This window comes from Hungatella hathewayi WAL-18680 (genome assembly GCF_000235505.1).
Taxonomy (GTDB): Bacteria; Bacillota; Clostridia; order Lachnospirales; family Lachnospiraceae; genus Hungatella_A; species Hungatella_A hathewayi_A.
Window position 1 is genome coordinate 57,672 of the sequence record NZ_JH379027.1, and the last position, 57,215, is coordinate 114,886.

The following is a 57,215-nucleotide window of genomic DNA, read 5'->3' on the forward strand; positions in this document are numbered from 1 at the left end:
TTGCATTGTGCCGTATTCCGGGCTTTGGCTTCCGGAGGGTGGACAGTATCAGGCAGAAAAGCGGAGGCGATCTGCATGACCCTATGCGTATCAAAGGCGCACTTCTGTGCGTGCTGGACGAGGCCAGGGGAAAGAGCGGACATTTATATCTGGAAAAGAAGGAGCATATAAAAGCGGCTTTATACCTTCTGAATGAAAAAGTTCTGCTTTCCAACAATCGCATTCGGGAACAGCAGGTGACGGACACGCTGCAGGAGCTTATTCTTAACGGGGCGGTCGTGTCGATGAAGGAAAATATTTATAAACCTAATATCTTTGAGATGGAGGACGAGACGGCACGCCAGATTGCTCTGCGTTTACTGGATAGAACGCCATGTCCCAACATGGATTCTCTTTTGGAGCAGGTAAAGAACCGTTTTGGTCTTTCTCTGTCCAACATGCAGGCAAAAGGCGTACAACAGGCATGTATGTATAATTTGTCTATAATAACAGGACCTCCGGGATCGGGTAAGACTTCTGCTATTAAAGCGATTATCGAAATGTTCCGCATTCTGCATCCGAAAGGGATCATCAAGCTCATGGCTCCCACTGGCCGGGCAAGCCGGCGAATGGTGGAGAGTACAGGGTTTGAGGAGGCCAGCACGCTCCACAGTGGTATGTGTATCGTCAGTGAGGAGGACGAAAACTACCGGAAAAAAGAACCGGATCTTTTAGAGGCTGATTTAGTTATTGTGGACGAGGTTTCCCTCGTAGACATGTGGCTGATGAGCCAATTTTTTAAGCGGCTGAAGCGGAACACAAAAATCGTGCTTGTGGGTGATGTGGACCAGCTTCCAAGCGTAGGCGCCGGCAATGTACTGTATGAAATGATACACTGTGGGCTGATTCCGGTCACGGTGTTGGACGAAATCTTCCGACAGGAAAAGGGCAGCACGATTCCCCATAATGCCAAACTGATCAACCAGGGCTGTACAAGGCTGCACGGTAGTGACGATTTTATTTTTATTCCCAGCGTCAACCAGGCAAAAGCCGCGGAAACGATTGTAGAGCGGTATTGTCAGGAAATAGCGGAAAATGGAATTGAGCAGGTACAGATTCTCTCGCCGTTCCGTGAAGAAGGGGCAGCTTCCGTAGCACATTTAAACGCAGTAATCCGGGAGAGGGTGAATCCGTTTTGTTCCACAGAAGATGAAATACATACGGGAAGTAAGTCCTTCCGGGTGGGCGACCGCATTATGCAGACAAAAAATACGGAGCATGTGTCCAATGGAGATTTAGGATTTATCCGATATGTTAAGGATACGCCCGAGGGAAAACGGGTCGGTATGGATTTTGGACCCGGTCGGGAACTGGAATATGGGTTCGAGGATCTCTCACATGTTGAGCTGTCTTACGCCACTACGGTTCATAAAGGAATGGGTTCGGAATTTTCGATTATACTGTTTCCAGTGCTGGAGGCCCATAAAATCATGCTTTACCGCAATTTGATTTATACAGCGGTTACGCGCGCCAAAACAAAGGTGATGCTGGTAGGGCAGAAATCAGCGCTCCTTACGGCTATTCACCGGAATGGAAATAATAAACGCAATACGCTCCTGGGACACAGAATCCGGTTATATTACAGAGCGTTTGCCAAGAGCGCGGGGATTCCGATACCGGCAGATTTAGAAGAACTGGAATTAAAAAACGCAGGTTAAGAATGAGATACAATGTGCAGAAAACGCATGAGGTGTCTCTTATTTTATTTATGAAGGGAGTTTTTACAATGAGTGAAAAGAAACATCATGTAACATCTTTGTACGAAAGGATTCCTGCTGTGGCAGAACTGAACAAGGTTCCGGGCTTTGACCCGCGTAAGCTGCTGCGCCGTACTGTTTCAAGGACGGGTAATGAGGAGGTTTTAAAGCTGGACCTCCGCTATAAAAAGCTGTGGTTCAGGCTGGCCCACCCCCATGGGAGGCTGAAGCTCAACGCTCTCCGTATTACGGAACAGCTTGCAATCTTTGAAGCTGGAGTGTATTTAGACCGCAGTGATTCGGAACCCATAGGAAACTTTACAGCCGCCTGTACCCGGGAGGAAATTTCAAACGGTCACTATGTAAAGGCGGCTCAGGAGGCAGCATTGGACGAGGCGCTGACAAACGCCGGTTTCGGCCTGCAGTTTTCTGATATCTGCGTTGGCAGAAATGGGGAACGGTATGGGAGCGAAATTCCTTTAGCTGATGTACAGACTGTCCGGAACGATAACAATGTGGTTGAACCCGCCAAAATCCCAACACGGGCAGATTACAGGACAGTAACGCCGCAAACATCTTCCACAGAGGTGAAAAGGGTGACGGAATCGACTTCTATCCCAGAGAAGGAAGAAAGGACAGTCACAATACTGGAGGCAGATAAAACCTTAACCAGTGAGGCTCGTTCCGATAACAGCGGGGAGATGGACCAGCTGCCAACAGAGCTGATGGAGGCTGTAACGGCTGAAAGCACAGTGAAAAGCCTGAAAACAGATACGTCTCTCCCAGAAAACAGGGCGGCTTTGGAACCGATGGCGCAGGAAACACCCCAGAGCCAGGTCAGCTATACGGCTGATATGCCTGTGGCGGAAATCATAAAGAGAATGACCTTTGAGGAAGCCCAGAATGTAACGGTCGATGAAGGAACCTGCAGCGGCTGGACCATGGCCGAGGTAGCAGAGCGCCGGCCGCCGAGCCTGAAATGGTATGTTTACGGATATAAAAAGAACAACAATATCCTCCGTGCGGCGGCCCAGATCATGTGGGATTCCTTAAACGGCCAAAAGGCTGGCTAAAGAAACACGGAATAAGACACGCAGCCATGAAGAAGGGAGAAACGGCAGATGGACTCTTATCCCCAGGATTTCCCATATGGAATATTGGATGTGGCGGAGCTGCTTCATTTGCAGAGACGCCGGCCTGGTCCAAACAGCATTTATACAGACTGCCCATTCTGCGGAGACCGGCGGGGTAAAATGAACCTGAACTATGTCAAGAATGTGTGGCGCTGTAATTATTGCGGAGAGCAGGGGGGAATGTTAAGTCTGTATGCAAGGCTGAACCATATTACTAACTCGGAGGCGAACAGAGAAATACGCGAGGCGCTCCGAATAGAGAATACCGTGTACAGCAGCTCGCCGGCAATAAATGCCAGAGGGCGTGCCGCTGATTCTGATTCGGGAGAACCTACACCCGTTGCTTTACCGGAAAACGCTATGGTACAAGCCGGCAGGAGATTAGAAGAAACACCACAATCCCCCCGCGCCAGTATACAGGAGATACATCAGACTCTTTCGCTGCTTTTTGGTATGTTGACATTGAGAACACCGCACAGATTGCATTTGCGCTCTGATAAGCGCGGCCTGACGGATGAACAAATTGACATTTTGGGGTTTAAAAGCACACCTCCGCCCTCTCAATGCCGCTCTCTTACTGATCGGATAATTCAGCAGGGCTGTACGGTACAGGGCGTTCCAGGTTTTTATCTGGACGAAGACAACCGATGGACGGTAAAGTTTAACCGCAGGTCATCAGGTATTCTGATCCCGGCGGTTGGCATAGACGGTTTCATCCGCGGCGCCCAGATATTGCTGGATATCCCAATGAAAGATAAGAACGATCCGCCGGATAAGGCGGGGACGAAATATATCTGGCTTTCATCTTCTAACAAAAATATGGGAGTCACATCGGGAAGTCCCGTTCATTTTATTGGGAATCCATGTGCGCGCACCGTCTATATTACGGAAGGACTGCTGAAAGCAGATATAGCCCATATGCTGATGGACCGCTCCTTTGTGGCTGTTGCCGGAGCCAATAATGTTGGGCCGCTGGACCCTTTGTTTGCAGCGCTGGCCCGGAATGGAACGGAGCTGATTGTCGAGGCAAATGATATGGATAAGTTTAATAACAATATGACATCTAAGGGAGCATCCAAAATATATCTGATGGCAAGGAGATATGGAATGGATTGCCGGCCGCTGACATGGAATCCTAATTATAAAGGAATCGACGACTGGCAGCTTGCGCTCCGAAGGAAGGAAAAACTGGTACAAGAAAATCCTAAATCGAGCTTTAAAGCGAGTTATCTTTTTGGCAAATGCAGTTTTGAAGCTATTGGCAGTTATATAGCTGATTGGCAGACGGATCAGAAAAAAGGAATCAGTCTGCAGGAATATTTAGGGCTGGCAAAAGCAGAATACGAGCTGTATACCCGGAACGAAGCATCGGAATTGGAATGTCTTTTAAATTCCCAGCGGCACTGTTGGAAGTTCCGTATTTATCAGTTAGATTTTGACGGGGAGCAAAAGACCATTCCCTTTGCTTTTATGGGAATTGAAGCGCTGTACAAAGCAAACTATACGCAGCCGCCTGCGGTGGAATACCGGCTGATGTGCGAGGATACGCTGATTTGTCCTGCGGATATGCTGGAAGAGCAGGTTTTGGATTACATTTTCAGCCGTTATAGCGGAAAATTGCCGGAACATTATCACGGGCGCAGTCTGGCGCCGTCCGATGTGGTGGAGTTATATGATCAGGGTAAGAGGAGTTATTTTTATCGGGATAAAGGAAATTTTGTTCCGGTAAACTTTTCACCTTTTTTTGCAAAGCCTATGAAGGAAATGAACTAATCCCGGCATAAGGGATTGAGAAGCAAACAGATTAAAGTTTAAAGGTAAAACAAAGGCGTGGAGCAGGTTAAAACCGATCTCCACGCTTTTGTTATCAGGAGGGAAGAAATGTTAAAAATTGATTTTATTTACGAAGTAACTGACAGAATCCGAAACAAGATGGTCGGCACATGTGAGGTGCTGATTAAAAGAATTACCCACAATAACGGGCAGCAGCTGACGGGTATATTGTTTAAGAAACATGGCAAAGAATCACCGCTAATCTATCTTGATAAATATTACGATCAATATGTGGATGGCCGAATGAGTATGGTTGAAATCGTCGATGAAATTATGAGGATACAAGGTGAAGGAGGGGTACAGGAATTGATAGATATTGGCGGTTTGGCCGATTACGAGGCTGTACAATCAAAAATCAGGCTGAAGCTGGTAAATTATGAGGCAAATAAAGCCCGTCTGGAAGGAATGCCCCATGTTCCGTTTCTTGATCTGGCAATCATGTTCTATGTTGAGATTGACAGCAACAGCCAGAGAATACTTACCGCTGCTGTGGAGCATCATCACCTGGAAATGTGGGGTATTGGGAAAGAACGTATTTATAATGACGCTCTTTACAATATGCGCGCCTGCTGTCCGGTTAGGATAAAATCTGTCATGAGTGTCATAAAGGAGGTGGAGGAAGAAAACGATGGAAACCTGGATCTGATAATATCAGAGGAAGATATTTCCCATGAGCAGGGTTTTTGGATTATGACAACAAAATTAGGGATACAGGGAGCTTCCACTCTTGTACATGGAGATGGTTTGAAAAAGTTTGCCCAGATCAATAGAGATAATATTGTAATACTTCCTTCGAGCATCCATGAGGTGATGTTGATTCCCCAAATGTTGGCAAATGGGAATTACGAATACCTCTCACATATGGTAGAAGAGGTTAATAGAGACGAGGTTTTAAGGGAGGACCGGTTATCAAACAGCATTTATCTTTATAACAGAAATGAGGATTCTATCACCATTGCATACAGGGGTCCGGAATTATGAGGTTGAGAGATACAATTTAACAATTACAGCAAATAGAAAAGGAGAATTTACTGATGCAGGATTCTTTAAATATTCATGTGTTGCAGCGTGATGAAACAGGAGTTTTGAATCCGGTGGATACCGCTGCGGAGGAACTGATGCTGCCCTCTGATCTGGAGGACAGCCGGGCTGAGACAAAGGAAAAGGACGAGGATGAAATACAGGAAGAGGATGAAAAACGCATGGAGCATGAAGCTTCCGAAGCTAGACGTAAAGAAAAATGGGAGGCAAGGCAGCAGGCAAAAAAGAAAGCAGAGCAGGAACAGCAGGACAGATTAAAAACCATGGACAACGATGAGGTCATGGCCGCTTCTATGAAGCGTGTCAGCGCCGATACGGAGCGGCTGACACGGCGGAATATGAAGGAGTGTGTGTCGGAGCATATACAGACTCTGTGCCTGGAAAGCCCGGATTTTGCCCGGTTGGTTATGCACCCTAGGAAAAATATGATTCACTGCTTCAGATACATTTACCGCAGAGCCAAAGATTTTATTGAGCAGGAAATGAAGAATAACAATGTCGAACTAACAACAGGATTATATGGTGAGGATGTGCCGGACGACCTCTGTTATCAGTGGGCCGAGGATTATTTCAGAGATTTGGACGCGGAAGAAGATAAGGAGAAGGAGGAGAAATTTGTTTCCAGGCAGTACCACGCAAAAACAGCCGGTAAGCCTCAGAAAGCAGTCAGGAAAAAAACGGAGAAAAAACAGGAGCCGGAGAAACAGGAGGTCTCGGCCGATGAAGGCGTTACAGGTCAGCTCATGTTAGATTTTATAACGGAGGTGAAGGCAGGATGAAGTTGAATAAAAAGGTATGCCGGAAATTTGCAGAACCAAAATGGAGTATGGATTTGAACCATGGTCTGTTCTGTGCGGAGCAGATTCAATACATTGTGAAGTCAGAGGTAAGGAATGTGGATCACCAGAGGGTTCTTATTTTGCATATCTATGACAGGAAAAAGGTGGCGGCAGGAGAAACACGTCCCTTGTGGACCATGTTTCAGAGCCGTAAACAGTATTTCACTCTTGCCCGCCGTGATGATGGCTCAACCTTCTGGAGAAGCGCAGCTTTTGACAATTTAGACAGGTACTATTTATTCAAAAATAAATGCGCGTTCTATTCCATGAATGATGAAAAGAGAGTCATGCAATTCTGCAAAACGGATCAGAAAGACGGCTTTTCCTGCCTGAACTCCCTGCAGTCCAGAATGATGTATCAAAGTATGCTGCAAAAGAGGCATAAAATGCAGAGGAAAATTATTGAAAAAATGAAAACAGTTCCTGGGCTTCCCAGAGGGATAAAGGGCTGGATAGACCGGGAAATTGTGCCGGCCTACATATTTTACACGTATTCTAAGGACAGAAAGGAAATGGACGGATACTGTACTGCCTGCAAACAAGCGGTAAAAGTGTCAGGAATAAAACATAATGCGGAAGGAAGCTGCCCGCATTGCAATAAGGCTGTGACTTACAAAAGCCGCGGACGGCGCGGAACAGTCATAGACAGGGAAACCGTACAGGTCTTACAGAAGATATCAGAGAAAGAGCTGGTGGTCCGTTTTGTTAAAGTATACCGTAAATATCCAAATGCCGATGTGCCAGAGGATAGTCTCTATGAAAGCGCCAGAATATTCATAAATTCGGATCGTGAAGGACGTAGAAAGTCGGAGCATTTTTATCATCAATTTAGCTGTCAGGATATTACTCCATGGAAAAAGGGGAACCGTCCTGTGTTCAGCAAATGGCAATATAATTTTAACGCGGATCATAACGGCTATCTGTACGACAGGAATCTGGAATTAGTTCTGGAGAACACACCCTGGAGGTATTCCCAGCTGGAGCGTTACTATCAGGCAAACAGGACGCCATTTTATGTGATAAATTACCTGCAAAGATACCTGGATTATCCGATGCTGGAATATATGGTGAAGCTGGGCTTGTACAGATTAGCGGCAGATATTGTGAATCCAGATTATTACTGCTATGCGTTGAGTCAGACAATTAATGAAAAGGGTAAAAATATCCAAGAGGTACTGGGCCTGAATAAAAGCCATCTGCCGATGCTTCAGGAGATTAATCCTGGCAGCAAGCAGCTGACACTCATCAAAAAGTATTTAAAGAACCACATTCATTTAGATGTAACACTTTTTAACTGGTGTGCGAGAAATGGGGTCAGCCGGCTGGAAAACCTGACGGTTCCATTACAGTACATGACAGCCTATAAATTAATCCGATATGCAGATGAACAGTTTGAGATATATAAAACAAAAAGCTGGGCCACAGCTGGATATCGTGATATGGAATCACTTTTAAACAGCTACAGAGACTATCTTTCCATGTGTGAGGCACTGGAATATGATTTAAGCAACAGCTTTGTCCTCTATCCGGCTAATCTTCCGAAAGCACATGATAAGGTCAATGATTTATCAGATAAGGAGCAGGCTAAGGTGTATGAGGGACAGATCCGGAAGCTGTATGAAAAACTGAACAGCCAGTATGCCTTCTCGAAGTACGGATATTTTATAACTCTCCCGCGCACAGTAAAAGAAATTATTGAGGAGGGACACAAACTCCGTCATTGTATTGGAACATATGTCAAAATGGTTGTTAAAAGACAATGCCTGGTGTTCTTTGTACGAAAAGTCAATGAACCGGAGAAGCCTCTTTGTACGGTTGAATTGAATGGAGCGGAAATCGGTCAGACGAGCATGTTTGCCAACCGAGCACCAACTCCTCCCATTAAAGTATTTCTGAAGGAATGGGAGCAGGAAATTTTGCAGGCGCCGGTTCTGCAGTCCGCAGCTTGAGCAAGGGGGAAAAGGCGTTTATACCTTTTCCCTTTTCTGTTTTTCCGAATAAAGCATGTAGCGCTTACCTCCGTTGTGCTTTGCATGATAGAGAGCCTGGTCCGCCAGTTTTATTAATTCTGTCAAGCTGTCAGCGTCTGATGGATAGAAGGCGATACCTATACTCACAGCCAGTCCGCATTTCTTTTCCTCCATCTCCAGCCGCTGTGCCATTATATCAATAAGCTGCCGCGCCTTTCGAGCCGCATCTTCTGGTAGCGCTATTTCATTTGAAAAGACAATAAATTCATCACCGCCGAGGCGTGCCACAAAACTATTGCTGCCAAAGATTTCAATAAGGCAGTGTGCAAATTTCTGCAACACACGGTCACCTTCCGGATGACCGAGCGTATCATTGACTTGTTTGAATCTATCTAAGTCAAGCATTATCAACGCGCCGGATCTATTTTCCTTGTGGAGCAACGCCGAAAGTATTTTCTCAACGGCCAGCCTGTTTTTCACACCAGTTAGAGGGTCAATCATTGCCTCCTGTTCGGCATTCATTAGCAATTTTTTCTGTTCGCTGATGTCGAAAAAGGCACACAGCACTGTTTGAGAAGTATTAGAGCAATCAAAATTTCCATAAACCCACTTTGTCTGCCCATTAGCGTCCAGCACCCGAAACTCATGTTCGGATAATCCGACAGGAAGCGAGGCAATAGAGTCACGGTCCTGTGGGTGGATGATAGGAAGTAGAAAGCTGCCGATTCGTTTGTTATATTCTTGTGGTGAATAAGCGAGGAAATTATAAAAAGCGTCATTTGCACTCAAAATGGAATAGTCGCGGTTATTCTTGAACTGTACCACTGAGCTGGGCACGGTCCGGTATATAGACTGAATATTCTCATAGGATTTCTGGAGTGTCCTGTGGTTCTGATGTTTCAAATAAAAAAGGAGTGAAGCAACAACTGAAAATGAAAGTATTATAACAGCGCTGTAAAAACTCGTACTTCTTATGATGGACTGTGCTTTTGCATCAATGACGTTGGAGGGGATTACCAGAGCCAGGTTCCAGTCATTGATCCCCACTGGAATAAACTTCATTATGCGCTCCTGCCCGTCCCGATTATAAATGATACTGCCGCCAGTGCCAGATTTCATATTGCGGAGCATGACTTTTACATCGTCCGATGTCAAGGTGCTGGAAGTGTTTTCTGCAATATCATTAAGCGTCTTATAGTTTGATGCTATGGGGTCGGTTAGTGCCCGAAAAATTATGCTTCCGTTTGATTTTATGACATAGTTATATCCTTTTCCATCAAAAGCGCCAACTGTAAACAATTCGGATAAATTTTCCATAGAATAGCGCCCGAGCAATACGCCTTCTGGCTGTCCATTGTCAGTGATGGGTACGGAAATAACAAGTTTTTCACTTTTTCCATCGACTTCCGGCAGCCACATGACGGAGGAGCTGCCGTTCATTGCACTTTGAAAATAAGGCTCCTGGGAGATATCGGGTGTTTCCGGATAGTCGGGCACATAAAGCCTTCCCTCTTTATCAGCCGCTGCCATCCATTTAAAACGGGTTATATCAATCCACTGGCTCAATATCCTCAAAGTCTGTGGAGATGATAGCGGCACATCAAGTTCACTGATAGAAGCTGCCAGCCCTTCCAAATAGGTTTGATCGCTTTTTATACGTTCACAAATGAGCCGGGCATTTTGTTTGGTTAATTCCTCCATATAGGCATCGGTTTCTTCTTGCAGAGCTTTATGGACAGAATTACTATAAACGAGAGTTGTTATGATAATTACCGCCAGTACCAAAAAAAGTGAAACGCTAATGGCGAATAATGGCTTTTTATAAAATCGCATTGTAGTCTCCTGTCCAATGTGTCAGTAAATACTGACATTATATAATGGCACAACCTACCTGGTCAATGTGTTTTATGGAATCAGGGATTCTGTCTTTTTAATAAGTTTCTTAGAATAGCAAGTATTAAATATTTGTTAAAATTGAATCATCCCTGTTGACAGGAGATGCCCTCGCTCATATAATGCCAATAAAACACATAAACATATTTTTATTTCAGAAAGGAACTTAAATCTATATGGACGACGCCGATAGCGACGCTGCCCGAAGTTATAGTAATATAAACAATCGAATAAGCTTCAGTACATAAAAGGCATAACCTGCGTTGTTTTATAAAAGCGCGGGCTATGTCTTTTTGTCTTCTGACTTAGAATAAATAACTAATAATATCTCAAAAAGAAAGGAGTGGTCTTTCCTATATGGAAAATCACAAGCGACTGCCTTGGCACGCAACAGAGCCGGAGGCAATTTACAAAGCGTTACACACCTCTGAAGAAGGGCTCAGCGATGCCGAGGCTGCCGAAAGGCTGGCCCGCTTCGGGCGCAATGAACTGCGTCAGAAACCGAAAAAAACCATCTGGCAGATGATTAAGAGCCAGATTACCGATCCCATGGTGCTGATTTTAATTGGCGCCGCTGTTTTCTCCGCCGTGCTTTCAGAATGGACGGAGGCAATCGTCATACTGACGATTGTAATTATCAATGCGGTAATCGGAATTGTACAGGAAAAGAAGGCGGAAAGCTCCCTCGAAGCATTGAAACAGATGAGCGCGCCTAACGCCAGGGTTTTGCGCCAGAGAGAGGAAAGTATTGTGCCGGCCAGCGAACTGGTTGTCGGAGATATCGTCCTGATTGATGATGGGGCAATGGTTCCGGCTGACTTACGGTTAATCGAATCAGCGAATTTGAAAATACAGGAGGCGTCACTCACCGGGGAGTCCGTTCCATCGGAAAAGGACGCCAAGGAGATTATGCCGCAGGAATGTGTGCTGGGAGACCGGGCCAATATGGCCTATACCTCCTCTATCGTGACCTACGGCCACGGAACCGGCGTGGTGGTGGCAACCGGTATGAGTACAGAGGTCGGCAATATTGCAGGGCTTCTGGAAAACCAGGATGAGCTGGATACCCCGTTAAAGAGAAAGCTGAACGCGGTGGGTAAGACCCTCACCGTGGTGGGTATCATTGTCTGCGCCCTTATCTTTGCAATCGGCGCTTTTTACGGAAGGCCGTTGATTCCCCAGTTTCTGGTGGCTATATCTCTGGCAATTTCTATTATCCCGGAGGGACTGCCTGCCACGGCAACGATTGTCATGGCTCTGGGTGTCCAGAGAATGGCTAAGCAGAACGCCTTAATCCGGAAGCTGCCGGCGGTGGAAACACTGGGCAGCGCCACGGTAATTTGCAGCGATAAGACAGGAACCCTGACCCTAAACCAGATGACCGTCACCCAGATTGCGGTGAACGGGGATTTTGAAGCGGGGACAACGACAGCGGTTGAATGTGCGGACAAAGAGCACCCGGACGTTTACCGGGAGCTGGTTTACGCTGGAGCGCTTTGTAACAACGCGAGTCTGGACCCGGATCACAAGGGAGAAATCATCGGAGACCCCACGGAGGGGGCCTTGATTTTCCTGGCACAGAAATTTGGGATAGACCATGAAGAATTGGAAGAAACGTACCCCAGGCTGTTTGAGCAGCCCTTTGATTCGGAGAGAAAGCGGATGTCCACCGTTCATGAAATTAATCAGAAGCTGGTTTCCTATACAAAAGGCGCTGTGGACGAAATGCTGCCTTTGTGTACGGGTATGCTGACTTCCCGGGGTGTGCGTCCGATTACGCAGACCGATATCAGGCAGATTCAGGATATGTGTGATTCCATGTCACAAAAAGCCTTGCGAGTGCTGGGATTTGCCGTGAAAACCCTGAAACATCTGCCGGAGGACGAAGAAGAAAATATTGAGTTTGATATGACCTTTATCGGCGTGGCCGGTATGATTGACCCGCCAAGGAAAGAGGTAGCCGAATCTGTACGGACCTGCCGGAACGCCGGTATCCGCACCATTATGATTACGGGAGACCATAAGGTAACCGCTCTTGCCATTGCGAAGGAGCTTTCCATCTGGCAGAATGGCGATACCGTAATATCGGGTGAGGACTTGTCTGCCATGAGTGAGGAGGAACTGGACCAGGCGGTAGAACACGCCACGGTATTCGCAAGAGTGTCTCCGGCGGATAAACTCCGCATTATCCAGTCCTTAAAGAGGAACGGCGAAGTGGCTGCAATGACGGGTGACGGCGTAAACGACTCCCCGGCGTTAAAAGCAGCAGATATTGGTGTGGCGATGGGACGCACAGGAACGGACGTTGCAAAGGAAGCGTCTGATATGATTCTCCTGGACGACAGTTTCACCACGATTGCCTATGCAATCAAAGAAGGGCGCCGCGTATACCGGAATATCCAGAAGGTAATCCAGTTTTTGCTGGCGGGAAATATTGCGGAAATCACAACCTTGTTTCTGGCAACCTTATTTAACTGGGAAGCTCCGCTTCTGGCCGTTCATATACTCTGGGTAAACTTAGCGACCGCTACACTGCCGGCTCTGGCTTTGGGCGTTGACCCGGCAAGCAAAAATATTATGAAGCATAAGCCGGTCAAGGCGGGAACCTTGTTTGAACGCGATTTGATTGCCAGAGTGATACGACAGGGAATTTTCGTGGCGGCTATGACAATCGCCGCGTACTTTATCGGAGCGGATCAGAGCAGCCATACCACAGGCCAGACCATGGCTTTCAGTGTGCTGGCAATTTCTCAGATGCTTCGTGCATTTAACCAGCGCTCCAACACAGAACCTATCTGGGTGAGGGCGGAGGGGCCGAACCCGTGGCTGGTTGTATCGTTCCTGGTATCGGCCGGTCTGATGGCATGTATCCTGTTTATCCCGTCTCTGCAGAGCGCTTTCCGGCTGACCTATTTAACCGGAACCCAGTGGCTCACCGTTATGGGGCTTTCTATCCTGTCCATTGTTCAGATGGAGGCTGTGAAGTGGGTGAAACGCGCCAGGAAAAGGGAGAAACGATGATTTCTATACGAGGAGGTAACGTATGAAAACAGAAAAGAGGAGAGCATTCATTATCCATTTTGCTTATTTTTCAATTTTGTTTTTAATGGCTTTTACGGTTTTAAAATATGGCTTGTCCATGCTTTCCCCGTTTGTGGCGGCATTCCTGATTGCGTGGGTTTTAAAAGGCCCGATTGGATTTGTGTCAGGAAAGCTTCGCTTAAACTGGAAGCCAGCGGCTATTCTGGTGGTGCTGTTGTTTTACAGCACCATCGGATTTTTAATATTTCTGTTGGGTGTCAAGGCTTTGTCCGCAGCAAAGGAACTTACAGCCAATCTGCCCGGTATTTACGCATATTATGTAGAACCTGCTTTAATCAGCCTGTTTGACAGCTTCGAGCAGTCGATTTTCCGGGTAGACAACACACTCCTGGCTGCCTTTATGGAACTGGAAACTCAGTTCGTCCAGTCGGCGGGGCAGATGGTTTCCGGCCTGTCCATGGACGCCATGGGGCATATCTCTGGGATTGCCTCTTCCCTGCCAGGCTTATTTATTGAAATCCTGCTCATGATTATTTCTACGTTTTTCATTGCTTTGGATTACCACCGGCTGACGGGATTTTGTCTGATGCAGCTTGATGGGAAAGCAAAAGATGTATTTTTCCAGATCAAAGAATATGTGGTAGGCACTTTGCTTGTATGTATCCGGTCCTATGCGCTGATTATGACGATTACGTTTGTGGAGCTGGCAGTAGGACTGTCTGTCATTGGCGTAAAAAATTCAGTTTTAATTGCGTTTTTAATTGCCCTCTTTGATATTCTTCCGGTATTGGGAACCGGAGGCATTATGATCCCGTGGACTATCCTTACGGCGCTGCAGGGAGATTATCCGCTGGCGCTGGGACTTTTGCTGGTTTATCTGTTTGTTACAGTGGTCCGCAATATATTAGAGCCAAAGATTGTCGGCAGCCAGATCGGGGTTCATCCGGTTGTGACCCTGGCGGGTATGTTCGTGGGCGCCCAGTTGTTTGGCGTCCTGGGGCTGTTTGGTTTTCCAATCGGGATTTCCCTGCTGCGCCACTTGAATGAAAAGGGAGCAATAAAATTATTTAAGATGGCGGAGGAAAAGTAATGAGTATGGGAATGTTTTTTGGATTATTGGGCGGTTTGGCGCTGTTTTTATATGGTATGCAGATGATGAGCGTCAATCTGGAAGCGGCGGCCGGCAGCCGTATGAAGCATATTCTGGAACGCCTGACAGCCAACCGCTTTTTAGGGGTATGTGTGGGCGCCGGCATTACGGCGGTGATTCAGTCCTCTTCCGCCACAACGGTAATGGTGGTGGGCTTTGTCAATTCCGGACTTATGACGCTTAGGCAGGCAGTCTGGATTATTATGGGAGCGAATATCGGAACTACTGTCACCGGGCAGCTGATAGCTCTTGATATTGGTGAATTGGCCCCGCTCATTACTTTTATTGGCGTGGCGCTGGCACTTTTTGTTAAAAGGAAACAGACCCAGTTTGCCGGAGGTATTATTGCTGGTTTGGGAATCCTGTTTATCGGCATGGGCATGATGGGGGAGGCCATGGTTCCTCTGCGTGAATCGGAGGCATTTGTCAACCTTATGACCCGGTTCTCAAATCCGCTGCTCGGAATTTTGGCCGGAGCTGTTTTTACAGCCATCATTCAGTCCTCCTCCGCTTCCGTGGGAATCCTCCAGGCGTTGGCTGTCAGTGGTCTGATCGGTTTAGACAGCGCGGTGTTTGTGCTGTTTGGACAGAACATAGGAACCTGCATTACGGCGGCGCTTGCTTCTATTGGAGCGAGCCGTGACGCAAAGAGGGCGACTCTGATCCATCTGTTGTTTAATGTAATCGGAACAGCTGTATTTACGGCTGTCTGTATCATTTGGCCGCTTACAGGCCTGGTGGGAAGTTTTACGCCACATAATCCTGCGGCGCAGATTGCCAACATGCACACGCTGTTTAATATTGTGACAACGCTTTTGCTGCTGCCATTTGGAGCACAGCTTGCCCAGTTGGCAGGAAGGCTTCTGCCTGATAAGGCCATGGGAAAGGCGGAGGAGGAACGCTGGTTTGAGGATCTGCTGGAGTCAGAGCATGTGCTGGGGGTATCGGTAATTGCCAGAAAACAGTTGAAGGAGGATATCGGGCGGATGCTTTCCCTGGCTGCGGAAAATGTGGACAAGGGCTTTCTGACATTCGGGGACAGGGACGAGGCGGAATTGGAAAAAATCCTGGAGCGGGAGGAAGAAATCGACCTGCTGAATGCACGGCTGTCGCGGAAAATCTCAAAGGTTCTCCAGGCAGAGCATTCCCCGGCTGAGGTGGAAGCCCTGCGCCACATGTTCACGGTTATCGGCAACATAGAGCGTATCGGAGATCACGCAAAAAATCTGGCGGGATATGCCAAAAACATGATGGACCGGAAACTGGAGCTGTCAGATCAGGCGTCGGACGAGTTGGCGGAAATGAGGCAGTCCTGCAGGTGCGCCCTGCGGCTGCTCTGCAACGCGGATTATATTGCTTCGGGCTATCTGGCGGAGGAAGCCGCTCTGCTGGAGCAGGAGATTGATGATAAGGCAGCTTTGTACCGGTTGAACCAGATGGAACGTATGGGCGTGGGAACCTGCCATGTTGAGACTTCCATTCTGTATTCAGAAATTTTGACGGATTTTGAGAGGATTGGAGATCATGTATTAAATATAGCACGCGCCTGGGCCGGCCTGGAGGAGACGGACCGGCTCCCTGTAAGTGAAAAGGAGAAATTATGAAACCTGGAAGAAAGAGTCTGGCGGCTATGCTGTTGCTGCTGGTTATAAGTGCTGCCGTTGTATGGTTTGGGCTGGGGGACGAGATAAAAGGTGCCAGGGATATGAGGTTTGGCATTGATATCCGCGGCGGTGTGGAGGCTGTTTTTGAGCCGGTGGGCCTAGACCGCGCTCCCACGGAGGCAGAGGTCACGGCTGCCCGCAACATCATGGAATCCAGGCTGGATGATAAAAATATTCTGGACAGGGAGGTCACGGCGGACATCGACCGGGGATATGTGATTGTCCGCTTTCCATGGAAATCAGGGGAGACACAGTTTAACCCGGAAGCAGCCATTGCAGAACTGGGAGAAATGGCGAATCTGACGTTCCGCGACGAGGCGGGAAATATCATGCTGGAAGGAAGGGACGTCTCTACCAGCAGCCCTGTGGAAAGCGGCGGAACCGGATTAAAGCAGTATGCCGTGGAACTCCACTTTACAGAGGAGGGGGCAAAGAAGTTTGAGGACGCCACAGGGAAGCTGACCGGTCAGCGCATGGGGATATTTATGGATGATGTCATGATCTCAAACCCAGTGGTAAAGGACCGGATTACGGGCGGGAATGCTATTATTGACGGAATGGAAAGCTATGGGGAGGCGAAGGAGCTGTCTGACAAAATCAACGCGGGCGCCCTTCCTTACTCTATGGCGACCCGGAATTTCAGCACAATCAGCCCTTCGCTGGGATCGGCCGCCCTGGATATCATGATGGGAGCCGGGATTGCGGCATTTGTATTACTCTGTATCTTTATGGTGATAAAATACCGGCTTCCGGGTTTTGTGGCCTGCCTTGGAATGGCTTTTCAGATGTGCCTGCAGCTTTTAGCCATCTCAGTCCCCCAATATACACTGACACTTCCTGGTATCGCGGGTATTATCCTGTCTCTGGGAATGGCGGTGGATGCAAATGTAATTATCAATGAAAGAATCGGTGAGGAATTAAGAGATGGATCTTCTTTAAGGGACGCGGTTCTTGCCGGGTATAAGCGGGCCTACAGTTCCGTGATGGACGGCAACATTACCAGCGCTATTGTGGCAGTCATTCTGATGATTTTCGGCTCAGGTCCTATGCTTAGCTTTGGTTATACGCTACTGGCCGGTATTATTATCAATGTTGTAATTGGAGTGTACTATTCAAAGGTGGTTCTGCTGTCCCTGGTGAAGGAGGGCTGTTTTTCCTCTCCAGGCTGGTTCCGTTATAAGAAAGAACAGCGGATCTACCAGTTTATGAAGCACAGAAAGGTCTGGCTGTCCATATCGGCGGCGGCCCTGTTTTTAGGTTTCCTTGGACTTGCCAGAAATGGCGTGAGCTTGGACACCCAGTTTACCGGGGGAACGACACTGAAATATGAGATTCAGGAGGAAACGGATTCGGAACGGCTGGCATCATCCCTGGGAGAAGCGCTTGGAAGAAATGTGAGCGTCCAGTTTACCAGGGAGGATGGACAGGGAAGGCAGTCCATGGTTGTTACGTTTGCCGGAAAGGAAGGTATCAGCCCGCAGGAACAGAAGCAGGCCACGGATCTGATTCACAGAGAATATGGAGAAATGAACGCGGAGCTCTCGGAGACGTATTCTGTCCAGCCCTATATCGGGCAGCAGGCGTTAAACCGATCTATAATCGCTATGGGACTTGCGGCAGTATTGATTACTCTGTATGTATGGATTAGGTTCTCGATTCTGTCCGGGCTTTCCGCGGGGCTGGCGGCCATGGCGGCGCTGGTACATGATGTGCTGATTGTGTTTGGCGTGTTCCTTGTTTTTGCGATTCCTCTGAATGACGCATTTGTGGCGGTGGTGCTTACGATCATTGGGTATTCCATCAATGACACTATTGTTATTTATGACAGGATACGGGAAAATATGAGGAAGGGGGAAGGGAAGGATATATTCTGGTTAGTGGATATGAGCGTATCCCAGAGTCTGTCCCGGTCTGTCTATACGTCCGTGACAACCGTAATCGGTGTGCTGATTCTGGTGGCAGTGTCATGGTATTACCAGATACCTTCCATTTTTGAATTTTCTCTTCCTATGCTGTTTGGAATTGTCAGCGGCTGTTTTTCTTCGGTGTGCATTGCCAGTATCCTGTGGGCTTTATGGGTGAAGAAGAGGGACGCGTGGCAGACGGGGACGGAGTAGCTTGGCGGAGCGTAATTTAACCGGGGTACTATGCCCGGTTTCCGCGTGAATAAACAACAGGCAAAAACAGGGGCGTTGGGATATGTGTTGATTATCCCACCGCCCCCTACTCGATTTTGTATCCACCGGATTCCGGTTTGACAAAACATAGTCCCGTTCTTACTAATCAGGTGTTTATCAAAGATTATTTATCCTGTCTCTAACTTTTTTCATCAATTTAAACCAGATACGGCTGCAATACTGTTCATTATGTATTAGCAACTCATACATATCTATTTTACCTACGGATTGAATGAATCCAAAGGCGCCCAGGGACAGACCGATGAAAATGAAGATATGGTATACGGCAGAGCCGATATAGCCTTTTGCGTCGATAGCAATAAATGTGATACAGACTGCCAGTAATAAGGCGCTCACGGTTGCTGCAACTTGATAACGCTTCTTAATCTGCATATATTGAGCGGACAGTTCCTGATAAAATACATGATCCAGAATCAAGGGTTCCTGCTTCAGAATTTTATGCGTGTCGTTTTCTTTAAAGGCACCGACAATCCAGATACAGATACCTGCCAAAAGAAATACGGCAATGCCTGGTGTTTTTAGGGGATCTCCGTCTGGCAACATGTTGTAAGGAATACCGCCAAGCAGCCAGGCTGCGGTTCCAAGGCCAAAATATCTATTAACCATGCTTTCGCTGGAAAGATAGCTGACCGCCATCTCTCTTGTGACATAAATATTGCCGCTGTTTTGATTTTCTATTCCAGTGGTTTCTTTTAAAAGAAAGTCTACAGGAACCTGAAAAATATCTGACAGCTTTAATAACTTTTCTGTTTCAGGATATCCATGGTTGTTTTCCCATTTACTGATTGCCTGACGGGTTGTATTTAGCTGCTCGGCAAGGGCTTCCTGTGACAATCCCTTTTCTTTTCTGAGGTTGAAAAGCTTCTCTCCAAAATTCATGTAGATTCCTCCTGATTTTGATGTTTTTATAATACCAGAACAAGCGGAATCCTTCTATCTTTTGCTGGATACACTTTGTCAACTTTTGGTTGCAGTCCTGAAAGATACTTATTCTTCAGGTAAAGGCGGTTGATTATCCTTCACCATCACACGGATCTGCTCCACCCGTTTTTCCGCCATTTTTAAAACAGTAACATTCAAATTCTGGTATTCAAACGAGTCCCCTTCCTTTGGAATCCGTCCGGCCAGTTCCATCACCCAGCCGCTGGCAGTGAGAAAATTAAAGTCCTGGTCTTTCTGCAATAATTCAAAAAGCCGGTCAATATTGGCGCTTCCCAGGACCAGGTATTCCTGATCGGATATCTTTTCTATTTCCTGCACCACTGTATCATGCTCGTCCCAGATATCGCCCACCAACTCCTCAAGAATATCCTCCAGCGTGACAATTCCCACGGTTCCACCGAATTCATCCAGTATGACGGCAATGTGCATTTTATCCCGCTGAAGCTCCTTTAAAAGCTGACCTATTTTCTTTGTTTGGGCGATGAACATGGCGGGCTTTATCATTTCCCGTATATCCCGGTCAGTGCGGATAATGTAGTTATGGAAATCCTTTTGATAGAGGATTCCGATGATATGGTCGATATTATCTTCATACACTGGCAGCCTGGAGAAGCCGGTCCGGGCAAACAGCTCTGCAATTTCCTCTTTGTCAGCATCCATTGGGATTCCTATAATATCAATTCTTGGGGTGAATATATCGCCTGCCTCCAGCTCCGTGAATTCAATGGCGCTGCGGATCAGGGTTCCTTCCTGCTTGTTGATCCCCCCGCCCTGCTCGGCCTCGTCTACAATGGTAAGCAGCTCTTCTTCCGTAATTCCCCGTTCATCGGAAGAACGGAAAACGGCGGACAACAGCTTTTTCCATTGCCGAAACAGGAAGTTGGCGGGGGCAAGTATTTTAATAAAGACATTGAGGAGGGGGGCGGATAGCATGGCGAGGCGCTCCGGCGATTCCTTGGCAATACTTTTTGGAGATACCTCCCCGAATATCAGGACTACAATAGTAGTTACCACGGTGGAGACGCTGGCTCCGGCCTCGTCACCCAAAAAGCGCACGAAGATGAGCGTGGACAGGGAGGCGCAGGCAATATTCACAATATTGTTGCCAATCAGAATTGTGGAGAGCATACCGTCGTAGTCCTCCGACAGCTTCAGGACAAGAGCGGCCCGTTTGTTCCCCTTTTCCGCCATGTTCTTTACCCGGATACGGTTAAGAGAAGAAAATGCCGTCTCCGTGGCGGAAAAATAGGCTGACATAATGATGCAGAAAACAATAATAATGAGGGATATGGTGTCACTTTCCATTAAGGTGATTCCTTTCTGTGATGTTTTTTCTTTCTTTTTACACGAAAACAGGCATGACTTCCCGCAACGGGCGCAGTCATGCCTATCTATGTATGGAAAAACAAGTTGTCGTTATATGGGGCAGCGTCTTCTGGCGCGTTGTCCGGCATGTAATGTATTCCCTCCTCCAGTTTAATGATATGGCAAAATTATACCAGAACAGAGAGCCGGAATCAATAAAAATCTGTTATTTCGTACCGTTCCAGAAATCACCATATCTTTTTGAAAAAGCCAGGGCCTGACAAAATATAAAAATAGTGTTAAATGTATCCACATCCTGTTGACAGCAGATGCCCCTCCCCATATAATACCTTCATAACCTTGAAATAGGATTGATACGAAAGGAAATTACGGAACGTATGGACGACGCCGATAGCGACGCTGCCCCAGAATATAAGAATAAGAATCAGAATAAAAAAGGCATAACCTGCGCTTATGAAAGGGCGCAGGCTATGTCTTTTTGTATTCTGACTTATATAAATAATGATTTAGAGAAGAAAGGTGGGTGAAACATTGACAATTATAGAAGTTGTGGAAATATTAAAGGCGATTATCTTTGGCTTCATTCAGGGAGTGACGGAATGGCTTCCGGTCAGCAGCACAGGGCACATGATTTTGCTGAATGAGTTTCTGCCGCTGCGCCAGTCGAATGAGTTTATGGAACTGTTTTTTGTGGTTATCCAGTTTGGATCTATTCTGGCAGTTCCGCTTTTGTATTGGAAACGGATGGTCCCCTGGGCTTTGAAGGGCGGTTTTCGTCTAAAGCCGGATATCCTTCTCCTATGGGGGAAGATTGTCGTTGCCTGTATTCCCGCGGGCGTAGCGGCGCTTTTATGGAACGATGAGATAAACAATCTGTTCTACCACCCTTATGTGGTGGTTATTATGCTCATTGTTGTGGGGATTCTGTTTCTGGTGGTGGAGGCGCGAAAAAGAGAACCTGTGGTTCATACCGCGGTGGAGCTAACCTGGAGGGCTGCCTTATGGATTGGTTTTTTCCAGATGATTGCCGCCGTACTTCCAGGGACGTCCCGGTCCGGCGCAACGATAATCGGAGCATTGATGATCGGGGTATCACGTATTGCGGCGGCGGAATTTACCTTTATCATGGCAGTCCCTGTCATGGTGGGGGCAAGCTTATTTAAGATACTTCAATTTGGCTGGGAATTAACCTGGGTAGAGGCGGTTATCCTGCTGACCGGAATGATTGTGGCGTTTCTGGTATCTCTGCTGGTGATACAGGGACTAATGAATTTTATTAAGAAGCACAGCTTTAAAATTTTCGGGTGGTATCGGATTGGCTTAGGGATTGTTATGGCAATGTATCTACTTACTTAAATCAGGAGGTATAAAATTTGAAAGGTTCTGTTTTATCTGTCATGCTGAAAGGTCTCTGTGTTGGCAGCACCATGATGGTCCCCGGCGTCAGCGGAGGTTCGATGGCAATGCTGCTGGGGATTTATGACAGGCTGATATACTCTGTTAATTCTATTCGCAGCGTCAAGAGTCTGCTGTTATTGGGGACATTTTCTGCTGGAGGTTTTATCGGTATCCTCCTGTTTTCCCAGCCGCTGCTCTCCCTGTTGGATCGCTATCCCATGCAGATGCTTTATTTTTTTATGGGGGCGGTGGGAGGAGGGATTCCATTGATGTTAAAGAAAGCGGAGGTCCGGCAGTTATCCATACCCGTTTTAGTCTGGCCGGCATTGGGGATGCTGCTCGTATGGACACTGTCCGTACTTCCGGAAGCTCCTGTCCAGACGGGATTGTCCATGGGGGTAAAGGAAACGGTATTTCTATTAATGACCGGTATTGCAGCTGCGGTGGCTTTGATATTGCCTGGAATCAGTGTTTCCTATCTGCTTCTTGTTTTTGGGGTTTATGACGGTATGATCCTGGCCCTGCACGGGTTTCATCTGCCTGTTTTAGTTCCATTCGGAGCCGGGGTGCTTTTGGGGATTTTTCTTTCTACAAGAACTTTGGAACATGCAATGAAGAATTATCCACGGCCCACGTATTTAATTATTTTTGGATTTATACTGGCTTCCCTGGTGGAAATTTTCCCAGGGGTGCCAGAGGCCAATCAGATGCTTCTGTGCGGTACACTGGCTGGGGCGGGATTCTTTGCAGTCCGTTCACTTTCCGGGTTGGAGGAAACAACATAGGGGGAAGCTGGTGCCCAGAGGTTTTATGTCAAAACGCTGTATGGTAGGTTTTGAATAGATTAAGGAGAGTAGTACAGCTGAAAGGTGATAAGAAAGAATTTGAAATGAACCGGATAACAGCTTCTTATTTTACAAAAATAGCTGCTTTCCTGGAGTTTTTTGTGGCTGCAATCCTCCTTGTTGCCATATTATCTGGAGCGATTCTTTTAGCAGTGAATTTAATGGGGGACTTGATACATAATCCGCAGGTGGTAGACTTAAATCAGGTTTTAGGGGATGCGCTGGCGCTGGTTGTGGGGATTGAGTTTATCAAAATGCTGGTAAAGCACGCTCCGGAGGCAGTAGTAGAGGTCCTGCTGTTTGCCATAGCCAGGGAGATGGTGGTAACACATGCTGGATCGGCTGAAACCCTTATGGGGGTAATTGCTGTGGGAATTATTTTCCTGATTCGCCATTACCATTGTCCTGCAAAAACTGCCGGGGCGGAAAGGGGTAAGGAAGTTTGATAAGATTGCTATTACGGAATTATGAGTATTGGAATTGAGAGGAGGTGCCAGGATGGGAAAGATTGTTATTATCACTCTTGATGAAGCGGAGGAGCATGTTTTAAATAAGATATTGGACAGCATAGAAGCTGAAAAAATCCAGTTTGTAGATATATCACCAGCTCCGGTGCTGTCCCTATCAAACCTGTCACTTTATCCGCATGAATGTAAGGTAGAGGTCAACGGTCAGGAATTGACATTAGGGCCTCGCCAATTTGCGCTTCTGTATCTCCTGGCTCGCAATGTGGGACGCATTTTTACGAAAGAACAGATTTACTATCAGGTGTGGAATGAATCCACGGCTATTAATGTAGATGAAACAATCCGCTATCATGTCAGTGAAATCCGGAAGAAGCTGGAACAGATATATGGCTATGACTGCATAGAGACGGTCTGGGGAATTGGATATCGGTTTAAGCACGATAAATAATACGCAATACGCATAAAATTTCTGTGGTCTGTTGAAAAAGACGTAATTGGAACGTAAAGGATAAGTATAAAAATTAAAAAGGAGATGTATTCTATGTTATTAGCAATCGACCACGGAAATAAACAGATCAAGACGATTCACTGCCCGCCATTTGTGTCCGGGCTGCAGCAGAGTATTGAGAAGCCATTTGGAAAAAATATAATTCAATGTAATGGGACTTACTATACTCTTTCCAACCAGCGAATTCCTTACCGGAAGGATAAAACGGAGGATGACCGGTTTTTTTATCTGACACTGTTCGGCGCTGCTAATGAAATTGAGGCTATGAAATGTTATTCAGAAGATGTGATACGCATTCAGCTTGCGGTAGGGCTTCCGCCAGCTCACTTCGGCGCTCAAAATAAGAGCTTCACCGGATATTTTATGAACCGGGACGTGATTAAGTTCCATTATCACGGTAAGCCACATTCGATATATATTGAAGATGTGGTCTGCTTCCCCCAGGCTTATGCGGCCGCTGTAACCATGATGGAATCTCTGATTGACAGCCCCAAGGCGTTGGTTTTGGATATTGGCGGGTTTACGGCGGATTATCTTTTAATGAAATACGGACAGGCGGATCTTTCCACATGTGATTCCCTGGAAAATGGCGTGATTTTGCTATACAATAAGATTCGCTCAAAAGTAAATGCTGAACTGGATTTGCTTCTCGATGAAAGTGATATCGACGCCATACTGAAGGGACAAACAGACGGATATACAGAGCAGGCGGTTCAACTCGTTGAATACCAGGCGCAGGAATTTATTAATGATCTGTTCAATACCCTGCGGGAGCGTATGATTGATTTGCGGTCAGGCAGCGTTGTATTTGTTGGGGGAGGAGCGATTCTGCTTCGCAGACAAATAGAGGCGTCCGGCAAAATTGGCAGGCCCTTATTTGTGGACGAGATTAATGCCAATGCCAAAGGATATGAATTTTTGTATCAGCTTGAAATGGCGGGCAGGTGATTCCTATGGCGGCTAAAAAGGACAGGGAGCGCTTTACGATTAAGTTTAATGAAAATGATCCTGCACACAGAAAGGTCATTGAGATCCTAGAGAGCCAGGGAGCGCACAGCAAGGCTCCCTTTATCGTCAATGCAATCCTGCATTATATCCATTGTCCTGAAACCCCGGATATTCCTGTTTCATGGCTGATGGATAAAGGGGCGATTGAGGAGATGGTGAGGGGGATTTTGAAGGAGCAGGCGTCAGAAGCTTCAACGCCGCAATCTGTGCAAAAAACGCAGCCGACAGTTAAGGTTCACCCCGGGCCTGCAGCAGCAATACATACTGCGGCAGACATGCAGCCTGCGGTAAATACCGTGCAGACTCCAGAACAGGAAGAGACGCCGGCAGCGGTTTCCCGACAGGAGCAAACGGTTCCCCCAGTCTGCAAGGAGGAAGAAAACCATGCACGGGCTTTAATTATGAATACATTGTCGGCATTCCGGAATAACTGAAAAGGAGACATGGGAGGTTTATTTCTCCTGTGTCTCCTTTTCTTTAACAGCGGCTACAAAGCTTCCGATAATATCTTCCAAGTGTCTGTATTGATTCGGCGTCAGTTCAGATACCTTCGGGGAAAGGAGTGATTTATCTTCCTCTGTGACCTTACCCAGCAGCAAATAATCCGTACTGATTCCAAGAGCGGCGGATATTTTAATAATTGTGTCGGGCCGCATGGCTTTCTGTCCCAATTCAGCGGTGGAAACGGTCTGCGGTGTGATGTTTGCTAACTCCGCCAGGTTTTCCTGCGTCATATGAAGCTGTTTTCGCCTATCATGAATCCGTTTACCCATTTCTTTTAAAAGATCGTCCATTTATCGTGCCTCCATGCTATAGTTATAGTTTATCGTCTATGGCATGGTTAATTAAGCGTCTATGGTTGATTTTTAACGTCCATAGCATGTATAATAGTAATAATTTTAGAATTTATTAAGGAGGAATTGGATGGAAAAACTCGCATGTACAGTGATAGGACATAAACCAACGCGATTTAAGTTTAAATACAAAGAAAATTATTCTTTATGCAAAAGAATAAAAAATGCTATGGCAGAACAAGTTAAGATACTCCATGCAATAGGTGTACGCCGTTTTTATATAAGTGGTTCACTGGGAGTTGGCATATGGGCCGGTGAATTGATCCTACGCCTGAAGGAACGGCCTGGATATGGGGACATAGAGTTTTGCATTGTTTTTCCATATGAAGGCTATGATGCGAATTGGGATGAACGGAGCCGAAAACGCATGAACTTTCTGAAAAAGCACAGTGCGGAATGTATAACCATTAGAGGTGCAGACGGCAGAGAAGGATTTTTCCGGCAAAATTATTATATGGTTGATCAGGCGCAGCACATGGTAGCCATTTATGACGGAAATCATACGGTGAAATCAGTCACAGGACAGACCGTAAAGTATGCCATGCGAAAGGGGCTGAAAATCGTATACATTCACCCGGATACGGCGAAAATCCTCTGAATGATTCGGCCGGCTACTTTTTTAACCCTTTAATAATGGCTTTCACATTCCCCAACTGCTCATGATCCAGGGCCTTTATATCGTCAAGCATTTCTTTATACTCTGTAGGATAGCTGTTATCACTGTCGAAAAATTCGGCTGGCGTAACGCCTAAGTATTCGCAGATATAGAAAAAGACCTGCATGGACGGAAAGCCGTTTCTGTTTTCCAGCGCGTTAATATACCCCGCGCTTTGTCCAATGGACAAGCTCATATCCCGCGCAGATACCCCTTTTTCAGAACGTAATTTTTCTAACCGTTGATAAAACAAGTTTTCATACATACCAAATCACCTCTGTATATGATTTTACCCTATAGGTGACTGTAATATGTCTGGATAGGCTAGATACTCACCCCTTAATATCTGATTGTATTAGATATAATGATAAAAATAACTTTTTTAACCAGATAGGAGATCTTATGAAGAAGATATTTACTTTTGGCATATCAAGAAAAGTCTGCATACTATTTATCACTTCTGTTTTGCTTTTGCTGGCATGTATAGTTGGCGCTGGTCTGTCAAATAGACAAAGAGGGGATAAAACCAGGCAGTGGGAGCAAGAGCAGCCAGGACAAAACGAGCCAGGGCAAAGCCAGGAATCTGATATTGAACAGGAGGAACCTCCGCGATACAGGTCGGATACAGCGCCAGAGGATTGCCTGCTCTGTAATGGAGGAAAAGAGACGCTGCTAACCTGGTACTTTGGGCAGGAAAATGTAGGCTTTATCAGCCTGAATACTTTTAAGCTGTCATGTGTGGAAATTAACCGGTATGATGATCATAAGAAACTGATAGAAGAGCCTGTAAAGGGGTCATCTTCTCACATATTGAATACTGGTGACGACGGTTTTTTGTCATTGGTTTCAGAAGATCCGAACAGAGGATACGCCCGTGCCTCCCTCACCTTTAATAATGATGAAGTTCTGGATATAAAAAAGGCCGGTAAATTTTTATGTACAGATTGTCTGAATCGTATGATGAGTGAGAGCTGGAGCGATGAACCGTATGGAATCGGGGTGATTGACTTTAGGACAAAAGATATACGGCTCCTGGAGCCGGATATTACGGCATTTATTTTTAATGACTATTATATTACCTGCGATCTGCGTAGAAAAAAGGGAAGAGGATTCAAGCGTGGAGATGGATTTGTTGGTTTTTTATTGCCCGGAGAGATATGAAAAATAGATGGTGTGAGAATACTTCCATTAAAAAGCGTCCCCTCTGATTACTGCTGCGGGGACGCTTTGAACATAATATGGCGAAAGAAGTCACTACTGCCCTAGAATGCTATTTTAAATAATAATGTACATATAGGTTATAATCTTTAAACCGTGTTATCAGCCGTAACCATATTTGTAAGCGTTGTGTTTCGGAGTAAAGGTTGTATTCCGTTTCATCGCGGGTCGGCTCCGCGCAGGCAGCACAAAGCCGTTTCATGGCCGATAATGATGTAAATTCCGGCAATAGGAATAACGCTTCCGTAAATTCATCAATCTCCTTTACTAATTCTGGGTCCAGCCGCTCCTTATGGCATTTAAACCAGGAGGTATACCATCTGTATCCATCATAATCGGAGCGGGAATAAACTAATTCACTGGCCGGCCGGTCGATACCGTTTTCCCCCTTTTCAATATTTTGAAAAACATGGTTAAAGGAACAAACCGGCGTGAGAATGACCTCTGATTCGGACGCAATATCCGGCAGCTTTGTGTATATATTTATTTTCATTGGTAATATACTCCTTTCTTTGGATTGCTTAACATGCAATCCGCGTAACCTCTTTCTTTTTCTGGCTGCTATGTAAAATTTGAATTGCAGCATTGACATCTCTGCTTTCATACTCATGGGTCAGATTATCAAAATAATCGCCATAATACAGTTCATTATCATAGGCACGAAATGTATTTTGCTTCCATAGTTTATCATTTTCTTCGTCCAGCTTTTTATATTGCTCCTGGACGCCATACATATACCAGTCCATCACATCATATTTAGTTTTCCATTTATCAAACTGACGGCCCTCTAACATTCGCTCAAATGCCCACAAATAAGCCTTTTCAAAATTAGGCCAGCGCCGGAATTCCCGAAGCATATTTTTAGATGATGTGAGAGGACAGCCAACACAGCCGATCCGGCTGAAGCCTTCATCGTATAATTCGCAGTATGGAATATGGTTATCGTCTATGACGTTCCAGAGCTGTTCATCAGTCCAGTCAAGAATGGGATGAAAAAATGTCACACCCTTGTATGCCTGACAGGTTTCAACTCTTGAGCGGTTCCTTCGCTTTACGCTTTCAGCTTTGCGTACCCCAGTCAGCGTAAGGACATGCCCCTCTTTCGGGCATGTGTTTCGTTCCTTGTATTCACTGCAGCAATATCGGCAGACTCTCGTAGGAGGGAACCCTTTTTTAATAATTAGGTGGAACATGGATATTCTGGGCGGTTCTTCTATCACATCGGAATGATACTTTCTGATGAAACGAAGCAGCTCAGGGGGATCAACGCTGGTTCGGCTGAATCTGGCCTGGTAGGGGATACCGGCTTGATCGAATAACCATTTCAGCACCACACTGTCTTTGCCGCCGGAAAAACGCAGACACATGGTATGGCAGCCAGCTATAACGCGCAGTTCCTTGATGACCTGCCCCACATAATCACCGTACACGGGTAAATCTATCTGGCCTCTCATTAGTATTCCTCACATTCTGATCTGTTCCTTTGGTCTGTCATAGTGGAAATCAAGATTTAACCACCATAACCTCTAATGCACCGTCCTTCCTGGCATATGGCAGGTTTGAAAGGATATCGGCGTAATATTTTCCTGTCCCTACCTCACTTTTCAGATAGCTATGGTGAGAAAGAGGCAGCCCATCGCTTCCGATAACGCCGATTACAAAAGCATCTGTCTCACGGGTGCTGTGGTACAGCATATAAGTGAGTCCTCCCTGATTCCACTTAGCTGCCCGAAAGTTATCGGCGCAGATTAAGTCCTGCCAAAATGCTTTTACCATTCCAAGCTGCTTTGAAAATAACCTGTCTTTGTGAAACGGATCAGCAGTTACCTGTGGTGCATATAATTGATGTGTTATAAAATCATTTGCCATATAGTTCAGTCTCCTTCCTTAATCGAACAGGTTCATTTGTACCGGTTGTTCTTGTTCTTCCTTAATCCTTTGCAGCCGTAATTTTTCCAGTTCCTCAATTCGTTCGGGTGTCAGCCATTTATCTGCATGAATCTTATCTAAAGAGTAATTCTCCAGGCTGCCATATCCGTTTTTAAGGATTTTTGCTTCCAGCTTTTCAATTCGTTTTGTTCGCGCCCTTTGACGCCGTTCCCGTTTTGCTTCCTTTTGGCATTTTACTAAATCTGATGAATGCGATATGTTGATACCCTCCTGGATATCAGCCAGATCCTGCATAAGGTCACGGCTTGGCCTGGATTCTGCTCTGACATTTAGAATCTCAGCCTGGAATGTGGGATCAAATAGTTTTATGGTGGTATAGGTATTCCACTTGTATTTATTCCAGATGATTTCTTTTCCATTTTGGCGGATAAAAGCCTCGCAGATATCCATACACACAGGGCGTTCAAAGTAGCGTATTCCCTTTTCAATGTGGACGATCACTTCCCCATCGAACAGGGTTCCATCTTTCCTGATGTGGCTTGTCTTTAAGTCATAGTATACGTTGGCCTTTTTCCGGCTAAGCCGCCGGTCTAAAACAGGGCACCACCCATTTTGTGAATAGCAAATCCTGGCACACCTTTGTGGTTCATAGTTTAGTCGCCATTCTCGCGTCCGTTCGTCAAAATACATATGATTCAAACATACCCGTCCATTGTGGGCTTTCGAGTATTCTTCATATTTTTTGTCCTTTTCCGCCTGACGCTCATCGTCCGCTTTTTCAATACTATTCTCGTAATCATAGCTTTCCTCTGTTCTATGGCAGACGCAATGGCACATAATACAGAGTCCTCCGCCATGAGTGCCATGGAGCAGCGGGTCATTGTCCGGACAGTCCGGGATATCGTAGGGACACCGGATAACCGGATTATCATTTTCATGACACCACAGGATACCCATATAACTCATATCGCTGTTTACATTTTTGCCCAGAACATATTTGCCGCAGCCTGTTTTATAGGTACAGTCATTCGCAACGGCTCTTTTGAAGATGAAGCCGCCGCCTAGGTTGTTAAGCGGATCGCCACCGGGAAGGGTGCTGTCTTGAATCTGTACATAATTGGGATAATGGTCCACGGAATATCCTTCTGACAAAAGGCGCTGTGTTAAAAGATTGTATTCAGCCATAAGTTCACCTCATAAACCAAGGCAGGGCCTGATGCCCAGATAATGCTCCATGCGGTTTCGTAAGGCGTCTATGTCCATATCATATTCTTTGGCGATACATGCCTCGCAGCAGGGATATTTGTAAGATAGTACCTTTGAGATCCTCTTATCCCAGCTATTAATTTGCTTGTTGCAGCTATTGCAGGTTTCGTCCAGCCATTTTAATTTTTTCATTAAAAGAATTCCTCCTTATAGATCAGCCGGCTTAATCCATTGTGTTGGCCGATAACAAAAAGAGCTGACGAATGCTTATTCAAGCAGTCAGTCAACTCTCTTGTTAAATTTCCTTAATTTCCTTCTTATCCTCTTTTATAGAATACTTTTAGTGGAACCGGTCAGCTGCTTTACGCTGCCGAATTCTGCTTACCATATAGAATCTCCTCGGGTATCCACTTCCCGTCACGCAGAATACAGCCGTTGACATCGCTATAGATATCCGGCGTCCTGGGCGGGTCTGCGAAACAATCCTCAGTCAGGTAAAGACCAAGGTGCTGATAGTAGAACGGTTCCAGAGCCGCTGCAATCTGTTTATTTAAAGTATGGGATAATTGTTCGATCTCCTTGATATCCTGACGTTTGAAAGCCGCGGCCGAAATCTGCCGTAGCAGCCCCGACTGTTTAATAGAGGTTTCTATAATAGCAATAGCTTCCTTAGAATATTCCTTGCGGATACGGATTCCCTGCAAAACCGCCTTATTGACATAGGCGGAAGTTGCCGCTCGTATATCTTCGCAAAGCGCTGTATATGGCTTGCGATACTTTGTTTTTAATTCAGATAAGGATACAAGCTCCCGGTTCCGTTTTAATTTGTCGAGCAGAGCAGACAAGGATTGATAAAGTTCCGTAATGTCCATTGCAATCCCTCCTTTCGGTAAAATTTAAAAGCCGTTCCAGATTGGCTTTCCGCGATAATCAAATGTCTCTGCGTCATTGCACTCTGTATCGGTCAAGTTCCTGATGCGTTTTCGGGAACGGGATATGAACAATTTGCTGCGTATCATGGTATTAGGCTGTTCACGCTCCAGCGTTTGATCAAAAGCCACCAGATCCTGAAAACGCTTCGGATGATGACGTTTTAGATGCCAGAAAAAATAATTGCGGTGAAATGGACAGAAAATGCAGGCGCTTGCTTTGGTGTCCAATCCCCAAACATCTAAACAGTAGCGGTAATTATCAGCCCTGGTAAGTCCCATCTCCACAAGGGGAAAGCGATTAACAAACATAGGGTGATAACTGTCAAAAATTCTTTGTTTTTCCTCAAAAGAAAAGCCAATATGCATTTCATGAGCGCCTCGGTCAGCTTCACGTAATTTTTCACGCCAACGATAACCCAGCAGCTCATAACGAACAAACTGTTGAATCTTTATAATTTTAAAATCTATTGTGCAGTGCCGTCTCATTTTAGCCTTCTTGCCATCAGCTCCTATACTCCAGAAGGGAATACTGGTGACATGTCCATTGCCAAAGTTTTTCATAAAGACGCCGTACAAATCTGTAGTGAGGACATAAAACGAAATACCACACTCCTTGCAGGCGTCAGCAATAAATGCTACCTGTCTATATACCCAGGGTGCTTCGGAACATAAATCACAGAAAATAATGGCATCATAAATCGGGACCAACGGATATTGAATACCGTTTTTAGCATTTTCACAAGACATTAGTGCCAGTGCCGTAGACTGCATTCCGGCTCCGCAGCATAATATTTTTAATTGCTTAGTCCTGTCAGAATCCATTGCAAACCACCTTTCCAAGTTATTACGTTGCAGCTTTCAAATCTTCTAAGCAGAGCGCTCCAAAAGCTGCCTTAACAGATCCTCCTGGCAATGATGCTGTTCCAGACAATGACACAGCCGGGGAATATCAATCGCGTGTACAATATCCAGACCTTCCAGCCGTTTTTCACTTTCTTCCCATACCCCAATGCCATTTGTAATGTAATGCTTGCCAGAGTTGTTTTCAAAAATAACACCTTCCCACAACCCGCTTTTATGCCTGCAGAATTTAAGTATCTTCATTCTCTGACTCCTTCCCTGCCGGCTCTAAAAGACCGGCAAAAATCAACTGTGTGGCGGTACAGAACCCGGATTTAAACATTTTTCCTGCCGGTGTTTCATAGAAATTCATTGGTTTTCCTCCTAATAGTGATAATCCAAAACCGCGCCAACATAATAGGGGGTACTGGTTCTGGCTATTCTGATAAACTGATCCAGGGGAATGGGAGCGTTCCGGTCCAAAATAAAATAGGTATCATATTGGTTACAAAAGCTCTCATTTAATCGCAATATGAGATTTTCTACCTCATAATAGTGATTGATAAACTGATCCTCGGAAACCATCTGCATATCCCCTAAAGCATTTTTAAATTGCTGGAACCGTTTTTTAAAATAGATAGTCCGTACATTGGTATTCAAGCGGAAGGCTTCACCAGAAAGCCTGCCAAGACAGTGCTGCTGCAGCCAATCTCCCAACACGCTGACCGCCTTTGCCCGATTTATCGCGGCAGTGATAGAATCTGCTGCCGGCAATGGCTGGTCCTCAAAAAAGTGCAATCCCGTCCACTCATTCCGCTCAATCGGTTTAGTGGAAATCTGATAAATATACTGGTACATAAAAATTCCTCACTTTTAAGCAATGTTTTGTTTCCCCCAGCGAATCCGCAGCCGTCCCTTATCGTCCTCTTCCTGGTACATGAGCAGTGACAGCAAATCATAATCTACATCAAAGCGCTCGTATATTTCATCTAAATTCGTATCTTGTCCTTTCATAAATAAGTTTAACTTTTCTTTTACCAGGATCATTTGCATAAGATTTGATTCAATGCTCCCGGCATAGGTGATAAAATATACGTCCTTGTACTCTGTTGAAGTGTAGCGTATAAACCGGAAATAAAACTGACTCATGCCGGAATTGTTATAATGAAGCTCCGGAATGATAATTTTATTGACGAACTCAAAGTTTACACTGGACGCAAGGCTCTGCTGGGTGCAGAGCAGGATACCGTTCTTGCTTTCCCGCAGCGTCTGCCGCAGGGCGCGCCTTTTGGCAAATGTGGTATTAGATCCGGTCACAATGTACAGAGGCCGGTTCGGAAGGTATTTGCGGATTGCCCTGGCATAAGAATCCAGAACCACCTTATGCCGCACGCCGATGGCGACAATTTCATTTTCCCACCCGGCGGCCAGCTCCACGGCAGCCATAACCTTGACAGGCGTATCGCCCCCATACTCCTTTACTGTGTCCGGCGCCGCGCTGATCCGCAGCAGCAGGACAATCTGTTGAATTAACTTCATCATGCTGTCTTTTCTGGAGTTGCCTGTCAGATTAAAGTAATCGTTCCGCATAACGAGAAACTCGTCCATGGCTTTTTCGTATACCTCTTTTTCCTCCGGCGGAAAAAGGACAGGAACCTGATGAAGCTGCTTGATGTTCTTTCCGCAGACTTCCTCAAAGGTACGTGTGATGACGGTCTTACCCAGAATTTCACTTAAAACATCGGCGTTGTAGATATCCTGTGTCTTTTGTTCCACCCCAAAAACAGTGATTTTATCTGGAAGGTGGGAAGCGGAAAAAAGAGAATATCCTTTTTTATAAGCCGGAATGGGCTGTCTGTAATACGGATTATTATGTGATTCCAGGTGAGAATCCTTTCCCTTATGGCGATAGAGCTTAGAGCACCATGAAAGCATATGGATAGAATTGTTGTAAAGAAGTTCTAATTGTGGTGCGAACTCGGAAATATTGTTTCGTGTGCTGGTGCCCGTAGTCAGAAGCTTCATGCGGCAGCGCCGGAAGCAGGCCAGTACAGCTTTGGTTCTCTGGCTGTTGGCGTTGGAGATCTCATCGCTCTCATCTAGTACGAGCTGGATTTTTTGCCGGCGCCGTTTTATCCACTTAGAAATCTGCTTCTGATACTGGCTGATTTTATTTAGGGTGATAATAACAAAATCCCCCGAGCGGATTTTCTCCAAATCCTTTAGCTTTTCCACGAATACATAGGAGATACCGTAGTTACGCAGCACCACATCCCAGTTATTCCGGATAGAGATAGCGGACGAGACTACCCAGGTATACCGGACAGCCTGACAATCCATACGGTACTGTCCAACCGCAATTCCGGCAAGGGTTTTTCCGCTGCCCTGCTCCCACTGGAGAAGGGAGTTGCGTTTTTGCAGCACAAGATTAAGGTCATGCCGCTGAAGTTCGTTTAAATGGATTGCTTCATTGTTTTCAGCATCCCACAGGACAAAGCCGGACAGCCATCTGGCGATGTTCGGGTCCTCCTTCATATCTGTAAATTGTTTGTTCTGGTTTTCGTAATCCCTTCGTTTTCCGCGCAGTAGCCGGGCATATCCGGGATAGCGTTCCGGGCTGTTTTCCAGGACCGCCTGATAGATTGGAGTTTTCACTCTCAGATCATAATCCATCTGCCGGCGTATTTTTGCGCTGTACCCTTTATAGGCAAAGTGGTAGTTTTGTTTAACCAGGGCAATTACATCCCGCTCCGGCGGCAAATTCTGTCTTTTTAAGGTTTTACGCAGATACGATAATACTTTCTTTTCTGTAATACGGACCCGGCACCATTCCTCATAAGTCATTTCATCGGGTTTCCTTTCCGTGCAAAACCGGTACAGATATTCACAGCATTTTGTATACCGGGATTTAGTCTCCGGATGTATCTTGATATGGTAGAGCAGTTTTTTAATTTTATACTGAAACTCGGCTGACGTGTCACGGCTCTTTGCAAGCTCCAGCAGGATATGTGATTTATGTACCTCCAGGTCTGATCTGGCCTTTTCCAGAAAGCAGTCATAGATCCGTTTTGCCTCTGACTGAATGTGGAAGCCCGCTGTCAGTGACAAGCCTGGTTTTGTGGTATAAGGCAGTGGAACCCAACCCTCCAATCCGCTCCGCCTTTGCCAGAATTGCAGCTTTGTGGGGAAACGTCCCGCGCCCATAGACAGGAAGGCATTGTCCGGAAGGGCAACCTGCCCGAGAAAGCTGTATCTGTTCTCCATCGCCTGAATCAGCCGGCCATCGGTAAAGGTATCGGCCAGAAAAGATTGCGGTACAATTAGAGCCATGATACCAAAGGGCTTCAGAAGTTCGGCAGCCTTAACGCAGTAATAGATCTGTGAAAGCATTTCGCTCCCGTCCTCCAGATACCATTTCAAATGGAACGGCGGATTGCCAATCACAAAATCAAAACGGATATCGGACTCATATGTGCGTATGTCTCCCAGCTCAATATTTGCCTTTGGGTAAAGGTAATGGGCTACCTTGTAGGCTTTGTGGTCAATTTCACAGCCATAGGCGTTTGACTCTGCGGGCAGAAAGTTAAAAAAATTTCCCATTCCGCAGGTTAAGTCTGCGATTAAGTCAGACGCGGAAGGCTTCAGACACGATACTACCAGGTCACAGATTGGCGGTGGTGTGAAAAACTGTCCGTTTTCTATTTCTTTTTTTGCGTCACTGTATTCATGGTAATTCTTAAAGTCATCCCGCTGCAGATTGTGCAGCCCGCCGTCTCCTGTATAGGCATTGAAGATATCAGCCGCAGTAATTCCCGCCGAGTCTGATTCGCCATGATTTATGAGATAAAGAACCTTTTCATTCAGAGTTTTTCTCTGATTGAATGAGACAGGATTAGCCTCATAGGGATATTTCATGAAAGTACCTCCTTAATAGACACGGCCCAGGTAATCGTCTGCAAATTGCCGGGCAATGGCTTCACTGGCAAATTTGATATCAACCCGTCCGTTTTTAAACATTTTAAGCTGGCTCACCTTGCTGCAGGTTGAAAATTCAACCGTATCAGAACCGGAATGACGGTAGCCTAACAGGCTGTCAAAGCCATGGGGCAGAAGCGCAAAGCGTCCTGTCTCAAAGTGTGCTATGCCTTTCAGGATTTCCTTTAAGCTGCCATAAAGCTCCCATTCTCCACTGCCATACCAATTTTTGTAAGAGCAGCCACATGCGAACCGCAGAACACATTTCTTAATTTCAAATTCCGCAGTCTTGTTTAAATAGCTCCATGCTGCGTTATGGCATTTATCCTTTAATTCATAAAGTGCCTGTTCACCAAAGTCACGGCCGTTCATTTGTTCAAAGATAAGTTTAACAATGTCCTCATAGAGAAGGGACCATGCAGACATGTCACCTTCATCCTGTTCTGGTTTTGTCCATCGTGATTCGGAAGCTTTTTGTGGTAGCAGCTTATCCTCAATCGTATTCTGATCAATGGAAACGTGATAAGTTCTGCTGAAATGCGTAACGATATTTGAGATAAATCGGGAGTGCAGCCCCACCATGTGTTCACGGATCTGTTCAGCGGAAATGTCCAGGCCGCCGCTGGTGGATAAATAGGGGGAATGAGAATCTACCTCCGACAGGATATCTGTTTGTCTGCTGCAGATATCCTCCCATATGTATTCCATTTCCTGAAAGCAGGCCAGGGCGTTTTTATAAGCGTTCTCATGAGCCTCGCAGAAGCGCCTGTCTGCCTCCGCCAGCCTGATGGCCGCCTTTATTGTGACGGTCTCGAACTTTGCTAAAATATTCATCGGAATCTCCTGTCTTTTTATCATCAGTTAGTCTGCAAAGTCTTATGAAGCTCTGACATCAACAGTTTTTGATTTTTTTCGTATTGCGGCAGAAACGGTTTTTGCAGATCATAATTGTAGTATCGAAAATACAGAAGCGAAAACAGAGCCGTCTCCCGGACCGATGGCCGGAGCTGGCGCATAAAGCGCACAATCTCCTCAGCGCATTGATATTCCAGCTTGATAAAGTCTCTGTCCTCCCTCTTAAAGTTTTTGTAAAACCAGTCATTTACCAAAACACGGCCTCCAGTCAGATGGTGAGTCTTGTCTGTACAGAGGAAGTATTCAAAATCTCTGCCTCGTTGTCCCGGCGCAACACTAAAGGGGTAAATCCTGCAGGTCCGGGGTCTGGCCGGATAGATACTGCAAAAGCCGTCCTTCAAAAAGATACAGGCATCGTCTGGCCCGACAGTCCGGACCAGATAGACGGGAAATCCGTCTGACGTCAAGGGTGCAGGCAGGCTGTATTGGCTGTAAACATCGTCGATACATGTAACAGAGTCACCGTTCTCACGTAGATAGTTCGCCAGACGGTAAGCGTCCAGGCTTTCCAGCATGACGCTGTTCTTTATATGGCGGCAGCACCTGCCGCAGCATTGACACTGATACGAAATCCAATCCTTGGACCGTACCGGTTTTACTTGTAAGGTATTGTTATCCATTCTGTCCTCCAAATAAGAAAGCCGTGGAAGAATCAATCTGCCACGGCTGAAGCGTCAGAAATCAATCTGTCTGCCGATTCTGCGCTGTTTATGATGTACTTTATGCTGCCATAGCCAAGCTAGCAGGAATCATGGCACTGGCTGACCTTGGAAAAGGGGACAGTGACAAATGATACTCTGTTTTTGCTGTTTCAAAGCGTACAAAATCTTCCATCTGTTCATGAATCTTTACTACGGGCAGGGTATGGCATATCTGCCCGTTCGCATAGAAAAAAGCGCTCTGTCCCACCACAAGGGGGCGCATAAGACGCCCGCTCATTACAAGCTCCTTTTTACCTTTTTTCATTCATTCCGACCTCCAGTCTGCTTTTGACATTTGTTTATTCATAGCATAAGTCCATCAGGATACCGCGGACTTCCTCCAGCAGCTCCTGGACGTGCTTTATGCTTGTTTTCTGCCTGCGGGCAATTTCCCTGACGCCATAGCCATCGGATTTTAAGCGCACCAGATCAAGCTGCTGCCTGGAGACTCTCCTGGCCAGGTCATGCAGCAGGAGTTTTACTTCCAGCTGTTCCATCATTTCATTACGAGATGGAATACTGTGCTCCAGCGGCGGACCATCAGGAGATAAGCTCACATGAAGGCTTACTACTTCAGCATTGCGCTTTTGGCTGCGGTTTGCTTTATAATAGTTGAGTAAATCGACCCTCATACAATTCCATGCAATCGTGCCGAATTTATACTTTTTCAGGCCGGCTTCTGTAAAATAACGCCGGACGGCCCGAAGGTAGCCGAATATCACCACATCGTAGAATTCCTCTTCGTCTAAGCTGTGAGCGTTTAAAAAAGCATAGACAAGCCCGTGATTTTCCTCGGCAAAATCTTTCTGTATATCTGATAATGGTATTTCAATCTTCATAGCTCCTCCTAAAAAAGAGGACACCCCCGGCCCAAAACCGGAGATGTCCTTTGCTGACGTATTGATCGTTTCAATGCTGTTAAAAACCATTAAGCGGGTAAGGCTTCCCGTTCCCCGTCAATCGCGGACGGAAGGGAAAAATTACCGTTTTTATCCCCGGGCAGTGTGCCTGTCTCAAGGTAATCACAGCCATCATCATGCAGCTCCTCGGTAGATGCTGCGCGCTGCTGAAGAATTCCCTTTACCTGTTCTTTAAAGCCGTCGGCATAAGCGCGTATCTGCACCAGCTCCTCGCCAGTGAAGTCATACAGACGGCGGAAGGTGGCGACACTGTAATCATTTGTGCCGTTGTTCATCTTTTTAAGCCCAATCTGCACCACGCTGCCAAAGGTCGCCCGCCGGCGAATCGCAAAGGACTGGTTTAAAAACTCACGGAAGGGGCTGATACTGGTGGGCGGAAGGGTCAGCTGAATCGGCATATATTCACCGCTGCGGAGCAGATAGAGAATCCGCATATTTTTGCAGGCCTTGGCTTTTCCGTTGGAATCAGTGCCAAAGCGGTTTAAGGCACAGGCAGCGCAGGCGCCTCCCGGATCGCCAATTCCCTGCTTCCCGTCTACGGAGGAACAGAGCGGGGCGGTATTATCATCGTACTCGCTTCCTTCCGGCCAATAGGCGCAGGTGGCGTGATTGTGAAGAATTACGCCTACCAGCGTCTTTGCGTAGTCAGGGTTTTCAGGAGCGTCGGACGGAAGCTCAAACTGAATGGTGCCGCCTGCCGGGATTTTTACCCGCTGAAAGCTCATCTGCAGACCGTCCATATCCTCGGCCAGTTCCTCGGTGCTGAATTCGCTTTCCACCATAGCCGGCAGTAAAAATTTCTCATTTTCCATTAAAGCAGTCGTATTCTGGTTATACATATTGTTTTCCTCCTCTGGTAAGGCCGCTCATTTATGCGGCCATCTGGTTAATTTTGTTCCACTGTCTCGGGGGCATGGTTAAAATCTTATACCCGATGCTTTCCAGCGTCGTAGCCCTGTCATAGCTTTCTACATTCTGGCTGTGCCTGGTAACAGCGTTGGACAGCCCGTAGAGAGTTAAATCGTTGCCTTCAATCAAATGCTGAAGAACACCGGCACTCTCGTCTTCGGTAATATGGAAGTCCCGGCTCGTCAACCGGACAATTTCAGGAACGTCCACCGTATTCATTTTGGCGGTAGTCGCATTTCGCATAATGTCTATTACCTGGGAAAAACGTGCTTCCTCCACGGCTGCTTTTACCGTATCCTCAATCTTCTTTACAAAAGCGTGATCCTCCGCAGCCAGCGTTTCCTCGGAATATAACTGGAAATTTTCTTCCAGTGTATTGATCCGTCCCGTATGATACTGGCGTGTCCTGGCGTCATTTACTACCATCCCATTCTTACATACCAACCGGTATACAAGGGGCTGTATATTTACAGAACCTTGTCCGACCTCGCTGTTGGAGATAATCAATCCGGCCTGGACAATATCGCCGGGGACAACCTCTGCTTCGAGGCGTGTATTGACAATCTTCATGTACATTCGACTCTCTGTAATCTGGCAGCTCTCAAAATGAGCGCCTTCCATCTGGCCGATGATGGGAAGTACCACTTTGGCTATCTCCATATTGTCAATGCGCCGGTAACGGTTGCTTAAAAAGGCGCGTGCCGTTCCGCCGATGGTCCGCAGCATACGCTTGGCCGGTTCCCGGTTAAACCAGGAATTGACGTTCTCAGCCAGAAGCTCCGGGTAATCAGTCCGCATACGGTCATAATAGTCTGCGGGTATCTTTAAATAGCTGCCGACCTGCCGGTGGGCAATGGAATTGATTTCAAAGGGTTCCAACGCCTCCGCTTGATTGTCATACATATGCAGGTAGAGCTGATTTCCGCTGGGTTCCAGTTTGAGGCTCCTGGTATCCACCAGATAATCTTCCTTTAACTGATTCTGACGTGTGATTTCAGCAGCCATTTCCTGCAGGGAAATACCTTCTTTCATTTGTAATATTCACTCCTTCCGTAACTTGCGCCTTACCAGGTGACTACAATCCCGGTATCGGTTATCTTCGCCGCCAGACCATTGCGCTCAAACACCTTAACCAACCGGGGCCAGTAGGTTCTTTCCGGAAAGGCGGGCAGTTGTTCCTGCGCTACCTCCTCATTGTCCTGGCGGATACAGATATTCCCATTTTCATAAAGGGTCAAGCTGTTGTGTCCGCGCGAGTTTAAGTCGGCCATAAGCGTTTCCAGTATCTTTCTGCCCTGCACCTCATACCATATTTGCGGGTCTACTGGCTGACGGTTGGGCGGCGCCTTGTGTTCCTCGTCCGGCGCAGCTCCAATATGAGACAGAGGAACAATTTTCACCATACTACAGTCGATATTTGCCTGCTGATCCACAGTTACGTCCGCATGGTCAAAATCAGGAATGCCATAAACGCGGATTCGTCCGATTCCTCCATAAACGGCAAGCCGTTCCGGTTCCTTTTCGCACCAGGACCAGGTAACATCTGGATAAGCGGCCCGTAAGTAGCTGGAAATACGATGGTTTACGTGTCGGAGCAACAAATGTTCCATCGGCGCCCCTTCCTTTTTTTCTTTTGCCTGGGGAGCCGGAGTGTAAATTCCGTCTGCATAAAGCCGTTTAAGCCGGTATTTCCGCTGCTGGCGTCTCTTTGCCTGACGCATATAGGGGAGCAGGAGAATCACTATAATCCATGAGCCCCACAGAGAAAAAACGCCTAACAGAAGCCAGGTCTGCATATCTCCTCTTACCAGCGCGAGAATAGCGATTACGATTCCTACAAGAATACTGATGCTGCCCCACAGGGCTTTGTCTTTTTTCATTATTTCTTTCATCCTCTCTTTGTAATTTTCCGGAAATAAAAAAAGAGGAACCGCACTAAGCTTTCAGTTTCTTTCTGAAAAACTTAATGTGGTTCCTCTCAATGAGCTGGAGTCTCAATCACTCCGGCAGGGTCTCGCGTTCACCGTCCAATATCTCCAGGGGTGGAAGGCTATTGGCTGGCGCCGCTGTTTCCTGGCAGTCCGGTAAACTTAACTTTTGATCCTTCGATTGCCAGTCGGGCAAAAAGCCGCAGTTGTCTAAGTAAACCTTCAGACGTTTTGTTTTGACATCGCCGTTCTGGCTGGTGCAGTCCACCAGCTCCTGGGAGCCGGAGATCCAGATCATGCTGCCCTTCTTAATTTTCAGGCGTATGAGCCGCAGAGCGTCCTCGCCCCATGTCCAAACCTGATAGTAAATAGTTCTCTGCCCGTTTCCAAAGCCAATATGCTCGGCAAGGTCAAAACAGACATAAGGGGTTTGCTTTTGGCTCTGCTTTAGCTGCAAATCTGCAGTCACATAGCCAAATACGAAAACCTGTGCCATAACACTCCTTTCTGCCAAAGGCTTTTATATCTATATAAAAAGTGCCAGCAGACAAGACCGGCCGTAGAATGGCGCGGTAATACCACTGACACTTGATTACAAACTTGACAACGTGTGCAATGCGGGCTTCTTCCGCTATATGGAGCATTGTCCATATCCCATAGGGGGGGGGGCGCACAAAAATCATTTACAGAGCAAGTATAACACTATATATAGTATATGTCAAGATAATGCAATCAATATATAGTATAAATGTATTGCCAATATACAATATGTAGCGATTTTATTCCTGCAACAGCCTGCCGATACGCTCCACAGTATCCAGCACTTCTGAAAACAGGAGCTTTCCGATATAGGGATTTTCTGCGGTATATTTATGCCAGAAGGATACCAGCATCGGTTCTTCGCGGATATCCTGCAATATTTCTTCCCAGTCTGCCAAGGCACTGGCAGAGCCGCGCTTCTTAGCTGTGTGAGCCACGGCCATGCGCAGGATATCCGGACGGATTTCTGAATACCGTTCCCTGTATAGGGTATGTAGGTCATAAAAGTCTCTTGCCCTCGTGGTTCCAATATTCCGGCGAATGATGGTTTCATATTTTTCAGCAAGGATCGTCTCCAGAGTGTAGGCCATAACCGGCACTGTTTTATGTTCAAACAGAAGTGGGTAATCATACTGGATTGCCGCGGGGGTAATCTCGTCTCCGGTGGTAATGTCTAACTTCATAGGGCTGTTGATTTTTCCGTACCGTGCGTCGATATGTACACGGAAATTGCTGTACGTGTCATCCTCACGGATTGGTTCTATCTTACGAAAAGAAAAGTCTATCCCATCGCCAACGTCAATAGACAGGATCTCCTTAATGACAGAAGTTATTTCCGGTTCCTCCATCCGGATTCCCCGCACGGTCGTATCCATGTCAATGGTGGTGCGCTCTTCAATGCCAAGCATGGACGAGATTAACAGTCCGCCCTTTAATATAAAATTTTTCCGATAGCGCGAGCCTGCCAGACGCTCCAGGACCCGCTCGAACAAAAACATTTGCAGAACCTCCTGGGGACGCAGGTTTTTCTGCGCTGCCATGTTGCGGATTGTCCCCTTTAGTTGTTCCGGTGTTTTCATGAGAGTACCTCCATATATGTTCTGATTTGTTCTTCAATTCCAAATTTTTTTCCGTATTTCAATAATTTCCGGCAGTCTGACCCGGAGCGGAAGTAATCCTTCAGAGCCTGGGTGTAGAGCTGCATATCCACATTTTTCTTATCCCGAATTATGTCACAGAGACAGCGCTCCCTGTCGTACAGGCGGATCAGACCACCTTGAGGCGATGTTGTTTCCGTTATGCCGATACTGTACATGGCGCTCATGACATAGTGAAAACGCGCCTGGGGATAATCCCTTTTTATAGTGGATATATTTGTTCCCTGCGGAACCGTCATATCAATAAAATGGGGCGTCCGGTCAGACAAACCCCAGAAATACAGCGCGGTCCCATAAGAAAAAATGGCTTTTGCACTTCTTATCTGCAGCGCCACATATTCATCGGGCAGATCCCCATGGAGCGTGTACAGCCCCTTGCGGATACGGACCAGACGGTTATCCTCCACATATTTTTTTAGCACAGCACGGCTGATCCCCAAACGCTCCACCTGCTTTGTGGATACAATTCCATTTCCGTCAGCCGCAAGCTCCTTTACCTTTAACCAGATATCATCCATCTTTGCACGCCCCCTTTGGTTTTACATTCATACTTTACATTATAAAATATTAAAGCATGAATGTAAATAAAAGCTTATCTGATTTTACTTTAATTTATGGCGGCGTCTTCAGACGCTAGGTCCGGTATGTGGTTCATAAAGCGGTAATAGTCGTCCAGCAGGTAAAACTCGTACTTTGTCGCATTAGGCTTCCTGTACCGGAAAATCAGTCCATAAATGTTTCCGGTCCCGTCCAGTCCCAGTTGACCGAGCCAGCAGGTCATAACATGGCCGTTGCGATACCAGAGACGGATATCTAAAAATTCTTTTTCCGTTACCAGACCCTTAGACACGATCCTGCGGACGGTCTCATCATCTATGAGCGGATAAACCAAAAAGTGCCGGTAAAGATCGTCCGTAAGCCCTAAAGCCTGCTGCAGGGTCAAGGGATTGGGATGTTCCAGCCACCAGAGGGTAATGCTCTCAAAGTCATTCAGACAGGGCTTCGGCTCCAAAGCATGGAAACTTTTAAGAAAAGCCTTTACCTCTTCGATGTCCGGGGGTGACGGAAGGTCTATTTCCCGGACAGATCCATTTTGGTACTCGAAGGCCAGCTTATCACCAGCTTTGTCCTCCAGCAACATGGAAGTCCTGGAGATAGGATACAACAGGAATTCTTCCAGATAAAATTTTTCCTTTAAATAACTATAGATTTTATATTGCTCTATCGTGCCCGGTTTATACAAAAGTACCCTCCTTTCATGGTATCTATAGAGGAAATAGGACTGGGCCTATTTAATTTCTGCATGATATTCTAATAATTTTTCGTACCCAAGAAACGTGTTGGTTGACAGCATGGTATCCAGATAGTCGTTTCCCAGGACAGGGGAGTTTTCATTTTGAAAATAAAAGCAATATTTCTCCCCGGTTTGTACGGCAGTATGGCTGCTGAAGAGAAGAGAGTGTTCCCTGCCAGACAGATCTGTGATCTGAACCCTTTTGTACTTTCGCAAAGGGGATACGGTGATACCGGTACAGGTTCCGGAGATGGCTGCGTATGCATCCCTTCGTATGATATTCCACAGCGACACGGAGCGAAACAGACAGAAAAGGAATATGACGCCGCTCATGGAGAGGAGCATGGAGTCAGCGGAAACCATATAGACCATGAAACTGACAATCACACCGGCAGTTCCGGTCAAGAGGGTAAGATACAATTTCCTTTTCAAAACGCGGGGGTATTTGTTCCATTTTTTCATAAATGTCAAATCCTTTCAAAAATAATCTGCTTACGCAGGTACAGATTTGCAACAGCCAGGACAACAGGCTTGCTGTTGGAGCTGGATTTAACCAGATAGGCAATATTGTCGCTGGTGGTGTCCCTGTCATCATAAAGCTTGTCAAGCACACTTTCCTCGTTGGGCAGACTGTGAATTCCCTTTTCCACACATTTGATGATTTCCGCTGTGGACATCAGGGTCTGTCCGGCCAGGCGCATTACCTGCTTTTCCCCGGCTGTCCGCTTGTCCCCACAAAGAAGCCTGCGGGCCATGGACAAAGGCACATCCTTCACCAGCACAAGCTTTAAGAATGAAAACAGCCGGAGGGGAAAGCTGCCGGAGGCCGGTATGATATACATAGTGCTTAACAAGTCATATAAAGCGTCATAATCAGTTGCTCCGCTTCCGGAGACCAGCAGCCCACGGATCAGCAGACGCTCCACGCAGGCGTTCCATGTACGGTCTGCCTGAAAGCTGTAATCGAGTACCGCCTTATTGTAAAGCTCTCCAATTTCGTTCTTCCTGGCAATCCGCCAGTTTAAGCTGCTCCAAACCAGCATTTCCTGTAAATCAACCATGTAGTCCTTCCCTCCCAGCACGATAACCGGATAGGAGCGGCCGGGGCTGTCAGTTCTTTTTTCCATACGGCCAACAGCAGTAAATAGTGTCTTTAACGTCATAGTAAATACCTCCTTTATCTGTTCCTTACGGTTGAAGCGCCGCCTTTTCAACAGGCTACCGGACACTGTCCAGAAATTTTCTGTCCTCCCGCAGCTTATAAGCGGAGCGGGAAATCCAGGCCCCCACATGAGAGGACGGCACGCCGTACATCTGTGCAATCTCCTTAATGGTAAGGCCCTTTATTTTTAATTCCAGAGCCTCGATTCCCAGCCGCGCGATGCCGTTATAATCCTGCTTCCTGGATTCCAGCAGTTCGAGCGTCTCCAGCATGGAAATATGTGCGCTGAATCCATCGACACGGTTTAAGACGGCGCCATCGGCAATCAACTCCCCCTGTTCACCAATCTCCAGCCGGGTGAAGTGACGCTGTTTGTCGCACATAGTCCGGCAGTAGGAGAGCAGCCCGTTGCGGACAACCTTTCTTGCATAAGTGGAAAACTGGGATAGGGACGGGTCATAGGAGACAGCGGCCCTGCATAGCCAGACACAACCCTCCTGGAATAAATCGTCATAGCTAAAGCCGTAAATCCTCTCATTTACATGGATGTTCAATAGAATCACCCAATGGACAACGGACATGTGTTCTGTTACCAGGCACCTCTGTTCTTCTGTCAGGATACCGTCTTTCCTCATAAATGCCGCCTCCCTTCATGCTGCCCGAATATGGTCAGTTTCCAATGCCTGATTACAAAGCTCAATCGTCCTGTCACACATATATTCCGAAAACATGCCGATATGGGTCTCCGCTTCACTAAGCCCCAGCTTGGCCTGCAGCCAGATATAAGCTTCCCACTTCTTCATATGGCAGTTTTGCTGCAGAGCGTCCAATGAGCGGTGAGCCAGAATACGCTTGCGGCGCAGTTCTTTATTGGCCGGCGTTCCCAGGGGGCGTCGGTCTTTTCTGTGGGTTCCCACATAGGAATCACAGGCCGGCCATCTGGAACAGATATACAGGTATGAATTTTTAGTTGTACCGGATTTGCCATAGACAACGCTGGCAGGCCGGCAAGTGGCGTAGGCCCCGCAATAGGGGCATCTGATTTGATGCTTCCGCTTCATAACGATTACCTCCTGATTACTCGCCGTTTACGGCGGGATTACGTTTATCAGGACAGTTTTTTGTTGAATGTCAGCGGTCGGCGTCCTGGTAAAGCTGCAGGAGCGGACAGCTGGAATCCGAGATTGTATGCCATTCGATATACCGGGAGAAAACAGCCTCAAAGGTCTTTCTCACTAAAGTCCCCCGGCATTCTGACGGTTCTATCAATTCACCGGTAAACTGCCTGACGATTTCCACAGGCATTATGATCAGGCTTCCGTCCGCATCTGCTGCCATCAGATAGCCTTCACACGGCGGGTTTTTCCCATGGGGACAGAAGGAACCGCCGCACATAACGTACAGTGTATTTCTCCAGTTGCCCCTGGTTGCCCGCATAAAGGAATAAAACTTACAATGGTTTTGATTCAATGCCTTCACCTCCATTACCGCACATTGCGAAAAGTAAAATAAAAAAGGGACCAGCGCCATCTTTCTGCGCTGATCCCCAAGGTATCTTTATCCGAATAATGCCTCAATCTCCCTGGTGATTCTGGGAATCACCGTGTCGTTAAAAATTAAGGTCAGGGCTGCCAACAGGAGGGCGCCCAGCACAACGGCTATGATTATCTTTACTGCATCGCTGATATAAAAATCACCGCGCTGATTGGAGAGTGCGGCTCGGGTGTTTAACATAAGGCGGGGTGCGGTTCTGTTTAATTTTAAAATCATTCTTTTCATGGATAAACCTCCTGGTATATTGTTGTTAAGTAGTTGTAAAACTGATATGGACCAGTTAACCGAAAAATGCGCCGAGAGAGCTTAATACTTCCGTACACAGCACTACAAGATAGATAATCATAATACATATAAGCATCATCATGGAGTACCGCTGTATTTTCTTCGGCCGTTTTGCGGCTTCCTTTTTCAGGTTGTTCTGCTCAATCTGTCTCATATCAAAGCAGATCATTTTAAAGTACATGCGCTGGTCGTCCCCCCGGAGTACGCCAACCAGACCTCTGATAACGTCCGAGAGCATGGGGCTTCCGATTCTGGTTTCAAAATGAAGCAGAGCGTTCTCATAGTTAGAAGTAATCATGTCCGCAATCGTCTGATCCAGTTCCGCGCCAAAATCCCTGCCCGCCACACGCCGGTAGGAAGTCAGGATTTTCAGCACATCCCGGTCATTTTCCAGGTTCTGCCCGATGGTCAGGGCAAAGCGCGGGATTTCCGCTTCAATGAGCTTCCGCCGCTTTCTGACAAAATCAAAAGCAGCGTAGTATGTCGAGAACCAGAGTGCCACGGCCAATCCGATTATAAGCGGCACCATGAGCGGCATCACAAATACCGCGGGCAGAGCACAAAGCCCGGTCATGCCGGCTGTTACCCAGGCTTTTGCAGTATAGACCTCCGGGGTCAGCTCCAATCCGGCTATATTTAAAGCGGACTGGAGTTTGTTGCGCCTCAGCCTGTCCAGCTTTAGGCAGGGGGCCAGAAGCACTGCGATTTTTGTAAGGTAAACCTCCGCCAGCTTTTCATTCCGTCCGCCTTGCTGCTTTCGGACCATCAGCATTGTGCGGGAGGTCCTGCTGGTGGGAATGTCTGCAAACGCACAGGCGAGATAGTAGATGCTAAAGCCAGCCAACACAACCGCCAAAAGTGCTAACACTGTCATTTGCCGTCACCTCCGTATTCAATAGGCTTACTTAGTTTCATGATCTGTGTCAGTGAAAACAGGATAATCGCGCCACAGATGGCAAGGGCGATTTTTCCTGGGGTGGTGAAAAGCAGGGTATGAAACCAGTCCTTGTTGAGGAAATATAACAGAGGTATGTTGGCAATTACCAGAAACATCATAGTAATTGCCTCACGCCGCGGCCCCTGCATCATGGCCTCCAGCTCTGACTGTACGATACGGACATCGCTGAATTTCTGGGCAATGGTAGGCAGGGTGTTCTTCATGGAACGGTCTGACTGGCACTGGATTAAAATATTGCACCATTCATGGAATACCCGGTTTGGAATTTTCATTTTCAGGCTGTTGATGGCGCTGGTGGTATTGGCGTTTATCAGTCTGGCCTCATATACAAACGCTTCAAAATTGGCTTTCACCGGTTCATTGATATAAGGCAGGTTTTCCTGTATGGACCGGATAATATCCTCTGTACGCAGGTACGAGGTTGTAATAATGGAGATGGCCGTCTCCAGCTCCTCGTTCAAATGCTTTTTGTAGCTGGCCGCCGTGCTGTGCAGATACCACACGGGCAGCAGGGAAAAGCCGATTCCCATAATCGGGACCATGTACACATTGTCGATCAGAAGCGCCAGCACCGCGCCTACCGCAAAGAGAATCAGGGTCAGCCGTTTGAGAGCTTCAAATCGGTCTGCCCTGCCTGTATCCCTTAAAATTCGTTTGATTTCATAGTCCTGGTTAAAAAATCCCTTAGACGGAGTGCCCAGGAGCACATTCAGTTCATCGCTTAACGTGGCGGCCCTGCGTCTGGACAAAAAAACAGCGTCAATGAAATCTCCGGGGCGGACCCCGAGCAGAGCCATAAGCCCGGCATTGATAAGGACAAAGCAAATCAAATAAATCCAATGCAACTAATCCACCTCCTTTCCTGTGAATTCCTCCAGTTCTTTATGAGATATTCCGTTGTCCAGCAGCCTTTTTTTCAAGCCGTCAGAGATAGAGCCTACTTTCCGATGATGCCCTACCACGCGGGTTTCCCCGCTTTCCAGAGTTACGTTGTCCACTACCTCATACTTGTAAAGAGAGCGATAGATCAGCTTTCCATCCTGGTAGTCCTCCCCCTCTATGATTTCCATGATTTTCCGGGAACGGTCCTCCAGCTGCTTCGTAAAGACAACCACCGGATAGGCTTCCACCATAATCTGCATGAGTACGGAATCGTCCATGTTATACTTGCGCTTGGCAAGCGTCATCATACGCCGGTAGGTGCTGTTGCAGGAATTAGAGTGAATGGTGGTGCAGACCGTATGACCGGTCCGGGAGCTTTCCGCAGCCGAAAGGCTCTCGGCCGCCGATCTCATTTCCCCCACGCCGATTACGTCCGGGTGCTTTCGCAACACACGCTCCAGGAGAAAATCCTGGTTGATGTTCATGGCTGGGTTCTCATGGGGCCTTGTAAGCAGGTGTACAACGGAATTGAGGATATTGCCATCGGCGTCCCTCTTGATTAAATCAAATTCCCGGCTGCCCTCCTCAATGGTAATCAGGCGCCGGTTATTGGGAACCTGGGACAGCAGCCAGGCCATCACGGTTGTTTTTCCCGAGCCGGTGGAGCCGGCGATACAGACGCTGACGCCATAGCGGATACAGGCTGTGAGAAAATGCAGCATTTCAGCGGTAGCGCTTTTGGACTCCAGAAGCTTCTGTTCAGAAACCGTCTGCTGGTTGACAATACGGATGGAAGCGTTTATCCCCACATCAGAATCAACAATAGGGGCTTTATCCACGGAGATACGGATATTCTTATCGAGAAACCCAATGACGCTGGGCATGGTATCATCAATTACCATGCCGCAGGCGTTTAACATACGGCGGACCACATCAATGGCGTGCTGGGGCGAGGTGAATTTATCCGGTATCTTGATACTGCGCCCGCTGTTCATAATCACCTCAATATCGTTATAGGCGTTGAATAGTGATAGGTAATCCTTTGAAGTTATCTCCGGATTTTCCCCCACTCCACACCGTGCATGAAACTTTCATTTCACACGGCGTTCCATCAATATTTACTTATTCTCACTAATCTCACAATTTCCAACTAAACGTCTCAAGTTATTCAGCTTCACGAAGTCTATTGATTTTCGTTTCAACAATTCAAGGTATTTTTCAATGGTTTCTACTTCTTTTGTATGAATCAGCTTATGCACTGCTCCAGTAACAAACACCAGATTTTTATATGCATCTGTGCCTCCCTCCGAACGCATGGTTTTATGATGTACTTCCATATCTGATATTTTCAGTTTTTCTCCTGTAATAAAACACCTTCCACGTTGTCCAACGTAAAGTGATATCCGGTTATCATTGTATTCCAGACTTTGGTTCTGAACAGGATTCTTCATGATATATTGCAATGTATCATAACTGAAATTTTGCAGATATTTATGGATTTTCTCCCTGCCGTTCACCGTGTAATTGCATATATCCTGCGAAAAACATACCGGTGGAGTTGTCTGCACGTAATGGATTGGATAAAGTGCCACCCGCTGTATAAATAGGGGCTTTACCTTACACTTTCCATAAAAGCGTTCATATGCCCTGCTTTTATTACCTCGTTTACTTCGTATACATTTCGTTCTGCAATAAAGGCTCTTATTGACATGAAAAGCGATTTCTGCAAAGTCTTTACTGATATGACTGGCTATCTTATAATACCCATGCAACCCCAGTACAGTAGCATTAAACTGCTGTACCCGTGCACCGATAGCATCATGTTGTAATACTTTGATTTTCTGTTTTAATTCTTTCTTGCATTTTTCTTTGCTTTTCTTTGTCATGTGGGATTTGACCACATATTTCTGACCTTTCTTCCAAAGCTTCAACTTAAATCCTAAAAATTCAGAATATCGTTTTCTTAGATTTACTATCTTGGACTTTTCCGGGCTGATTTCTAAGCCCAGTCTTTCTTCAAGCCACTGTTTTGTGGCTGCAAACATCTTTTCGGCAGTTTTTCTATCTTTACAGAGTAACTTAAAATCATCGGCATATCTGACGATAAATACTTCTTTTAAATTACCCCTTCTCAACAACTCATATTTTCTTGTCGGATTTTTATATGAGTGGTGGGTTTTATGGTTCTCCCACTGGCTTGCAATCCACCAGTCTAACTCATTAAGAACGACATTAGATAATAATGGACTGAGAATTCCGCCTTGCGGGACCCCTTTTTGTGGAACCCCTATTCCTTTAATTTCAGTCTTTAGCATCTTGGATATAATACATAACAATTGTTTATCCTGAATCCCCAGGCTCCATAACTGTTTCATGAGTTTCCCATGATTGACATTATCGAAAAATCCTTTAATATCAATATCTACTACATACTGAAAGTTATGCCGGTTGGTCAGTGCCAACACTCTGGCAATGGCATGATGAGTGCTCCGATTCGGACGGAAGCCATAACTATGTTTATAAAATTTGGCTTCACAAATCGGCTCAAGAACCTGCTTAATACATTGTTGTATCAGCCGGTCTTCCATGGTCGGAATCCCCAGTGGTCGTACTTTCCCATTATCTTTTGGAATTTCTACCCTACGAACTGGCATTGGTTGAAAATTTGACATTCTATTTCGCACATATGAGATTAACCTCTCCGGATTGTCTTTTCCAATATCCAGAATCGTAGTAGCATTGACTCCCTTGGTCTTACTGCCTTTATTCTTTTTGATGTTACGATATGCAAGCAATATATTTTCTCTGCTTACAATCAGGTCATATAGATTTGTAAATCTCCGATTTTCTTTTGCTTTGGAATACAGTTCATCATAAATCGCCTGAGTATCATAATACTCATTGTTTCTCAATCGCTGTTTCTTCCTTGATTTTCTAGTTGCCATAAGTCGGCTTTCACTTCCTTAATTGCGGAAATCCTGCCTCTCTTAGTCATACTCGAACCTTATGCAGTTTCATAACTGTTTGTAAGTTGTGTTTTACTGTAAATACTGACTTGTGGCTATCCCTCCACCGCTTATTATCACGGCTTCATCGGTACTGTGCCACTACTTTCATCAACATAAAAGCAGGTTATACAAAATGTTTTCCCTGCTAACGCTTCATAGGGATTAAGCCCTCCACGTTGCTGACTTACCACGTTCCGATAATCCTATCTTTACATATATACCCTTAGGTTCCTTCTTTAAGCCTGTCTGCTTTGACACCGCCTGTAACGGTGTAAGGAGTTTCATATCAACAAGTTTTACTAATCCTCACAGACCTTGCATTCTGCAAGCACAGCCGTTAGACTGTTTAGAGATTTAGACCCGTACACTCAAAGGTTCGCCGTCTACTGCCTTTTTACAGTAGAATTCTAACCATAGGTATTTTATAGACCCCGCCCTATCACTCCCAGCCACCTCTGGCTTGGTTTTGCTGTATCCTTTTTGACCTTAGCAAGTGCATACAGGCGACTTCAGCGAGCTTTATGACAATCTTGTGCTTAATCACAATCATGCCATTCGCAGTTTTAGGCAGGCGTTTCAAGGCGTTCCCCTATCATTCCACCTATCGGATTATCAGTTCTCCTAAACCGAACTTTGTTACATTCTTACGTTTGGTGCCTAACCTTTTCAGCTAGGAACGTGTCGCACTATTTACTTCCTCAACGCCTGGCTTATAAATCCATTGATTCAAAAAAGAATAGCCTGCCATATCTTCATAGAGCTTTTCGCAGAGCTCCTTAGTTGTCAGCCCGTCAGCCGTATATTTCCGCTTGACGATATACTGTACCATCAGTTCCTTTAAAACGGTGGTAGCCTTATCCGTATTTTCCTCGCCGGCCTCTGCAATGGTGGACGCATGGTTCTCCGAAAAATACCGCTGTACATCTTCAAGGATCTGGTCATAGGTCAGATTATCATTGGCTGCCGGGGCGAAGAAAATATCATTCAGATTGTTCATCTGCGCGCTCCTCCTGTCTCTCCTCCACGAAATCGTCCTGCTGACGTTCTTCTTCCTTTGGTTCCAGCATTTCCAGAACTTTATTCAGGGAGGCCGTATATTTAGGGTTGCAATAGCTGATGGCGTGAAACATACCGCCCTCCGTGGCACAGCGGTCCACCTCCTTTCCGTAGGGCAGCAAACCGTCAAAACCGCCTATGAGGTGTCCCATTTCTTCGATTGCGTGGAAGGGACGGGCGAGGCCTGCAAAGGTTAAATGTTCGTGATAACGGAAGCGGCTGTCTGCCAACAGAGGCTGATGCGCTTTCAGATAGTGAATCCCCTTTAAATCCGGAGTCAGGATTCGGATAACCAGATCGCCGGATTCAATGGCTGCGGGTGTAAACACGTTCGTCATGGCCGAACTGCAGTCGAGAATGACAAAATCAACCAGCCTGGACGCCGCTGCAATCAGCGCCATCGCCATATCGTATTTCATTTCCGGATAACTCAATGGATTCTCGCCGGCACAGTAGCCCATGAGTCCGATAAAGGGATAGGATTTCAGCACAGTCACATGGCTGGCTGCCAGGGCGGTGTCAATCTCCACGCTGCTTAAAACCTGCCCGATTGAGGCGTTAGCAGGGGCAAGCTGCTCCGGAAGCCACACAGGAAGCATGGGTACGCTGATATCCGCATTGATAAGAATGGCCTTGCTTTTATCTCTCGTGAGTGCCTTGGCGAGTATACAGCAGAACATAGATTTTCCGCTGCCTGGACTCCCCCATACGGTAATTACTTTTGCCATATGTAAAATCTCCTTTCTGGCTGAGTTATGGATTTTGACCGGGTTCTTCTCCGGTGGTTGAAGCTTCTGGTGCTTCACTGGAGGAAGTGGAAAAAACATGGCCGGAATCTGACATCTCCTCCGGCAGAGCCGGAGATTCCAGGTCCGAAAGCATTTGATCCTGCTCTGCAAGCAGTTCGGCCGCCAGCTCCTCATTGTTGCGGGAGATAAGGGCCACGTGGGCAACGCCATCGTTTTCCAGTTCCGTAATAATCCGGGCCTGCTCAGGGGTCGCCATGACGGTGACAGTGGCAGATTGTTGTTTTTCCTCGTCCTCTGCGGGCTCAGCTGTATTGTCTATGTTGGTCCCGTCAGCGCCGGTGACTGATAAAACCCTTACAAAGCGCAGTTCCGGTATCTCCCTTGCAGTTTCAAGAAAATGGTAAATACGCACAATGTCACCTGCCTGCAGCTTATCCGACAAACCGGAGGCCAGGGTTTTAACGCTTAAAGAGATTGCCACCCTTCCGGATGGGATATCATTCAGCGCAATATCCGAGGTGAGCGGAAGTGCGCTGATCTTTGACGAAAGGATATAATCTCCCTCCATTAAATCCGAGACAGCATACTTTCCCACCACGTCCTCTGTGGAGCGGGCAATATTTGCCGGCAGGTTATAGCTTCCCACCTCCGCCAGTTCCACATTTTTGTCGGTAATAATGGCGCCTTTTAAAACAGGCTTCGACACGCGGACAATTTCAGTCTTGCCGTTGGTCTGTCTGGCAATCGTTGGAAGGGCGACAAAAGCAATGACAGCGGCCAGCAGAAGGCTAAGCAGCCCAAATAAAAAACGGTTATTTAATCTCATGTTCATCTCTCCTGGTTTATTATTTCAAAGCAGCGGCGACCACCAGATTTCCCATAGCAAGAAAAGGGACAAAGGGAATCGCCAGATTTTCATTTAACTGGTTTCTTCTGGTGAGAAACACTGCAATAGCGGCAAGGGCGGCAGCGGTCAGCAGGATTGCGGTCATACGATTGACGCCGTAAATAAACCCCATGATTCCAGCCAGCTTGATGTCCCCTCCACCGACTCCGGTGCCGTCCTTAGAGACAAGGGCGGCGGTGAGCAGGACTCCAAAGCCCGCCGCCGCACCTGCAAGGGAAGCCAGCCAGGCTTCAGAAACCATCTGCCAGTTAAAGGAACCGGCGTTTAACAGAAAGGGAGCGGCAAGTGCAGCCGGACAAAATAAAACGAGCGCCCGGTCAGGCACCCGCTTATGGAACAGGTCGTAAATGGCAAAACCGGTAATCGCGCAGAATACCAGCGTTTCATATAAAAGGACCGGAATATTATTCCCGGTTAGTATACCAGTCATCATAAAGACTCCCCCGTATGGATACATGGTCGTTTAGATTGATTGACAACATTCCGTCCGGCGTCCATGTATCCCAAACCTGGGTATACACGCTGTATTGTGTATGGTCCGGAAACCACAGCGGTGTGAAATGCACAGATCGGTTATAGGTTGAGAATGCATTTGGACGGAAGGTAAATTTAGCGCTCCTTCCCCCGGAAGTCCGCTGGAGCAGACGAAGGTATGTCCCATAGTCAAATTCCGGAAATACGGAAAATGCGGTCTGAGGGTGGGTGATGTGGCTGGATGGGGCGCTGGTGGAAAGCGTTGCCCTCACGTCGGTTTTTACCCCATATCCGCTTTTCATGTTTTTTCCGGAAGCAGTCGGTACGAGATCATCCGGCATCAATGACATGGAGCCGGTGATGGAGGCGGAATATCCTGTGTAATCGTATTCCCAATATCCATTGTCAACCCAATGCCCGCCGTCGTCATGGTCGCACCAGTCCCATACCGGCACCCAGTAGCAGCGCCATACGCCCCAGTTTGCTGTCCGTTTCTGCGGGGCGTCCGGGAGTGAGGGAACCGAATAGCCCGGATTCGTGTCTGTTGCCAGCGGATCAGGCGGGACTTTCTCATTTAAGTCAACTATTTTTGCGGTAAACGTATCCTGCGCCGTATAAGCGCGCCGCACGGATATGGTGATGGGAACGGTCTGCGGGGTGCCGGGAGTGCGCCATTTTACCCAGACAACCTGTGAATCTCCGGCCGGAATCACAATATCTTGAATCCGGTAAGTCCTGCCCATAATATGAAAGGTTACAGACGCCGGATTGTCGGGTGTCAAATCCCGGTCAGACCGGAGCGTGACTGCGGTGATCACATCTGTATTCACCCGGTACTCCATGTCGGGAGCCTCTATGTCCTCGCCGGGATTTTCCGGCTCCTCGGGTCCCTCGTCAAACCACACGAGGCCAAGACCCAGATAGTTTATAATATCAGCATTGGATTGCACTCCGGTTTTGGGACCTGTCCATGCAAAAAAGCCGATATCATCATATTCCAGGAACATTGCCAGGGGCAGGTTCTGAAAGGCCACGGTGGGAAGCCGCTGTCTTAGCGCTCCGCCCGAAAGCTGATCGTACAGGGCGGCTTCCGTTGCGGTAAAACAGTAATTCATGCCATTAAATGTGACATAAGCAATGGGTTCTAAGAGTATTTTGTATTCTCCGGAAAGCATCTTTTCATAGTTGACTCCGGTGGCTTCGGCAACCATCTGGCACGCGTACTCAGAACAAAAATAGCGTTTGATAATTTC

62 protein-coding genes (2 of these 62 cut by a window edge) are annotated in these 57,215 nt (G+C 46.7%); 20 read left to right on the forward strand and 42 right to left on the reverse strand.

All coding sequences use genetic code 11. The features are described from left to right. The 7 genes from recD2 to HMPREF9473_RS27995 all read left to right on the forward strand — a co-directional run. A protein-coding gene (gene recD2 / locus HMPREF9473_RS00295) for an SF1B family DNA helicase RecD2 (RefSeq protein WP_006778097.1) crosses the window boundary here: on the forward strand, positions 1-1,697 show its 3' portion. 583 nt of this gene lie to the left of the window's left edge; 1,697 of the gene's 2,280 nt are visible here — the last part of the coding sequence; the start codon falls outside the window, past its left edge; it ends in the stop codon at positions 1,695-1,697. A gap of 68 nt (positions 1,698-1,765) precedes the next feature. After that, complete coding sequence (locus HMPREF9473_RS00300) at positions 1,766-2,809, forward strand: hypothetical protein (RefSeq protein ID WP_242663930.1); 1,044 nt, start codon at positions 1,766-1,768, stop codon at positions 2,807-2,809. A 26-nt stretch (positions 2,810-2,835) separates the two neighbouring features. Further along, on the forward strand, positions 2,836-2,988 hold the full coding sequence (locus tag HMPREF9473_RS27990; RefSeq protein WP_242830756.1) for a hypothetical protein: 153 nt from the start codon (positions 2,836-2,838) through the stop codon (positions 2,986-2,988). Position 2,989: 1 nt separating this feature from the next. Next, the gene (locus HMPREF9473_RS00305) at positions 2,990-4,642 is read left to right on the forward strand and encodes a YodL domain-containing protein (protein ID WP_242830757.1); all 1,653 of its coding nucleotides are present in this window, start codon (positions 2,990-2,992) and stop codon (positions 4,640-4,642) included. A gap of 57 nt (positions 4,643-4,699) precedes the next feature. Beyond that, positions 4,700-5,683: a DUF5688 family protein gene (locus tag HMPREF9473_RS00310; RefSeq protein WP_006771594.1), complete on the forward strand. Its 984-nt coding sequence runs from the start codon at positions 4,700-4,702 to the stop codon at positions 5,681-5,683. Positions 5,684-5,736: 53 nt separating this feature from the next. Next, the gene (locus tag HMPREF9473_RS00315; RefSeq protein WP_006778099.1) at positions 5,737-6,522 is read left to right on the forward strand and encodes a Cas9 inhibitor AcrIIA9 family protein; all 786 of its coding nucleotides are present in this window, start codon (positions 5,737-5,739) and stop codon (positions 6,520-6,522) included. Positions 6,523-7,634: 1,112 nt separating this feature from the next. Continuing rightward, positions 7,635-8,531, forward strand: a complete 897-nt coding sequence (locus tag HMPREF9473_RS27995; protein ID WP_242830758.1) for a PcfJ domain-containing protein — start codon at positions 7,635-7,637, stop codon at positions 8,529-8,531. Positions 8,532-8,549: 18 nt separating this feature from the next. Here HMPREF9473_RS27995 and HMPREF9473_RS00325 read toward each other — a convergent pair whose 3' ends face one another. Further along, on the reverse strand, positions 8,550-10,385 hold the full coding sequence (locus HMPREF9473_RS00325) for a sensor domain-containing diguanylate cyclase (protein WP_006771591.1): 1,836 nt from the start codon (positions 10,383-10,385) through the stop codon (positions 8,550-8,552). A 417-nt stretch (positions 10,386-10,802) separates the two neighbouring features. On the opposite strand from HMPREF9473_RS00325, the gene HMPREF9473_RS00330 reads away from it, so the two are divergent. Genes HMPREF9473_RS00330 through HMPREF9473_RS00345 form a run of 4 tightly spaced genes read left to right on the forward strand, consistent with a single transcriptional unit; the run spans position 10,803 to position 18,418 of the window. Then, positions 10,803-13,466: a cation-translocating P-type ATPase gene (locus HMPREF9473_RS00330; RefSeq protein WP_006771590.1), complete on the forward strand. Its 2,664-nt coding sequence runs from the start codon at positions 10,803-10,805 to the stop codon at positions 13,464-13,466. 22 nt (positions 13,467-13,488) lie between these two features. Next, positions 13,489-14,577 carry a sporulation integral membrane protein YtvI gene (ytvI, locus tag HMPREF9473_RS00335; RefSeq protein ID WP_006771589.1) on the forward strand — a complete coding sequence of 363 codons (1,089 nt, stop codon included), beginning with the start codon at positions 13,489-13,491 and terminating at the stop codon, positions 14,575-14,577. Further along, complete coding sequence (locus HMPREF9473_RS00340; protein WP_006771588.1) at positions 14,577-16,241, forward strand: Na/Pi cotransporter family protein; 1,665 nt, start codon at positions 14,577-14,579, stop codon at positions 16,239-16,241. Before ytvI ends, HMPREF9473_RS00340 begins: the two co-directional genes overlap by 1 nt. After that, the gene (locus HMPREF9473_RS00345; protein WP_006771587.1) at positions 16,238-18,418 is read left to right on the forward strand and encodes a protein translocase subunit SecDF; all 2,181 of its coding nucleotides are present in this window, start codon (positions 16,238-16,240) and stop codon (positions 18,416-18,418) included. Before HMPREF9473_RS00340 ends, HMPREF9473_RS00345 begins: the two co-directional genes overlap by 4 nt. 177 nt (positions 18,419-18,595) lie before the next feature. Here HMPREF9473_RS00345 and HMPREF9473_RS00350 read toward each other — a convergent pair whose 3' ends face one another. Both HMPREF9473_RS00350 and HMPREF9473_RS00355 read right to left on the reverse strand, forming a co-directional pair. Beyond that, positions 18,596-19,378, reverse strand: coding sequence for a helix-turn-helix domain-containing protein (locus HMPREF9473_RS00350; protein WP_006771586.1), 783 nt, complete (start codon positions 19,376-19,378; stop codon positions 18,596-18,598). A 108-nt stretch (positions 19,379-19,486) separates the two neighbouring features. Beyond that, positions 19,487-20,746 (reverse strand): HlyC/CorC family transporter, encoded by a 1,260-nt coding sequence (locus HMPREF9473_RS00355; protein ID WP_006771585.1) that lies wholly within the window; start codon positions 20,744-20,746, stop codon positions 19,487-19,489. Positions 20,747-20,838: 92 nt separating this feature from the next. Here HMPREF9473_RS00355 and HMPREF9473_RS27885 point away from each other — a divergent pair, with 92 nt between their 5' ends. The 7 genes from HMPREF9473_RS27885 (at position 20,839) to HMPREF9473_RS00390 (ending at position 25,427) form a co-directional block, all read left to right on the forward strand. Beyond that, positions 20,839-21,027 (forward strand): hypothetical protein, encoded by a 189-nt coding sequence (locus HMPREF9473_RS27885; protein WP_006771584.1) that lies wholly within the window; start codon positions 20,839-20,841, stop codon positions 21,025-21,027. A gap of 259 nt (positions 21,028-21,286) precedes the next feature. Then, a complete protein-coding gene (locus tag HMPREF9473_RS00365; protein WP_006771582.1) occupies positions 21,287-22,123 on the forward strand; it encodes an undecaprenyl-diphosphate phosphatase in 837 nt (278 codons plus the stop codon). A gap of 17 nt (positions 22,124-22,140) precedes the next feature. Further along, positions 22,141-22,950 (forward strand): DUF368 domain-containing protein, encoded by an 810-nt coding sequence (locus tag HMPREF9473_RS00370; RefSeq protein ID WP_006778101.1) that lies wholly within the window; start codon positions 22,141-22,143, stop codon positions 22,948-22,950. Between the two features lie 104 nt (positions 22,951-23,054). Next, positions 23,055-23,456 carry a phosphate-starvation-inducible PsiE family protein gene (locus HMPREF9473_RS00375; protein WP_006778102.1) on the forward strand — a complete coding sequence of 134 codons (402 nt, stop codon included), beginning with the start codon at positions 23,055-23,057 and terminating at the stop codon, positions 23,454-23,456. Between the two features lie 52 nt (positions 23,457-23,508). After that, positions 23,509-23,925 (forward strand): winged helix-turn-helix domain-containing protein, encoded by a 417-nt coding sequence (locus tag HMPREF9473_RS00380; protein WP_006771579.1) that lies wholly within the window; start codon positions 23,509-23,511, stop codon positions 23,923-23,925. A 93-nt stretch (positions 23,926-24,018) separates the two neighbouring features. After that, positions 24,019-24,933, forward strand: a complete 915-nt coding sequence (locus HMPREF9473_RS00385; RefSeq protein WP_006771578.1) for a ParM/StbA family protein — start codon at positions 24,019-24,021, stop codon at positions 24,931-24,933. A gap of 5 nt (positions 24,934-24,938) precedes the next feature. After that, positions 24,939-25,427 (forward strand): hypothetical protein, encoded by a 489-nt coding sequence (locus HMPREF9473_RS00390; RefSeq protein WP_006771577.1) that lies wholly within the window; start codon positions 24,939-24,941, stop codon positions 25,425-25,427. 18 nt (positions 25,428-25,445) lie between these two features. On the opposite strand, the gene HMPREF9473_RS00395 is transcribed toward HMPREF9473_RS00390, so the two are convergent. Next, complete coding sequence (locus tag HMPREF9473_RS00395) at positions 25,446-25,787, reverse strand: helix-turn-helix domain-containing protein (RefSeq protein ID WP_006771576.1); 342 nt, start codon at positions 25,785-25,787, stop codon at positions 25,446-25,448. Positions 25,788-25,917: 130 nt separating this feature from the next. On the opposite strand from HMPREF9473_RS00395, the gene HMPREF9473_RS00400 reads away from it, so the two are divergent. Continuing rightward, complete coding sequence (locus HMPREF9473_RS00400; RefSeq protein ID WP_006771575.1) at positions 25,918-26,445, forward strand: SLOG family protein; 528 nt, start codon at positions 25,918-25,920, stop codon at positions 26,443-26,445. A 13-nt stretch (positions 26,446-26,458) separates the two neighbouring features. On the opposite strand, the gene HMPREF9473_RS00405 is transcribed toward HMPREF9473_RS00400, so the two are convergent. After that, the gene (locus tag HMPREF9473_RS00405; RefSeq protein WP_006771574.1) at positions 26,459-26,767 is read right to left on the reverse strand and encodes a helix-turn-helix domain-containing protein; all 309 of its coding nucleotides are present in this window, start codon (positions 26,765-26,767) and stop codon (positions 26,459-26,461) included. A 137-nt stretch (positions 26,768-26,904) separates the two neighbouring features. Here HMPREF9473_RS00405 and HMPREF9473_RS00410 point away from each other — a divergent pair, with 137 nt between their 5' ends. Continuing rightward, positions 26,905-27,663 carry a hypothetical protein gene (locus HMPREF9473_RS00410; RefSeq protein ID WP_006778103.1) on the forward strand — a complete coding sequence of 253 codons (759 nt, stop codon included), beginning with the start codon at positions 26,905-26,907 and terminating at the stop codon, positions 27,661-27,663. 109 nt (positions 27,664-27,772) lie between these two features. Here the strand turns inward: HMPREF9473_RS00410 and HMPREF9473_RS00415 are convergent, their stop codons facing one another. From HMPREF9473_RS00415 to HMPREF9473_RS00590, 37 genes are all read right to left on the reverse strand, one after another. Further along, entirely contained in the window at positions 27,773-28,213 is a 441-nt protein-coding gene (locus tag HMPREF9473_RS00415) for a hypothetical protein (protein ID WP_006771572.1), read from the reverse strand. A 28-nt stretch (positions 28,214-28,241) separates the two neighbouring features. Then, the gene (locus HMPREF9473_RS00420; protein WP_006771571.1) at positions 28,242-29,174 is read right to left on the reverse strand and encodes a phosphoadenosine phosphosulfate reductase family protein; all 933 of its coding nucleotides are present in this window, start codon (positions 29,172-29,174) and stop codon (positions 28,242-28,244) included. 49 nt (positions 29,175-29,223) lie between these two features. Continuing rightward, entirely contained in the window at positions 29,224-29,589 is a 366-nt protein-coding gene (locus HMPREF9473_RS00425; protein ID WP_006771570.1) for a hypothetical protein, read from the reverse strand. A gap of 18 nt (positions 29,590-29,607) precedes the next feature. Beyond that, entirely contained in the window at positions 29,608-30,795 is a 1,188-nt protein-coding gene (locus HMPREF9473_RS00430; protein WP_006771569.1) for a hypothetical protein, read from the reverse strand. A gap of 9 nt (positions 30,796-30,804) precedes the next feature. Further along, on the reverse strand, positions 30,805-31,008 hold the full coding sequence (locus HMPREF9473_RS00435; protein WP_006771568.1) for a hypothetical protein: 204 nt from the start codon (positions 31,006-31,008) through the stop codon (positions 30,805-30,807). 170 nt (positions 31,009-31,178) lie between these two features. Next, positions 31,179-31,688 (reverse strand): hypothetical protein, encoded by a 510-nt coding sequence (locus HMPREF9473_RS00440; protein ID WP_006771567.1) that lies wholly within the window; start codon positions 31,686-31,688, stop codon positions 31,179-31,181. A 24-nt stretch (positions 31,689-31,712) separates the two neighbouring features. Beyond that, on the reverse strand, positions 31,713-32,570 hold the full coding sequence (locus tag HMPREF9473_RS00445) for a hypothetical protein (RefSeq protein ID WP_006771566.1): 858 nt from the start codon (positions 32,568-32,570) through the stop codon (positions 31,713-31,715). Positions 32,571-32,615: 45 nt separating this feature from the next. Continuing rightward, on the reverse strand, positions 32,616-32,852 hold the full coding sequence (locus HMPREF9473_RS00450) for a hypothetical protein (RefSeq protein ID WP_006771565.1): 237 nt from the start codon (positions 32,850-32,852) through the stop codon (positions 32,616-32,618). Next, the gene (locus HMPREF9473_RS28345; RefSeq protein ID WP_006771564.1) at positions 32,839-32,961 is read right to left on the reverse strand and encodes a hypothetical protein; all 123 of its coding nucleotides are present in this window, start codon (positions 32,959-32,961) and stop codon (positions 32,839-32,841) included. Before HMPREF9473_RS28345 ends, HMPREF9473_RS00450 begins: the two co-directional genes overlap by 14 nt. 11 nt (positions 32,962-32,972) lie before the next feature. Beyond that, on the reverse strand, positions 32,973-33,446 hold the full coding sequence (locus HMPREF9473_RS00455) for a hypothetical protein (RefSeq protein WP_006771563.1): 474 nt from the start codon (positions 33,444-33,446) through the stop codon (positions 32,973-32,975). Positions 33,447-33,461: 15 nt separating this feature from the next. After that, positions 33,462-36,503 carry an SNF2-related protein gene (locus HMPREF9473_RS00460; RefSeq protein WP_006778104.1) on the reverse strand — a complete coding sequence of 1,014 codons (3,042 nt, stop codon included), beginning with the start codon at positions 36,501-36,503 and terminating at the stop codon, positions 33,462-33,464. Positions 36,504-36,515: 12 nt separating this feature from the next. Next, positions 36,516-37,271 (reverse strand): hypothetical protein, encoded by a 756-nt coding sequence (locus HMPREF9473_RS00465; RefSeq protein WP_207636776.1) that lies wholly within the window; start codon positions 37,269-37,271, stop codon positions 36,516-36,518. A 149-nt stretch (positions 37,272-37,420) separates the two neighbouring features. After that, entirely contained in the window at positions 37,421-38,098 is a 678-nt protein-coding gene (locus HMPREF9473_RS00470) for a YkgJ family cysteine cluster protein (RefSeq protein WP_006778106.1), read from the reverse strand. 100 nt (positions 38,099-38,198) lie between these two features. Next, positions 38,199-38,444, reverse strand: coding sequence for a hypothetical protein (locus HMPREF9473_RS00475; RefSeq protein WP_006778107.1), 246 nt, complete (start codon positions 38,442-38,444; stop codon positions 38,199-38,201). Between the two features lie 34 nt (positions 38,445-38,478). Continuing rightward, complete coding sequence (locus HMPREF9473_RS00480; RefSeq protein ID WP_034858546.1) at positions 38,479-39,018, reverse strand: DNA-directed RNA polymerase sigma-70 factor; 540 nt, start codon at positions 39,016-39,018, stop codon at positions 38,479-38,481. Between the two features lie 89 nt (positions 39,019-39,107). Next, positions 39,108-39,938: a hypothetical protein gene (locus tag HMPREF9473_RS00485; protein ID WP_006778109.1), complete on the reverse strand. Its 831-nt coding sequence runs from the start codon at positions 39,936-39,938 to the stop codon at positions 39,108-39,110. A gap of 31 nt (positions 39,939-39,969) precedes the next feature. After that, positions 39,970-41,040, reverse strand: coding sequence for a DUF932 domain-containing protein (locus HMPREF9473_RS00490; RefSeq protein WP_006771556.1), 1,071 nt, complete (start codon positions 41,038-41,040; stop codon positions 39,970-39,972). Between the two features lie 32 nt (positions 41,041-41,072). Next, positions 41,073-41,888, reverse strand: coding sequence for a hypothetical protein (locus HMPREF9473_RS00495; RefSeq protein ID WP_006778110.1), 816 nt, complete (start codon positions 41,886-41,888; stop codon positions 41,073-41,075). Positions 41,889-42,006: 118 nt separating this feature from the next. Next, positions 42,007-42,432 (reverse strand): single-stranded DNA-binding protein, encoded by a 426-nt coding sequence (locus tag HMPREF9473_RS00500; RefSeq protein ID WP_006771554.1) that lies wholly within the window; start codon positions 42,430-42,432, stop codon positions 42,007-42,009. A gap of 283 nt (positions 42,433-42,715) precedes the next feature. After that, entirely contained in the window at positions 42,716-43,555 is an 840-nt protein-coding gene (locus tag HMPREF9473_RS00505) for a nucleotidyl transferase AbiEii/AbiGii toxin family protein (protein WP_006771553.1), read from the reverse strand. Next, positions 43,552-44,151: a type IV toxin-antitoxin system AbiEi family antitoxin domain-containing protein gene (locus HMPREF9473_RS00510; RefSeq protein WP_006771552.1), complete on the reverse strand. Its 600-nt coding sequence runs from the start codon at positions 44,149-44,151 to the stop codon at positions 43,552-43,554. Before HMPREF9473_RS00510 ends, HMPREF9473_RS00505 begins: the two co-directional genes overlap by 4 nt. Positions 44,152-44,240: 89 nt before the next feature. Next, positions 44,241-44,876, reverse strand: coding sequence for a hypothetical protein (locus tag HMPREF9473_RS00515; RefSeq protein WP_006771551.1), 636 nt, complete (start codon positions 44,874-44,876; stop codon positions 44,241-44,243). Between the two features lie 45 nt (positions 44,877-44,921). After that, positions 44,922-45,359, reverse strand: coding sequence for a hypothetical protein (locus HMPREF9473_RS00520; RefSeq protein WP_242830759.1), 438 nt, complete (start codon positions 45,357-45,359; stop codon positions 44,922-44,924). Between the two features lie 35 nt (positions 45,360-45,394). Next, entirely contained in the window at positions 45,395-46,090 is a 696-nt protein-coding gene (locus tag HMPREF9473_RS00525; RefSeq protein WP_006778111.1) for a hypothetical protein, read from the reverse strand. 55 nt (positions 46,091-46,145) lie between these two features. Beyond that, the gene (locus HMPREF9473_RS00530; RefSeq protein ID WP_006771548.1) at positions 46,146-46,724 is read right to left on the reverse strand and encodes a sigma-70 family RNA polymerase sigma factor; all 579 of its coding nucleotides are present in this window, start codon (positions 46,722-46,724) and stop codon (positions 46,146-46,148) included. Between the two features lie 15 nt (positions 46,725-46,739). Further along, a complete protein-coding gene (locus HMPREF9473_RS00535; protein WP_006778112.1) occupies positions 46,740-47,150 on the reverse strand; it encodes a zinc-finger-containing protein in 411 nt (136 codons plus the stop codon). Positions 47,151-47,220: 70 nt separating this feature from the next. Beyond that, the gene (locus HMPREF9473_RS00540) at positions 47,221-47,568 is read right to left on the reverse strand and encodes a hypothetical protein (RefSeq protein ID WP_242663929.1); all 348 of its coding nucleotides are present in this window, start codon (positions 47,566-47,568) and stop codon (positions 47,221-47,223) included. Positions 47,569-47,646: 78 nt separating this feature from the next. Then, entirely contained in the window at positions 47,647-47,868 is a 222-nt protein-coding gene (locus HMPREF9473_RS00545; RefSeq protein WP_006771545.1) for a DUF6133 family protein, read from the reverse strand. A gap of 55 nt (positions 47,869-47,923) precedes the next feature. After that, a complete protein-coding gene (locus HMPREF9473_RS00550; protein WP_006771544.1) occupies positions 47,924-48,802 on the reverse strand; it encodes a hypothetical protein in 879 nt (292 codons plus the stop codon). Continuing rightward, positions 48,799-49,731 (reverse strand): type II secretion system F family protein, encoded by a 933-nt coding sequence (locus tag HMPREF9473_RS00555; RefSeq protein WP_006771543.1) that lies wholly within the window; start codon positions 49,729-49,731, stop codon positions 48,799-48,801. Before HMPREF9473_RS00555 ends, HMPREF9473_RS00550 begins: the two co-directional genes overlap by 4 nt. Further along, positions 49,732-50,838 carry a CpaF/VirB11 family protein gene (locus tag HMPREF9473_RS00560; RefSeq protein WP_242830760.1) on the reverse strand — a complete coding sequence of 369 codons (1,107 nt, stop codon included), beginning with the start codon at positions 50,836-50,838 and terminating at the stop codon, positions 49,732-49,734. A 48-nt stretch (positions 50,839-50,886) separates the two neighbouring features. Continuing rightward, positions 50,887-52,713, reverse strand: coding sequence for a group II intron reverse transcriptase/maturase (ltrA, locus tag HMPREF9473_RS00565; RefSeq protein ID WP_006778114.1), 1,827 nt, complete (start codon positions 52,711-52,713; stop codon positions 50,887-50,889). A 733-nt stretch (positions 52,714-53,446) separates the two neighbouring features. Beyond that, positions 53,447-53,773, reverse strand: coding sequence for a hypothetical protein (locus HMPREF9473_RS00570; RefSeq protein ID WP_006773321.1), 327 nt, complete (start codon positions 53,771-53,773; stop codon positions 53,447-53,449). Next, the gene (locus tag HMPREF9473_RS00575; protein WP_006773322.1) at positions 53,757-54,560 is read right to left on the reverse strand and encodes a hypothetical protein; all 804 of its coding nucleotides are present in this window, start codon (positions 54,558-54,560) and stop codon (positions 53,757-53,759) included. Before HMPREF9473_RS00575 ends, HMPREF9473_RS00570 begins: the two co-directional genes overlap by 17 nt. A gap of 25 nt (positions 54,561-54,585) precedes the next feature. Then, positions 54,586-55,407: a Flp pilus assembly protein CpaB gene (cpaB, locus tag HMPREF9473_RS00580; protein ID WP_006778115.1), complete on the reverse strand. Its 822-nt coding sequence runs from the start codon at positions 55,405-55,407 to the stop codon at positions 54,586-54,588. A 19-nt stretch (positions 55,408-55,426) separates the two neighbouring features. Next, positions 55,427-55,921: a prepilin peptidase gene (locus tag HMPREF9473_RS00585; RefSeq protein WP_006773324.1), complete on the reverse strand. Its 495-nt coding sequence runs from the start codon at positions 55,919-55,921 to the stop codon at positions 55,427-55,429. Further along, positions 55,893-57,215 carry the 3' portion of a hypothetical protein gene (locus tag HMPREF9473_RS00590; protein ID WP_006778116.1) on the reverse strand. Its footprint extends 384 nt past the window's final position, so the window shows 1,323 of its 1,707 coding nt (coding positions 385-1,707); the start codon falls outside the window, past its right edge — the gene reads right to left on this strand; its stop codon occupies positions 55,893-55,895. Before HMPREF9473_RS00590 ends, HMPREF9473_RS00585 begins: the two co-directional genes overlap by 29 nt.

Coding starts and splice junctions, on each gene's coding strand:
- HMPREF9473_RS00330 (WP_006771590.1), top strand. CDS start 10,803: ATGGAAAATCACAAGCGACTGCCTTGGCACGCAACAGAGCCGGAGGCA.
- HMPREF9473_RS00300 (WP_242663930.1), top strand. CDS start 1,766: ATGAGTGAAAAGAAACATCATGTAACATCTTTGTACGAAAGGATTCCT.
- HMPREF9473_RS00530 (WP_006771548.1), bottom strand. CDS start 46,724: ATGAGGAAAGACGGTATCCTGACAGAAGAACAGAGGTGCCTGGTAACA.
- HMPREF9473_RS00385 (WP_006771578.1), top strand. CDS start 24,019: ATGTTATTAGCAATCGACCACGGAAATAAACAGATCAAGACGATTCAC.
- HMPREF9473_RS00490 (WP_006771556.1), bottom strand. CDS start 41,040: ATGAAAGAAGGTATTTCCCTGCAGGAAATGGCTGCTGAAATCACACGT.
- HMPREF9473_RS00375 (WP_006778102.1), top strand. CDS start 23,055: ATGAACCGGATAACAGCTTCTTATTTTACAAAAATAGCTGCTTTCCTG.
- HMPREF9473_RS00345 (WP_006771587.1), top strand. CDS start 16,238: ATGAAACCTGGAAGAAAGAGTCTGGCGGCTATGCTGTTGCTGCTGGTT.
- HMPREF9473_RS00445 (WP_006771566.1), bottom strand. CDS start 32,570: ATGGATTCTGACAGGACTAAGCAATTAAAAATATTATGCTGCGGAGCC.
- ltrA (WP_006778114.1), bottom strand. CDS start 52,713: ATGGCAACTAGAAAATCAAGGAAGAAACAGCGATTGAGAAACAATGAG.
- HMPREF9473_RS00525 (WP_006778111.1), bottom strand. CDS start 46,090: ATGACGTTAAAGACACTATTTACTGCTGTTGGCCGTATGGAAAAAAGA.
- HMPREF9473_RS00505 (WP_006771553.1), bottom strand. CDS start 43,555: ATGAAAACACCGGAACAACTAAAGGGGACAATCCGCAACATGGCAGCG.
- HMPREF9473_RS00485 (WP_006778109.1), bottom strand. CDS start 39,938: ATGTATAACCAGAATACGACTGCTTTAATGGAAAATGAGAAATTTTTA.
- HMPREF9473_RS00570 (WP_006773321.1), bottom strand. CDS start 53,773: ATGAACAATCTGAATGATATTTTCTTCGCCCCGGCAGCCAATGATAAT.
- HMPREF9473_RS00355 (WP_006771585.1), bottom strand. CDS start 20,746: ATGGAAAGTGACACCATATCCCTCATTATTATTGTTTTCTGCATCATT.
- HMPREF9473_RS00470 (WP_006778106.1), bottom strand. CDS start 38,098: ATGGATAACAATACCTTACAAGTAAAACCGGTACGGTCCAAGGATTGG.
- HMPREF9473_RS00400 (WP_006771575.1), top strand. CDS start 25,918: ATGGAAAAACTCGCATGTACAGTGATAGGACATAAACCAACGCGATTT.
- HMPREF9473_RS00430 (WP_006771569.1), bottom strand. CDS start 30,795: ATGGCTGAATACAATCTTTTAACACAGCGCCTTTTGTCAGAAGGATAT.
- HMPREF9473_RS00380 (WP_006771579.1), top strand. CDS start 23,509: ATGGGAAAGATTGTTATTATCACTCTTGATGAAGCGGAGGAGCATGTT.
- HMPREF9473_RS00350 (WP_006771586.1), bottom strand. CDS start 19,378: ATGAATTTTGGAGAGAAGCTTTTCAACCTCAGAAAAGAAAAGGGATTG.
- HMPREF9473_RS00455 (WP_006771563.1), bottom strand. CDS start 33,446: ATGTACCAGTATATTTATCAGATTTCCACTAAACCGATTGAGCGGAAT.
- HMPREF9473_RS00305 (WP_242830757.1), top strand. CDS start 2,990: ATGAACCTGAACTATGTCAAGAATGTGTGGCGCTGTAATTATTGCGGA.
- HMPREF9473_RS00465 (WP_207636776.1), bottom strand. CDS start 37,271: ATGGAATACATATGGGAGGATATCTGCAGCAGACAAACAGATATCCTG.
- HMPREF9473_RS00475 (WP_006778107.1), bottom strand. CDS start 38,444: ATGAAAAAAGGTAAAAAGGAGCTTGTAATGAGCGGGCGTCTTATGCGC.
- HMPREF9473_RS00415 (WP_006771572.1), bottom strand. CDS start 28,213: ATGAAAATAAATATATACACAAAGCTGCCGGATATTGCGTCCGAATCA.
- HMPREF9473_RS00435 (WP_006771568.1), bottom strand. CDS start 31,008: ATGAAAAAATTAAAATGGCTGGACGAAACCTGCAATAGCTGCAACAAG.
- HMPREF9473_RS00440 (WP_006771567.1), bottom strand. CDS start 31,688: ATGGACATTACGGAACTTTATCAATCCTTGTCTGCTCTGCTCGACAAA.
- HMPREF9473_RS00545 (WP_006771545.1), bottom strand. CDS start 47,868: ATGAAAAGAATGATTTTAAAATTAAACAGAACCGCACCCCGCCTTATG.
- HMPREF9473_RS28345 (WP_006771564.1), bottom strand. CDS start 32,961: ATGAATTTCTATGAAACACCGGCAGGAAAAATGTTTAAATCCGGGTTC.
- HMPREF9473_RS00510 (WP_006771552.1), bottom strand. CDS start 44,151: ATGGATGATATCTGGTTAAAGGTAAAGGAGCTTGCGGCTGACGGAAAT.
- HMPREF9473_RS00495 (WP_006778110.1), bottom strand. CDS start 41,888: ATGAAAAAAGACAAAGCCCTGTGGGGCAGCATCAGTATTCTTGTAGGA.
- HMPREF9473_RS00550 (WP_006771544.1), bottom strand. CDS start 48,802: ATGACAGTGTTAGCACTTTTGGCGGTTGTGTTGGCTGGCTTTAGCATC.
- HMPREF9473_RS00460 (WP_006778104.1), bottom strand. CDS start 36,503: ATGAAATATCCCTATGAGGCTAATCCTGTCTCATTCAATCAGAGAAAA.
- HMPREF9473_RS00325 (WP_006771591.1), bottom strand. CDS start 10,385: ATGCGATTTTATAAAAAGCCATTATTCGCCATTAGCGTTTCACTTTTT.
- HMPREF9473_RS00405 (WP_006771574.1), bottom strand. CDS start 26,767: ATGTATGAAAACTTGTTTTATCAACGGTTAGAAAAATTACGTTCTGAA.
- HMPREF9473_RS27885 (WP_006771584.1), top strand. CDS start 20,839: ATGGAAAAACAAGTTGTCGTTATATGGGGCAGCGTCTTCTGGCGCGTT.
- HMPREF9473_RS00535 (WP_006778112.1), bottom strand. CDS start 47,150: ATGAAGCGGAAGCATCAAATCAGATGCCCCTATTGCGGGGCCTACGCC.
- ytvI (WP_006771589.1), top strand. CDS start 13,489: ATGAAAACAGAAAAGAGGAGAGCATTCATTATCCATTTTGCTTATTTT.
- HMPREF9473_RS00500 (WP_006771554.1), bottom strand. CDS start 42,432: ATGGCACAGGTTTTCGTATTTGGCTATGTGACTGCAGATTTGCAGCTA.
- cpaB (WP_006778115.1), bottom strand. CDS start 55,407: ATGAGATTAAATAACCGTTTTTTATTTGGGCTGCTTAGCCTTCTGCTG.
- HMPREF9473_RS00575 (WP_006773322.1), bottom strand. CDS start 54,560: ATGGCAAAAGTAATTACCGTATGGGGGAGTCCAGGCAGCGGAAAATCT.
- HMPREF9473_RS00585 (WP_006773324.1), bottom strand. CDS start 55,921: ATGATGACTGGTATACTAACCGGGAATAATATTCCGGTCCTTTTATAT.
- HMPREF9473_RS00315 (WP_006778099.1), top strand. CDS start 5,737: ATGCAGGATTCTTTAAATATTCATGTGTTGCAGCGTGATGAAACAGGA.
- HMPREF9473_RS27995 (WP_242830758.1), top strand. CDS start 7,635: ATGCTGGAATATATGGTGAAGCTGGGCTTGTACAGATTAGCGGCAGAT.
- HMPREF9473_RS00450 (WP_006771565.1), bottom strand. CDS start 32,852: ATGAAGATACTTAAATTCTGCAGGCATAAAAGCGGGTTGTGGGAAGGT.
- HMPREF9473_RS00420 (WP_006771571.1), bottom strand. CDS start 29,174: ATGAGAGGCCAGATAGATTTACCCGTGTACGGTGATTATGTGGGGCAG.
- HMPREF9473_RS00390 (WP_006771577.1), top strand. CDS start 24,939: ATGGCGGCTAAAAAGGACAGGGAGCGCTTTACGATTAAGTTTAATGAA.
- HMPREF9473_RS00340 (WP_006771588.1), top strand. CDS start 14,577: ATGAGTATGGGAATGTTTTTTGGATTATTGGGCGGTTTGGCGCTGTTT.
- HMPREF9473_RS00410 (WP_006778103.1), top strand. CDS start 26,905: ATGAAGAAGATATTTACTTTTGGCATATCAAGAAAAGTCTGCATACTA.
- HMPREF9473_RS00425 (WP_006771570.1), bottom strand. CDS start 29,589: ATGGCAAATGATTTTATAACACATCAATTATATGCACCACAGGTAACT.
- HMPREF9473_RS00395 (WP_006771576.1), bottom strand. CDS start 25,787: ATGGACGATCTTTTAAAAGAAATGGGTAAACGGATTCATGATAGGCGA.
- HMPREF9473_RS00480 (WP_034858546.1), bottom strand. CDS start 39,018: ATGAAGATTGAAATACCATTATCAGATATACAGAAAGATTTTGCCGAG.
- HMPREF9473_RS27990 (WP_242830756.1), top strand. CDS start 2,836: ATGAAGAAGGGAGAAACGGCAGATGGACTCTTATCCCCAGGATTTCCC.